This window comes from Enterobacter sp. 148H3, from assembly GCF_034107425.1.
GTDB classification, from domain to species: domain Bacteria; phylum Pseudomonadota; class Gammaproteobacteria; order Enterobacterales; family Enterobacteriaceae; genus Enterobacter; species Enterobacter vonholyi.
Window position 1 is genome coordinate 1 of record NZ_JAWNEI010000020.1, and the last position, 45,439, is coordinate 45,439.

56 protein-coding genes and 1 pseudogene are annotated in these 45,439 nt (G+C 48.9%); 9 read left to right on the top strand and 48 right to left on the bottom strand.

Annotation, left to right across the window (positions count from 1 at the left end; translation table 11 throughout):
• Positions 1 to 297 (top strand): hypothetical protein (locus USH94_RS20545; RefSeq protein ID WP_320731329.1); only part of this gene is annotated, 297 nt, incomplete at its 5' end.
• Between the two features lie 25 nt (positions 298 to 322).
• Here USH94_RS20545 and USH94_RS20550 read toward each other — a convergent pair.
• Positions 323 to 1,591: a Y-family DNA polymerase gene (locus tag USH94_RS20550; protein ID WP_111965048.1), complete on the bottom strand. Its 1,269-nt coding sequence runs from the start codon at positions 1,589 to 1,591 to the stop codon at positions 323 to 325.
• A gap of 2 nt (positions 1,592 to 1,593) precedes the next feature.
• Positions 1,594 to 2,013 carry a translesion error-prone DNA polymerase V autoproteolytic subunit gene (locus tag USH94_RS20555; RefSeq protein WP_039262733.1) on the bottom strand — a complete coding sequence of 140 codons (420 nt, stop codon included), beginning with the start codon at positions 2,011 to 2,013 and terminating at the stop codon, positions 1,594 to 1,596.
• Positions 2,014 to 2,368: 355 nt separating this feature from the next.
• Here USH94_RS20555 and USH94_RS20560 point away from each other — a divergent pair, with 355 nt between their 5' ends.
• Positions 2,369 to 2,902, top strand: a complete 534-nt coding sequence (locus tag USH94_RS20560) for a DUF2778 domain-containing protein (protein WP_146749039.1) — start codon at positions 2,369 to 2,371, stop codon at positions 2,900 to 2,902.
• A gap of 286 nt (positions 2,903 to 3,188) precedes the next feature.
• On the opposite strand, the gene USH94_RS20565 is transcribed toward USH94_RS20560, so the two are convergent.
• The 27 genes from USH94_RS20565 to USH94_RS20695 all read right to left on the bottom strand — a co-directional run bounded on the left by USH94_RS20565 (position 3,189) and on the right by USH94_RS20695 (position 27,003).
• A complete protein-coding gene (locus tag USH94_RS20565) occupies positions 3,189 to 4,460 on the bottom strand; it encodes a tail fiber domain-containing protein (protein ID WP_111965046.1) in 1,272 nt (423 codons plus the stop codon).
• A gap of 55 nt (positions 4,461 to 4,515) precedes the next feature.
• Positions 4,516 to 4,755, bottom strand: a complete 240-nt coding sequence (cor, locus tag USH94_RS20570; protein WP_111965045.1) for a phage exclusion lipoprotein Cor — start codon at positions 4,753 to 4,755, stop codon at positions 4,516 to 4,518.
• A gap of 108 nt (positions 4,756 to 4,863) precedes the next feature.
• The gene (locus tag USH94_RS20575; protein WP_111965044.1) at positions 4,864 to 5,538 is read right to left on the bottom strand and encodes a hypothetical protein; all 675 of its coding nucleotides are present in this window, start codon (positions 5,536 to 5,538) and stop codon (positions 4,864 to 4,866) included.
• A complete protein-coding gene (locus tag USH94_RS20580; RefSeq protein ID WP_100170069.1) occupies positions 5,538 to 5,840 on the bottom strand; it encodes a hypothetical protein in 303 nt (100 codons plus the stop codon). The genes USH94_RS20575 and USH94_RS20580 overlap by 1 nt, the downstream gene beginning before the upstream one ends.
• On the bottom strand, positions 5,840 to 9,025 hold the full coding sequence (locus USH94_RS20585; RefSeq protein ID WP_111965043.1) for a host specificity protein J: 3,186 nt from the start codon (positions 9,023 to 9,025) through the stop codon (positions 5,840 to 5,842). The genes USH94_RS20580 and USH94_RS20585 overlap by 1 nt, the downstream gene beginning before the upstream one ends.
• 53 nt (positions 9,026 to 9,078) lie before the next feature.
• Positions 9,079 to 9,813, bottom strand: coding sequence for a YnfC family lipoprotein (locus USH94_RS20590; protein ID WP_258525047.1), 735 nt, complete (start codon positions 9,811 to 9,813; stop codon positions 9,079 to 9,081).
• Positions 9,814 to 9,848: 35 nt separating this feature from the next.
• Positions 9,849 to 10,451, bottom strand: coding sequence for a tail assembly protein (locus tag USH94_RS20595; RefSeq protein ID WP_111965041.1), 603 nt, complete (start codon positions 10,449 to 10,451; stop codon positions 9,849 to 9,851).
• 94 nt (positions 10,452 to 10,545) lie between these two features.
• Positions 10,546 to 11,157: a hypothetical protein gene (locus USH94_RS20600; protein WP_111965040.1), complete on the bottom strand. Its 612-nt coding sequence runs from the start codon at positions 11,155 to 11,157 to the stop codon at positions 10,546 to 10,548.
• Positions 11,158 to 11,193: 36 nt separating this feature from the next.
• Positions 11,194 to 11,907: a C40 family peptidase gene (locus tag USH94_RS20605; RefSeq protein WP_111965039.1), complete on the bottom strand. Its 714-nt coding sequence runs from the start codon at positions 11,905 to 11,907 to the stop codon at positions 11,194 to 11,196.
• 1 nt (position 11,908) lies between these two features.
• Positions 11,909 to 12,664: a phage minor tail protein L gene (locus USH94_RS20610; RefSeq protein ID WP_111965038.1), complete on the bottom strand. Its 756-nt coding sequence runs from the start codon at positions 12,662 to 12,664 to the stop codon at positions 11,909 to 11,911.
• Positions 12,661 to 13,008, bottom strand: coding sequence for a phage tail protein (locus USH94_RS20615; RefSeq protein ID WP_111965037.1), 348 nt, complete (start codon positions 13,006 to 13,008; stop codon positions 12,661 to 12,663). The genes USH94_RS20610 and USH94_RS20615 overlap by 4 nt, the downstream gene beginning before the upstream one ends.
• Positions 13,009 to 13,062: 54 nt before the next feature.
• Complete coding sequence (locus tag USH94_RS20620; RefSeq protein WP_073001225.1) at positions 13,063 to 13,866, bottom strand: DUF6694 family lipoprotein; 804 nt, start codon at positions 13,864 to 13,866, stop codon at positions 13,063 to 13,065.
• Positions 13,867 to 13,941: 75 nt separating this feature from the next.
• Positions 13,942 to 16,854, bottom strand: coding sequence for a phage tail tape measure protein (locus tag USH94_RS20625; protein ID WP_111965036.1), 2,913 nt, complete (start codon positions 16,852 to 16,854; stop codon positions 13,942 to 13,944).
• Positions 16,851 to 17,270: a DUF1799 domain-containing protein gene (locus tag USH94_RS20630; RefSeq protein WP_320731330.1), complete on the bottom strand. Its 420-nt coding sequence runs from the start codon at positions 17,268 to 17,270 to the stop codon at positions 16,851 to 16,853. The genes USH94_RS20625 and USH94_RS20630 overlap by 4 nt, the downstream gene beginning before the upstream one ends.
• Complete coding sequence (locus USH94_RS20635; protein ID WP_024907206.1) at positions 17,162 to 17,473, bottom strand: phage tail assembly chaperone; 312 nt, start codon at positions 17,471 to 17,473, stop codon at positions 17,162 to 17,164. Before USH94_RS20635 ends, USH94_RS20630 begins: the two co-directional genes overlap by 109 nt.
• A 65-nt stretch (positions 17,474 to 17,538) precedes the next feature.
• A complete protein-coding gene (locus USH94_RS20640; RefSeq protein WP_111965034.1) occupies positions 17,539 to 18,210 on the bottom strand; it encodes a phage tail protein in 672 nt (223 codons plus the stop codon).
• A 68-nt stretch (positions 18,211 to 18,278) separates the two neighbouring features.
• Positions 18,279 to 18,689 carry a DUF4128 domain-containing protein gene (locus USH94_RS20645; protein ID WP_111965033.1) on the bottom strand — a complete coding sequence of 137 codons (411 nt, stop codon included), beginning with the start codon at positions 18,687 to 18,689 and terminating at the stop codon, positions 18,279 to 18,281.
• A complete protein-coding gene (locus USH94_RS20650) occupies positions 18,686 to 19,270 on the bottom strand; it encodes a hypothetical protein (protein WP_111965032.1) in 585 nt (194 codons plus the stop codon). Before USH94_RS20650 ends, USH94_RS20645 begins: the two co-directional genes overlap by 4 nt.
• A gap of 1 nt (position 19,271) precedes the next feature.
• The gene (locus tag USH94_RS20655; RefSeq protein ID WP_111965031.1) at positions 19,272 to 19,622 is read right to left on the bottom strand and encodes a hypothetical protein; all 351 of its coding nucleotides are present in this window, start codon (positions 19,620 to 19,622) and stop codon (positions 19,272 to 19,274) included.
• A 1-nt stretch (position 19,623) separates the two neighbouring features.
• The gene (locus tag USH94_RS20660) at positions 19,624 to 20,106 is read right to left on the bottom strand and encodes a DnaT-like ssDNA-binding protein (protein ID WP_111965030.1); all 483 of its coding nucleotides are present in this window, start codon (positions 20,104 to 20,106) and stop codon (positions 19,624 to 19,626) included.
• A 36-nt stretch (positions 20,107 to 20,142) separates the two neighbouring features.
• Positions 20,143 to 20,499 carry an Ig-like domain-containing protein gene (locus USH94_RS20665; protein ID WP_159427013.1) on the bottom strand — a complete coding sequence of 119 codons (357 nt, stop codon included), beginning with the start codon at positions 20,497 to 20,499 and terminating at the stop codon, positions 20,143 to 20,145.
• Positions 20,424 to 21,377 (bottom strand): major capsid protein, encoded by a 954-nt coding sequence (locus tag USH94_RS20670; RefSeq protein WP_111965029.1) that lies wholly within the window; start codon positions 21,375 to 21,377, stop codon positions 20,424 to 20,426. Before USH94_RS20670 ends, USH94_RS20665 begins: the two co-directional genes overlap by 76 nt.
• 11 nt (positions 21,378 to 21,388) lie before the next feature.
• A complete protein-coding gene (locus USH94_RS20675) occupies positions 21,389 to 22,159 on the bottom strand; it encodes a hypothetical protein (RefSeq protein WP_111965028.1) in 771 nt (256 codons plus the stop codon).
• 80 nt (positions 22,160 to 22,239) lie between these two features.
• A complete protein-coding gene (locus USH94_RS20680) occupies positions 22,240 to 23,337 on the bottom strand; it encodes a phage minor head protein (protein ID WP_111965027.1) in 1,098 nt (365 codons plus the stop codon).
• A gap of 1 nt (position 23,338) precedes the next feature.
• Entirely contained in the window at positions 23,339 to 24,727 is a 1,389-nt protein-coding gene (locus USH94_RS20685; protein WP_111965026.1) for a DUF4055 domain-containing protein, read from the bottom strand.
• A 1-nt stretch (position 24,728) separates the two neighbouring features.
• On the bottom strand, positions 24,729 to 26,036 hold the full coding sequence (locus USH94_RS20690; protein WP_111965025.1) for a terminase large subunit domain-containing protein: 1,308 nt from the start codon (positions 26,034 to 26,036) through the stop codon (positions 24,729 to 24,731).
• Positions 26,014 to 27,003, bottom strand: a complete 990-nt coding sequence (locus tag USH94_RS20695) for a terminase small subunit (protein ID WP_111965024.1) — start codon at positions 27,001 to 27,003, stop codon at positions 26,014 to 26,016. The genes USH94_RS20690 and USH94_RS20695 overlap by 23 nt, the downstream gene beginning before the upstream one ends.
• A gap of 122 nt (positions 27,004 to 27,125) precedes the next feature.
• Between USH94_RS20695 and USH94_RS20700 the strand changes: the two genes are divergently transcribed.
• Positions 27,126 to 27,752 (top strand): hypothetical protein, encoded by a 627-nt coding sequence (locus USH94_RS20700; RefSeq protein ID WP_111965023.1) that lies wholly within the window; start codon positions 27,126 to 27,128, stop codon positions 27,750 to 27,752.
• A 258-nt stretch (positions 27,753 to 28,010) separates the two neighbouring features.
• Here USH94_RS20700 and USH94_RS20705 read toward each other — a convergent pair whose 3' ends face one another.
• The 13 genes from USH94_RS20705 to USH94_RS20760 form a co-directional block, all read right to left on the bottom strand.
• Positions 28,011 to 28,505, bottom strand: a complete 495-nt coding sequence (locus USH94_RS20705; RefSeq protein WP_111965022.1) for a hypothetical protein — start codon at positions 28,503 to 28,505, stop codon at positions 28,011 to 28,013.
• Between the two features lie 116 nt (positions 28,506 to 28,621).
• The gene (locus USH94_RS20710; RefSeq protein ID WP_111965021.1) at positions 28,622 to 29,140 is read right to left on the bottom strand and encodes a Rha family transcriptional regulator; all 519 of its coding nucleotides are present in this window, start codon (positions 29,138 to 29,140) and stop codon (positions 28,622 to 28,624) included.
• Between the two features lie 308 nt (positions 29,141 to 29,448).
• The gene (locus USH94_RS20715) at positions 29,449 to 29,910 is read right to left on the bottom strand and encodes a lysis protein (protein ID WP_111965020.1); all 462 of its coding nucleotides are present in this window, start codon (positions 29,908 to 29,910) and stop codon (positions 29,449 to 29,451) included.
• A complete protein-coding gene (locus tag USH94_RS20720) occupies positions 29,907 to 30,401 on the bottom strand; it encodes a lysozyme (protein ID WP_111965019.1) in 495 nt (164 codons plus the stop codon). The genes USH94_RS20715 and USH94_RS20720 overlap by 4 nt, the downstream gene beginning before the upstream one ends.
• The gene (locus USH94_RS20725) at positions 30,379 to 30,603 is read right to left on the bottom strand and encodes a class II holin family protein (RefSeq protein ID WP_111965018.1); all 225 of its coding nucleotides are present in this window, start codon (positions 30,601 to 30,603) and stop codon (positions 30,379 to 30,381) included. The genes USH94_RS20720 and USH94_RS20725 overlap by 23 nt, the downstream gene beginning before the upstream one ends.
• Before the next feature lie 668 nt (positions 30,604 to 31,271).
• A complete protein-coding gene (locus USH94_RS20730) occupies positions 31,272 to 31,463 on the bottom strand; it encodes a hypothetical protein (RefSeq protein WP_047958756.1) in 192 nt (63 codons plus the stop codon).
• A 192-nt stretch (positions 31,464 to 31,655) separates the two neighbouring features.
• A complete protein-coding gene (locus tag USH94_RS20735; RefSeq protein WP_111965017.1) occupies positions 31,656 to 32,489 on the bottom strand; it encodes an antitermination protein in 834 nt (277 codons plus the stop codon).
• On the bottom strand, positions 32,486 to 32,848 hold the full coding sequence (gene rusA / locus USH94_RS20740) for a crossover junction endodeoxyribonuclease RusA (protein WP_111965049.1): 363 nt from the start codon (positions 32,846 to 32,848) through the stop codon (positions 32,486 to 32,488). The genes USH94_RS20735 and rusA overlap by 4 nt, the downstream gene beginning before the upstream one ends.
• Positions 32,849 to 32,850: 2 nt before the next feature.
• Complete coding sequence (locus USH94_RS20745; protein ID WP_111965016.1) at positions 32,851 to 33,051, bottom strand: hypothetical protein; 201 nt, start codon at positions 33,049 to 33,051, stop codon at positions 32,851 to 32,853.
• 4 nt (positions 33,052 to 33,055) lie between these two features.
• Entirely contained in the window at positions 33,056 to 33,658 is a 603-nt protein-coding gene (locus USH94_RS20750) for a DUF1367 family protein (protein ID WP_111965015.1), read from the bottom strand.
• A gap of 39 nt (positions 33,659 to 33,697) precedes the next feature.
• Entirely contained in the window at positions 33,698 to 33,940 is a 243-nt protein-coding gene (locus USH94_RS22570) for a hypothetical protein (RefSeq protein ID WP_224065701.1), read from the bottom strand.
• A gap of 106 nt (positions 33,941 to 34,046) precedes the next feature.
• The gene (locus tag USH94_RS20755; RefSeq protein WP_069719100.1) at positions 34,047 to 34,271 is read right to left on the bottom strand and encodes a DinI-like family protein; all 225 of its coding nucleotides are present in this window, start codon (positions 34,269 to 34,271) and stop codon (positions 34,047 to 34,049) included.
• Between the two features lie 375 nt (positions 34,272 to 34,646).
• Positions 34,647 to 35,096: a VOC family protein gene (locus USH94_RS20760; protein WP_014884017.1), complete on the bottom strand. Its 450-nt coding sequence runs from the start codon at positions 35,094 to 35,096 to the stop codon at positions 34,647 to 34,649.
• A 487-nt stretch (positions 35,097 to 35,583) separates the two neighbouring features.
• Here USH94_RS20760 and USH94_RS20765 point away from each other — a divergent pair, with 487 nt between their 5' ends.
• Positions 35,584 to 36,765 (top strand): diguanylate phosphodiesterase, encoded by a 1,182-nt coding sequence (locus tag USH94_RS20765; protein ID WP_111965014.1) that lies wholly within the window; start codon positions 35,584 to 35,586, stop codon positions 36,763 to 36,765.
• A 270-nt stretch (positions 36,766 to 37,035) separates the two neighbouring features.
• Positions 37,036 to 37,692, top strand: coding sequence for a TetR/AcrR family transcriptional regulator (locus USH94_RS20770; RefSeq protein WP_069719097.1), 657 nt, complete (start codon positions 37,036 to 37,038; stop codon positions 37,690 to 37,692).
• A gap of 45 nt (positions 37,693 to 37,737) precedes the next feature.
• On the opposite strand, the gene USH94_RS20775 is transcribed toward USH94_RS20770, so the two are convergent.
• On the bottom strand, positions 37,738 to 38,727 hold the full coding sequence (locus tag USH94_RS20775; RefSeq protein ID WP_069719096.1) for an MDR family oxidoreductase: 990 nt from the start codon (positions 38,725 to 38,727) through the stop codon (positions 37,738 to 37,740).
• A gap of 455 nt (positions 38,728 to 39,182) precedes the next feature.
• Here USH94_RS20775 and USH94_RS20780 point away from each other — a divergent pair, with 455 nt between their 5' ends.
• Positions 39,183 to 40,742 (top strand): diguanylate cyclase, encoded by a 1,560-nt coding sequence (locus USH94_RS20780; RefSeq protein ID WP_414146660.1) that lies wholly within the window; start codon positions 39,183 to 39,185, stop codon positions 40,740 to 40,742.
• A gap of 117 nt (positions 40,743 to 40,859) precedes the next feature.
• Here USH94_RS20780 and USH94_RS20785 read toward each other — a convergent pair whose 3' ends face one another.
• A complete protein-coding gene (locus tag USH94_RS20785) occupies positions 40,860 to 41,300 on the bottom strand; it encodes a GNAT family N-acetyltransferase (RefSeq protein WP_111965833.1) in 441 nt (146 codons plus the stop codon).
• Between the two features lie 162 nt (positions 41,301 to 41,462).
• Here USH94_RS20785 and USH94_RS20790 point away from each other — a divergent pair, with 162 nt between their 5' ends.
• Positions 41,463 to 41,819 carry a DUF4440 domain-containing protein gene (locus USH94_RS20790; RefSeq protein ID WP_111965834.1) on the top strand — a complete coding sequence of 119 codons (357 nt, stop codon included), beginning with the start codon at positions 41,463 to 41,465 and terminating at the stop codon, positions 41,817 to 41,819.
• 48 nt (positions 41,820 to 41,867) lie between these two features.
• Here USH94_RS20790 and USH94_RS20795 read toward each other — a convergent pair whose 3' ends face one another.
• From USH94_RS20795 to USH94_RS20810, 4 genes are all read right to left on the bottom strand, one after another.
• Positions 41,868 to 42,554, bottom strand: a complete 687-nt coding sequence (locus USH94_RS20795; protein ID WP_111965835.1) for a replication protein P — start codon at positions 42,552 to 42,554, stop codon at positions 41,868 to 41,870.
• Positions 42,551 to 43,468: a replication protein gene (locus USH94_RS20800; RefSeq protein WP_181574053.1), complete on the bottom strand. Its 918-nt coding sequence runs from the start codon at positions 43,466 to 43,468 to the stop codon at positions 42,551 to 42,553. Before USH94_RS20800 ends, USH94_RS20795 begins: the two co-directional genes overlap by 4 nt.
• 84 nt (positions 43,469 to 43,552) lie before the next feature.
• Positions 43,553 to 44,104 (bottom strand): toxin YdaT family protein, encoded by a 552-nt coding sequence (locus USH94_RS20805; protein ID WP_111965837.1) that lies wholly within the window; start codon positions 44,102 to 44,104, stop codon positions 43,553 to 43,555.
• Between the two features lie 2 nt (positions 44,105 to 44,106).
• Positions 44,107 to 44,334: a transcriptional regulator gene (locus tag USH94_RS20810; RefSeq protein WP_111965838.1), complete on the bottom strand. Its 228-nt coding sequence runs from the start codon at positions 44,332 to 44,334 to the stop codon at positions 44,107 to 44,109.
• A gap of 105 nt (positions 44,335 to 44,439) precedes the next feature.
• Between USH94_RS20810 and USH94_RS20815 the strand changes: the two genes are divergently transcribed.
• Both USH94_RS20815 and USH94_RS20820 read left to right on the top strand, forming a co-directional pair.
• Entirely contained in the window at positions 44,440 to 44,826 is a 387-nt protein-coding gene (locus USH94_RS20815) for a helix-turn-helix domain-containing protein (protein ID WP_111965839.1), read from the top strand.
• A gap of 213 nt (positions 44,827 to 45,039) precedes the next feature.
• Positions 45,040 to 45,439: pseudogene (locus USH94_RS20820) on the top strand (hypothetical protein); the annotation flags it as partial.

Sequence of the window (45,439 nt, forward strand, 5' to 3'; positions counted from 1 at the left end):
ATTCATAGTGACTCATTAACAGAAGGTTTTTCATTTCACAAATTAAACATATTAGAATGCTCAAAAAATAAAATAACGTTCCCAGAATCTGTTGTTTGGGCTTTACTATCCATCGTCATTTTTTGCCCAATTAATAAAAACGAAAGAACTGAACCAAATTATTGGTTAGGGATGTATGAGAATCGTCTTGTTATAAATGATTTTTGGGGAGATGAAAAAACAGCCAAACGCGTTGCAAGTAATTACCCCCTACCGAAAATAACATTAGAAAACTTATCAAATCTCTTAAATAATTAATCATTTTCTAACCTCACCATTACTTTTATCTAACCCTGAGAAGATCCGAATATCTTGTGGTGTAACGAGGAGAAAGCATTTCTCGCTTCATCTGCCACTGCGGCTGAATGCCCTGCCCGGCAAAGTAGAGCGTTCCTCTGCCGTCTCGGGCATTGAGTTGATCCAGAACCTCCATCAACTTGTCGCTTCCGGCTCGCGGCGCGTTTTCATCGAACAGGTTCAACTGGGCCACCCCATGGCTGAAGAAGTCTCCCAGCATGATTCCAGCCTTTTGATAGCGATGGTCGTCCTTCCAGATTTTGTCCAGGCACTTTACCGCGGCGTTGATAATGTCGCGGGAATCTTGGGTTGGGGTGAGAAGCTTCATTGAAGCGCTGTTACCGTAATACGGCTCATTAAGCGCAAATGGTGAGGTTTTCACGAACGCAGAGATAAAGCGGCAGTACTGATGCTCGCCGCGAAGCTTTTCGGCGCCACGCGCCGCATAGCTGCAGATAGCCTGACGCATCTGCTCATAGTCCGTGACGCGCTCTCCGAACGATCGGCTGCAGACGATTTCCTGCTTAGCTGGTGCAAACTCTTCCAGATCAAGGCATGGCTCACCCCGAAGTTCGCGAACCGTTCGCTCCAGCACGACGTTAAAGTGTTTCCTGATAATCCAGGTACTCTGCTCTGACAGGTCTAAAGCTGTTTTAATACCCATCGCATTAAGCTTCTTACTGATTCTGCGACCAACGCCCCAAACATCCTCTACAGGCACGATAGCGAGCAATCGGCGCTGGCGGTCGATATTGGACAGGTCAACTACCCCGCCAGTCTGGCGCTGCCACTTCTTCGCGGCGTGATTGGCCAGCTTAGCGAGCGTTTTTGTCTGCGCAATTCCAACCCCAACCGTCAGGTGCGTACGCTTCAGAACCGTAGCGCGGATCTCCTTGCCGAACTCGGTAAGGTCTCGGCAGTTGCGAACACCTGTCAGGTCGCAAAATGCTTCGTCGATACTGTAAATTTCAACTTTGGGGCTCATTTCTTCGAGTGTTGTCATCACCCGGTTCGACATATCAGCGTAGAGCTCGTAGTTACTGCTGAAGCAAACAACCCCAGCGCGCCGAAATAAGTCCTTTTGCTTGAAGAAAGGCTCCCCCATCGTAATTCCAGCCGCCTTGGCCTCGGCACTGCGTGCGATTACACAGCCATCGTTATTCGAGAGAACGACAACCGGGCGCCCTCTCAGGTCAGGTCTGAATACGGTCTCGCATGATGCGTAGAACGAATTCACATCACAGAGCGCAAACATACTCAGCTCGCCGATTTGACGATGAAAGTAACAACGCCGAAAACGTCCAGCGTATCTTCGCTGCCTACAACAATCGGACTGTAGGCGCTATTCATTGGGATGAGTTGGACTGTCGGGCGTAGCTGCAGGCGTTTAACAGTAAATTCCCCTTCCACCGCGGCGATGACAATGTCACCGTGCTCAGCTGTGCGCGAGCTGTCCACCACCAGCAGATCACCATCGCTGATCCCGGCTTCGATCATTGAATCACCTGCGGCTTTGACGAAATAGGTGGAGCTCGGATGAGCGACAAGTAACTCATTGAGATCGATACGCTGTTCAACGTAATCAGCTGCGGGACTTGGGAAGCCACACTGAACTAAGTCACTGAATAGCGGGAGAGCGATAATTTCTCGCAGTTCTGTTGGCCTAATGAAGTCCATTGCGCACACCTCAAACACTGTTTTTATATACAGTAGTTTTCTTTTTGAGGGTTCGCAATACTGCGGATTCCTTTTGGCTGTACAAAGCTTCACCGCTTCGCTTGTAAGTTTCTATCTCTCTTCGAATTATAACCTTTGTAAATTTTTCGAGTTCGGACTCAGATGCGTATATTTAGACCAACCCTGAGTGCTCTCCGCCAGCAAAAGGCATTGGGCATTACTGGCATCACCGCTACTTACTACCAAACTGGTTGTATAACTAACCTACCTTACACTGAAAAATTAGTAGGTTAACCAGCCGTTTATTATCTATTATCATTCCGGCGAATTGATAATCGAAAACAGGAGTAAGAGCTTGCAGATTTGCATGATGGATTATGGCCGGCTGTCGCCAGATGGGAAAACGCTCAAGCTGGACTGTTATGGTATTGGATCATTTGACGTTCTGTCAGGGATCGAACGATATATCAACAATCCTAACTGCTCAGATATTGAAAAAGCCGCGATTCCACCCGGTACTTACTGGATTGTTGATCGGCCCACTGGTAGTTTCGTTAACCAGGTGAGAGCTGAAATAATTGATCTGGCACACCTGTATAAAAACCATCACTCTGAATGGTTCGGTTTGTACAGTGCGCAAACCATGAGCGATTACGTCTATGTTAACGGTACGAAACGTGGCAGTTTCAGACTCCACCCTCTCAATACTGATGGTTCTGGTGTATCGTGGGGCTGCATCACCCTTTACAGAGCAGCCGATTTCCAGATTCTTCGTAATTCATTACTCAAACGGAAAAAAGTGACTGTACCCGGCGGAAAAGGATTAATGGCATACGGGCGTATTGATGTACGTGGTGTTCCTGACTTCAGTAAATGTGGTGTGAGATGAAAATCATAATATTCGTTACTTTGCTTATTGTCTGTTTTATCCTCATCCCAGATAGCTGGATTAATGATGTTTTCATGCAACATCTTCGGATATCAGGTGATGGAGAAGAGGCCATGAATCACTATGATTTCACAATAATTTTGATTAAATTTTCTCTGTCCGCATTAATAGCGTTCTTGCTGATAAGACTGAAGAAACTTCTGAAGAAATGATATTTGGTCATCAGAATTATCGATGTCGCCGCTGCTTGTTCTTTCGATTGGGCCGCGGCGCTAAATTTCCATGACTAAGAAAATTTTTTCTTATGCTCATCAAGTTCTTTCTGTGTTTTTTCCAACTGCTTAATGCTGTACTGGAGCGCCAGCATCGTATCGAGCAATAACACATTGGTATCAAGTGCTAACGTGCTTGTCTCATCGAAGTAGTTTGGAATCTCCTTGACATACTCTTCATCAATCTCCCGGATGTCCTGGGCGATCACCCCGCGCCGTGTACGCCCTTCCGTGTCATCCTTATAGATAAAAGTACATGGCAGGAATTTTTTAACATTCTCATAGGACTGCAAGCCATCGTTGTATTGAATATCATCCTTTAGCTCTCTGTCCGATATTGCAGATTTTGTGAAAGCATAGGAACCTCCCTGGTTACCGGAGCCGTTGCAGACTAAATCACCTGTAGACATCGAGAATGTCCAGATTCTGGCACCGTAATCACCGTTATTTGCCGCCTGCATCAATACAGTCTGAGGCCATGAAGCATTACCAGTTCCAACAGCGCCAAGGCCCGTAGTTAGCTCAAAGCCAGAGCCATTGTTATATCCGTTTGTATACCCGAAAATTGCACTAACCGCGCTGGAATCGTTGGCTACAACTTGCTTATAACCTGGAGCATTGAGCGCATTAATATACGGTCCGGCAGTGCCATTCTGACTGGTAAGTTTTCCACTGACCGTTACCCCGCTGGAAATAGTCCCGCCGGTCTTACCGTTGATGGTACCAAAGCGCGAATCATCGCCGGCGGCGACCGTTCCCGCCACTGCGCCGACGTCCCTGATTGCGCTGTTTCCTAAACCGAGGTTTGTGCGAGCGCCTGATGCGGTTGTCGATCCGGTACCGCCCTGATTAACAGGTACGGCCCCGCCGCTCTTAGTCGCCATATTGTCAGACAGATATTTCCATGACGGGCCGGTGAAGGTAGTGCCGTCTGGCAGCTTCACTGTGATGTTTCCGGCTGCGCTGTAAACCTGCTGCCAGTTCTGTTTGTCGTAATTCAGTCCACGCAGCGCTTCAGCACTTTGCGCCACTAGCGCAGCAGTGACCATGTTCAGCGCCACGCGCGGGACCGCTGACCAGGCCGCGCCGGATTGAGTAGGCCCGGTAAAGTTGCTTACAAGCGTCAGTTGGGTATTGCTCTCGACTGATTTCACCGGCAGCGTATAAGGAACACCGCCTACAGTAGAGACAATGAAGTCACCTGCGGTGAGTTCTGTTGCGAATGAGGTTCTGGAACCGCCAACAATAGCGGACCCGTTTGTCAGGGTGATGGTACCTGCCGACATAAATGACTCCTGAATTCAGATAATAAAAAACCCGCCGGAGCGGGTTTCGTGTTGTTCATTTTGAACAGGTCGACCTGGTGAAGTTGTTTTTGCTCACCCATCGCCAGTTGAAGGGGTATCCAGCTTTGTATTCAACCTGGTTTGCAACTTGTCGCACACCATATATCTGTACGGTTTGTTCTTGCCCACCTAAAAGGGTCACCGCCTCACACACAGGAAGCTGTTTCTCAAAAATCTTTGCTGAGCAGGCAGAAAGAAGACTGACAATTAGCAAACTGCCGAGTATTTTATTCATTTTTTATCCCTGAGGTAATTCGTACTTTGAAACTTAACCTGACGGGAAAATTAATGAAAATAGATTTAGTAGTTCAATGTCGACTAATTGATCGTTTTAAACGATCAATTAGTCGTATGTTGCAGTATTAATAGCCGTGAGCGTTATTCCTGTTGTAGTGCCGCCAGCAGGTGTTCCCCCCGCAATTTGATTTCCAACAGGCCAGAACCTGGTCGTGCTACCGTTGAAATAGCACCCCGTGCATGCTGTTACGTTGATAATCACTGGCTGCCCACCCTGAGAGGTTTGCCATAACGACGAGCCGAGAATTCCAGGAGCCACAGCATAGGAACCACTTAGAGTGACGTCGAGATTAATTCCCCCTGCGCCTGGAGTTCCCACGGTCACCAGGTCGGTCAATACCCGGCTTTCGTTTGTGAGAACCACTCGCCCGCTGGCGTCCCAGAACGCTATTCCCCACTGTGGCAAAGGCTGAGGAAAGACAGCGAAAACGTACACAGTCAGGGTGAATGTTTTTGAACCAGTATAACCTGCTGGAGTTGATGCGGAGGCGCTTATTACGCTTCCATTTCTGCGAACCCCCAAATATACAGCCTGAGACGGCCCTGACACACGACAGAACGCAATGGCCGGATAAGAGGGGTCGACAGGAATATCTATTGCTGCACTGCCGTTTGTGTTGGAAGCAACTTCAGATCGATTATAGAGACAAAAAGGAGTGGAATATGGCGTCACAAAAGGATTGCCATTGTCCATTAATATATAAGCACCATAATCAGCCATTAAGCTGGCTCCATAAAAACGACAAGTTCACAGGCTGATGAGGGGTAATTACCGATGCCAGCTGTATTAGCAGGCGTCACGGTAATAGTGTTGCCAGTTGCCTCGATATGCCGCCCAACAGAGGTAGTACCTTGATCGAGCGAAACAACAAAGCCAACCTTATAGCCAGGCGGAACAGTAAAACTCCAGGAACCTGAATTTTGTGTGTAAGCGAGTTGAATTCGTCCGACAACAGATACAGGCTTAATACCATAATTGTTCGGATTGCCATTGGCATCCCATGTCTGAATGCCCCACGTCATTAAAATACTCCTGTAAGTTTACCAATCTGTACGCGGAGGACACCGTTCGCATCCCTGATGCTGTCAGTAACGTTCGTGGTCTTTCTTGCGCCCTGCCCATCGCTGCCGTAGTTTTCCCAGGTACCGCTTTTGTCCAATTTCCACCCGGACTGCCCTAGTACGTAATTGTTGGACTGGATGAAGTTGCCAATTTTAGCATTGGTGATCGTGCCATCCTGAATAAACGCTGAGCTGATAAAGACCTGACCATTAACCACTGCGAACGGTGAATACTGGGTATCACCACTGCCACTCATCAGCACGAACTGATTAGCGTTAAAGCCAACACGGGTAACTACCGGCTTACCGGCCTCAGCAAGCACGGCAATCGACATCCCGGCGTTGTACATGACACCGTTTATCCTCACGCCTGTTTTGAGGGTGTAGATTGCCGAAGCGCCGGAGGCATCAACAACGGCTGTAAGCTTGTCTTCCAGGGAAGCGGTGACGTTGTCGATCTGCGCCTGCACCTGTGTCGACATTTCGGCCATTGCCCTGTCCACCTCAGCAATAGTCGTTTTCACAACCAGAATATCGGCGCGTACCTCTCCGTATTGCGCCCATTGATGTTCAACTGTTCCGTGGTTGGCCAGCGCGTTCTGCATTGTGGCTTCAAGATTGGTATCAATATCGCTGGTCAGGCGGTCGCCGTCGGCCGAGGTAAGGAAATCGTCTGCAATTTCACCCAGATAATCATCAGCATTATCGTTAGACATCCCCCTAATCCAGTCGGTATATCCGGACTCGTTACCCGTTCTGTCAACCAACTGCGCGCGATACCAGAATTCCTGCCCGGCTTTCAGCCCGAGCTGAGTATATTCAGCTGATGGATAAGGTACGTCCGATAACAGCAACGGATCGGAAAAGTCACTGTTGGTCGTGTACTGGATTTCTGTTTTGAGGGTATCGCCGGTGTTTCCCGGGAACCCCCAGTTCAGACGAATACCCCAGTTAATGCCTGTAGCCATGAAGCCCACTGGCTTGGGCGGATTGCCCACTTTGCCGGTCAACGTCTTCTCATCTGAATATCCCCATCCGGAAGAAATTTCCGCTGCGTTGATAGCGCGCACGCGCACCAGATACCGTCCGGTGTAGATGCCGGAAACGTCAAAGGAAGTGGTGGAGCTGCGAGGCACGTTAACCCAGTTCCCGTCGTTGCGGCGCCACTGCGCCTCATAGGCGATGGCATTTTGTGCCAGATCCCAGCTCACTCGCATGGTTTCGACGCTGATATTCTGCTGAACCACCGAAAACGAGCTGATCGCGATGTTGGCTGGCGGCGACTGGTTACCAGGAGGAATGACACTCACCGGCCGCTGATCAATTACAGCACCCGTATCGATTCGGGCATATTTATCCGGATCGTGATTTGCCCCCGTGATGGTATATGTCCCGTCATTATTATCGGTGACACTAATTACCCTGTACTGCTGCGCGTAGAGTTCATCAGATTCAATTACCCATACAGCTTCGGCCTGAGGAGGTTCACTAAAGGCGGTTGTCACAGTGACCATTTCACCGGACAGGGACTGAATCGTCCGGGATTGGGTAATACCCGACGGCAGGTTTACCATTATCCTGTCACCGGCCTTTGCACTTGGCACCCGATCAAGTTTGAGTACACGACCATTAACCGCGGATAATCGACCGCCTAAATCTCTCCCTGAAAGATTTCGGTCAGAAACAGCAATTATGTAGCCAGGCTGAGGGATATTGCCGTCCAGACCAACGTCGAACGTTACAATCCTATCTTTATTGTTGGTCAGGATCCCCCAGCGCCCTTTTCTGTTAGCCTCAGACTGCCGGGTGCAACCGATGGCGGTGATCTCAAGCTGGTTGAAACCATAGCGCGCCACCAGCGTCTGCTCGAAGACTGGCTCCATTGCATCAGCATAGCCATTTGCCGGATCAGACCAGGATACAAGAGCGTTTGTGTAGCGACTTTTGGTTGTTCTGCTGGAATACACAAATTTGCCGTCAACTACGTTAGCGTGCGTGTAGGTAAAATCGACATCTCTGGGCATGTCTGCAAGGGCAACAATCTGGTCGTCTCCCCAGTACGTCATACCTCGAAAAATGGCGGCAAAGTCTCGGAGGACGGTGTAAGCGTCATTCCGATCCTGAATGTATACGTTGCAGGTGTAACGCGGTTCAGTTCCGCTACCACCCTTACCATCCGGTACCGGTTGATCACAATATTGAGCGACCTGATAAAGCGTCCATTTGTCGATATTGGCTGCCGTTAGCCGATTACCAAGGCCGAAGCGGTCAGTGACCACCAGATCGTAGAATATCCACGCAGGGTTATCCGTCCATGCCCACTTAAATGCGCCCGTCCAGGTGCCGCTGTACATTCGTGTTTCAGGGTCATAGTTATCGGGCACACGAATAACACGCCCGCGGGGCTCGCAGGAAATTTGCGGAATTGAGCCATTGAACTGGCTCGAGTCAAATTCGATGTACAGAAGCGCGGTATTCGGATAACGCAGTTTCGCGTCGATTACTTCCGTAAAGCTTTGCAGCGTCATCGTGTCGCCAATCTTCGCGCAATTGGCATCGGCTGTAATCTTGCGCAGCCTGATGGTCCAGGTGCTGCCCGCCTGAGGTAAATCAATACGGTGGCTGCGTTCATAGCCCGAGGTGGTTTTCCCGGTCACGCTGGTATTTAGCACCGTCTGCCAGGTGCCGCCGTCCGTCTGCAGGTCAATCGCATAATTAACCGAGTAACCGACCAGATCGCCGTCGTCCTCCTGTTTGAAAAGCGAGGGCCATTTTAGACGCAGGCGAACAGCTGAAAGCTGCGTATTGGTGAACGTGCGCGTCCACGCTGTAGAGCTGGAAACTTCGGTACCTACATTGATTTCGTTTTCAGTACCTGGGATCCCTTGAATGTATTTTTGCGCCTGAGTTCCAGAACGAAACTCCCAAGCCACACCGCTGAAGTTCTGTGAACCATCTGAGTTCTCAAGAGCGGTGCCATCGAGATAAATATCGCGCGCAGTGAGGCCACCAGCAAACTCCCCCTCTCCCAGCGCGAGAAGGATTTTTGCCTTGGCTACTGACTGCAGATCGTCTGGCTGTTCTGTAGGAGTTCTTGAGCTTGAACTGCCGCCCTTGCGGCCTTTAATAGCGGTTGCTATAGCCATATTGCGCCCATAAAAAAAGCCACCCGGAGGTGGCTTATTGAAATGTGTTTAATCTAGTAGAATTCAACTTTCGTATTCGCTGTCATTAGTACTGGCTTCGGCACAGGATTCCCTGCGCTCTGCATTGTTACTTTACATATTTCAGGGACAAGCTTTTCACTATAATGACAAGTATTCGTTGCTGTATAACCTTCCGAGTAAACTGATGTGTTTATGATTTTATAATCAAGAGGCTTCCTGTCTTTATCAACATAAGATATTTCGTTTTTAGAGAGAATCTTTCCAGAACCATAAAACTCAGAACGTATCAAATTAGAATTATCATCATAAAAATGCTCAGATATTTTCTTACCCAAATAATAAGTATCTTTAATTAATCCATTCGAGTAAAGACTATATCGCAACTCGTCACCATTTTCATTTTCACTCAAAATATTACATTTTTCATCGAGCTGTATAGAGAAAGGTTTACCATCTCTCTGCCCAACAAGACTTCCATTGCTATTTTTTAGATTTGTTTCATGACCAGACGAAACGTTATCAAGATCTAAGCTTTCGACACAACCATTCTTAGCTAGTCTGATGGCGATTTTATAAGTGACCTTACCATTTTCTTCAACATTAGTATCTAATGATTTGACAGCTCCTTTAACTGGATTGAAATCAAACATAGTAGATAAATTATAGAGGAGAGGTATGTAATGGTTATCAGCTAAAGCCATCCCTGAAAATAAGGAAGTACAAAGGAAAAGAGTAGGTATTTTTTTCATTTTTGAATCTAAGCTCAAGTTACCCCATATTAAGTAAGCCCATTACAGCATGCTTACTGCTGATCTTCAACATAGATACCGGCGGAGATGATCGCGCCACCGATGCGGCGCTTGCCGTAAAGGAGCGGCACAGGATTACCCTGGGCTGTCGTATTGGTTACTCCCCCAAAGGCATAACTGGCCTTGTTGTCTGCCGATTGCTTGCTGGCAAGTCCGGTTGTCTGTGGAGAGAGCATCTGTACGACACCGCCAAGGGCCATCGCAGCGCCAAATTGCATTAGAGGAACGCCGACAGCACCACCGCCAAAGTATGACGCCACAGCACCAACTGCGACCAAAGCCACGCCTAAGATGGTCTGGAAAACTCCACCACGTTTACTCCCGAGGATAACCGGCGCGATACGGATATCAGCGGTACTCTGATCCATAGAGAGTTCATCATCGTTCAGGTTACGCTTTCCACTGAATACAGCGTAAGTAAGCCCGCGCTGCTTACTAGTATTCAGGAAACGCTCAAAACCCGGCACGATCACACACAATGCACGAACGGCTTCTTTAGGCGAAGCAACAGAAAGTTTGAATTCACGACCAAATGTTGAGCCAAGTATTCCATAGAGGCGTATGGTTCTCATCGGCTGACCAGTTAAAAATGTCATACATGCCTCCATAGTCTCTCTTGACTAAGAGAGACTGTTAATGTTGATAGACTTTTTGATGTTTTTAACACGCAATCCAAGAATTCAAATCAACTTACTTATTATTGGCTGACGGATTAGCAACTTCTGGGTGTTTTTTATTGAATTCTATAAAGCTACTTGGGCATTCCTTTGAAAGTAAATAATAATTTACTAAACATGCATCCGCCTTAGCTTCATCGCTCGAATGATACACACCATCTGCCAAAGATAATGTCGGAGCTAAATACCTGGCTTTAATCAACTCTTGCCCCAACGTCAAAGCATCCTTAGAAGTAGCTGCTAAACAAGACGTAAGAGCACCGTCAAATAACGTCTTATTACCTTTGCAATTTAAGGATGCATCTAAGAAGGACTCATGTAAATCGGTGCGCACTTGAATAAATGCAGGATCAGTAATATTTGAACCAGCCAAGATCCCTATCAGACCTAACCCACCTCCGATTGTAGCAATGGCTGAACCATTGGCGAGGTTCAAATCTCCCCATACCAACCATCGCATCAGGAAAAAACTCATTGCTACGGATGTTATCAAATATCCAAACCCAGTCCATAGATTGTGACTGTGCCCGAAGAAACTCAAGCATGCAAGCCCGACCCCAACGACAAATGGAACGCAGACCACGACCATTTTAATATAAAAATTATTCAAGTTGACAAATGCCACATTAATATCCGTTAATGAAGTAAATTGAACTCATTATTATATAAACTTCGATTGATGGCGAAGGATTTTGCTTGTCCTCTCACGCCAATACCCACCATAGGGTACTCGCTGGCTAAGATGTCCATATAGATGATGCAGAAGCATATTCCCCTCCAGTAAGATTCCTGAATGGTTCCACTTATTCGATTCCACCTGCATGATGATCAAATCGCTCGGCATCGGTGATCCACTGAATTCGCGGAAACCGCACTCATACCAGCAATCCTGATAGAAATTGTCCGGATAGCAGTCCTCCCACCACGGATAATCAACACGGTAATCTTTCAATTCGATACCATTTTCCTGCCTGTAATAGCTCATCACCAGTCCCCAACAGTCGTAGTGTCCGAGCACAAACGGGCGCCCGAGCAACGGTAATTCACCGCGGGGAGTAATGGTACGAAAGTCTCCTTCAGGCCAACTGACAATATGCCAGGGCAGCAACGTTGCATCGCATTGAGCCTTGTCCAGTTCGCTTGGTTGGGTCGTCGCGTCGGGGTGGCTATGTACGATTCCCGTTATCGTCCCCCAGTCTTCAGCAGCAGCGTAATCCTCTGGCGCAAGGTGAAACTGTTCCGTTGGTTCGGCAGCCAGATTACGGCATGGGAAATAGCGTTCCACCCGGCTTTTCTGCGCTATCACGCCACAGCATTCGCGGGGATATTCTTTCGCTGCATGCGCCAGGATGTCCTGAATTGTTTTCTGACGCATATTAGCTCCTGATTAAAGATGTTCCCGGAAAACCACCGAAAGGAAGTTCACTGTGTTCACCACACCGAAGCTTGCAGGCGGTGAGCGTGCCGTTGCATTCATCCAATGAGGGATCGCTTACCGGATTGTTGTTTCTGTCGAAGTAAAGCGTGCCGGCATAATCGCACCCATCGCCGGTGCGGTACCTATTCCGGATGCACCATGTGCAAAGGGAATGCAGCTGTCTGGTCGGGATCATCAACCCCTGCAGATCCATCGGGCTGGTAAGAATAAACTCGATACTTTCACCGGGAAGCTCGCTGTTTTTACCGTCGATATAGAAAACCCGCTTCCTCACCTGCAAGGGATCTGCTGTTGGATTTCCATCAGGGAAATTACGCACATCCAAGTAATGCGCAAAAGTGTCATGAATCGTAACTTTGGCCTGCAGCATATCGTCATAGGCCAGACAGAGCGCAGTGATAGAGCTGTCAATGTTGGCAACGGTGAGCGTCGGCTGGGCGCTACTGCCATCGGTTGACGCTTCCAGTCCCTCGAGCTTATATGGCCAGGCACCATACTCTTCGCCCTGCCACCAGATACTCTTCGCCTTTAACTTTGATTCGTCGCCACCAGCAGCCGCAATCTCTTCGTCAGTATGCGGGATGTTATAAGCGTGAAAGCGCAGAACGTCGTCCAGACCAAACGCAGAACCGTCTACCTCAAGAAGACGTATTTTCTCACCCGGTTCGAGACGTTGATAATCTTCAGTAATCATGGTGCGTATGCCTGTTTGAAGGTTGCTTTTATGGTCATCACTTTGCTGGATAGCGGCTGGACTTTAATGGAATCAGCTTCAATCCGGTATAAACCGATTTCGCCGACAGGAGACGTCCAGATAAAGGATTTTGTAATGTGCTTGCGGCAAAACCTCAGCGCATTGAGCATCTCAGTTTTTTTTCCCGTTAAGGTCATCGGCCATGACTGTTTTTCAGGGTTGATGCCTTCACCGGCGATCTGTTCAAAGCCGTCTCCGAAGGATGCAGAACGTGTTGCATAAGTGAACCCCCCTTCCATTCCCGCTTGAATCTGGGTTCGCCAGGTAAATGTTTCGATCGCCACCTTTCCTCCGGGCATAAAAAAACCCGCCGAAGCGGGTTAACTAGATACGTCAGCTCAAAGGTATCTTTTCTTTAAATCTTCAAGCCTGCTGTTTTCTTGCTCTGTAAAGCCAGAAGCATCAAACATCGCTTCTTTATTTGCACCATTTACTCTCGTTACTGTAACTGTGAAGACCGCATCAGCTGGAGCATCAACTTGGCCCCATTCAGAAAACTTATTCGGAGCCAATGCCCAAGTAGCTTCTTCACCCGGTTCAAGCCCGCCAGCAATTTCGTAGTTAAAATCTTTTTCCAGCCATGGAACTGAACGTCCATCGCTGGCTATCACTCCATTGAAGTACACACGGGAAATAGCTTTATCTGTATTGTTTTTCACAACAAGGCGAATAATAGGTTGTGGCTTCCCATACTCTTCAGGTTCCAGGCTAAATCGAGATGATAGAACCTGTACTTTTTTGAGTTCTTCTTTGGCCTTCTCAGAGTCAGCTTTTTTCTGTTCAAGTTCTTTGATTTCCTGAATAGCCTGCTCTTTCTGCTTAAGTTCCCTCTCGGCAGTTACTTGCTGAGCATAAGAGATGATTTCCTCTCCAGTTTTGCCAGACAGGGGCTCGCGCATCTTCTTGCTTAGATCTTCTTTGTCACTTTCTGACGATGCTCGCATCAGATCAGCCATATTAATGTTACTGAACGCTACGACCTTTAAAGCATTATCAAATTCCTCCCGTTTATTTTCCGGAAGTGATTCTCTGACCTTGGCTATAGATGATTTCATTGCGTCATCAGTTGATGAGTCAATTTTAGGTTTATCGCACCCGGCTAATAAGAAGGAAAGAAATAACACACCTACAATTTTTTTCATGTCCCTATTCCATCAGTAAAAATTGAGATTAATCCTATCAGGAATTGGCATAACGGCAAAATCTGCGGAGGCACTTTATCTTGATTTCGTTGCATTCCAGATGAGACCTCCAGGCTGGAGCTGTTTGGCTATACCTGCGCGTACTGACTGATCAATGGTCTGCTTGTAAGCCCGAGAAATGGCGTCACTGTCATCAGAAGCCTGCTGCTGAGTGTTCTGGTTAAGAACGATCACGGACGTTTGAACGGTTACGCCGCCAGTTGCCGAAGATTGCAGCCCATACATCGGGGCTGTGCCAACATAACCGCCGTTTGCATACCCCTGAGCTCCACGCATAAGGGCATAGAGATTGCCGACACCTAATACACTTGTCGCTTCCTTCGTAAAAACAAACTCACCGCCGTGTACCACGCCTTTCGGTTGGTATTTACCGCCATCTCCCGTGTAGCCGCCTCCATCAAAACCGGGGACCAAACCACCACCTGAGAAACCAAAGAACGCGCCGATACCCGTTCCACCAAAGGCTGACTTCATTGCATTAACCAGGGCCAGTTGCGTCAGCATCTGGGCGATGCCCTTCAGGAAGGTAGTCAGGAAGTCTGAGAAGTTAGATTTACCGGTGCTGAAGAAATCAGTCAGGGTGCTGGCCATCCCGGTGAAAGCATTACTGGTAATCGTCTGAACCTGCGAGTAAACATCGGTCGCGCTGTCCTCAAATTCAACCCAGCCCTTTTTCGCACCGGTCAGCCAGTCGCCACGTAACCTGTCCTCTGCATCATAGTAATCATTCGCCGCTTTAAGCTGTTTCTGGTATCCCTCATCATCAAGCGAACCTCCAGCATTCTTCCAGCCAGCGGCAAGCTGACTTTTCGCGAGTTCACGTTGTGCCTGACGGTCACTCATCCCGGAACCGTTCACTAATGCAGCCTGCTTCTCTGCAATCTGAGTGACGTATTTCTGCGAGGTATCCATTCGCTTGTTCAGCTGTTCCTGTGCGGTAATCTGATCACCTAACAGGGCTTTCTGCCGTGCCAACTGAAGCACCTGGTCTTTACTCGCCAGCAGGGATTTCTCCTGCTTTGTAAGTGAACGTGAACGCGAGTCCTCCTCCAGCACCTGAAATTTCGCTTCAGTCGTCCACAGATCTTTGCGCTGCTGGCTGATAGTGTCGTTCAGCCCTTTATGCTGCTGCAGCGCGCGTAACTGTGCCTGAAGCGCCAGCAGCTCGGCCTGGGCAGCATCCGTGCTGCGATCGCCAGCCGATAAAGTGCCCTGCTTTCCGGTTTTCGTCTTTTTGCCAAAAGCAGCAACCTCTTCCCGATCCTTCTGGGTGGTTGCAGTACTTATCTTTCTGGTCGTATCGAGGTATTTACCTGCACTGATATCAGCGGCATCCCAGTCTTTTTTCAACTGAGAGACGCTGTCGCCATAAGCGCTGGCCATTTGTTCGTTATAGTCCTGCCATCCCTGCAAAGTATCCGTTTTCGCCCAGTCGGGAATGAGATTAATCGCAGCCGCGATAGAGGAAGAAATGATCTGGTTCAGCTTCTGGAAAACGATCGCTACGCTGTAATAAATTGCGTTGAATTCCTTCAGTGTGTTTGATGCCAGCTCTGCTACCCACTGACCGATATTCTGCATGGCCTCAGATGCCCAGTCTTTGATATCCAGCCACAGGCGACCAAACGGTGTCAGCGAGTCATAAGCCTGCTCTCCGCGCTCAGCCATTGTGTCGCCAAACAAATCCATGGCCTGTGTAACTGCAGCAGTCTGGTCCTTCTGCTTCACCAGCTCATCGATGTGCTTAAGCTGCGAAACAGTCAGGAAGTTGTATTGTTCGTTTAGACTCTGAAGGGCTTTAACCGGATCCTTTTCAATATCCTGATATGCCTTGGTGATGTCCTGCGCCGACACAATACCGGTTTGAACTGCAAGTGCCGCAGAGCCCGCCGCTTTTTCGAGCTGCTGCTGTGTGAGCGAGCCCATGCTAATCAGTTCAGTCATAAGACTCTGAACGGTTTCTACAGTAGCGCCAGTAGAGGCAGCAATCGACTGAGAGGAAGCCATAACCTGGAGCGCTGACGTGCCTGCAATGTTGCCTGTCCTGATAATGGCCTTGTTAATTTCGTCGTAGGCTGTGAAGTAGTCCGCTCCCGCTTTTGCAGCAATCAGAACAGCACCTGCCAGACCACCAATGGCCACTCGGGCAGGAGTCACCATCGACAACATCGCTTTCAGAGCATTGCCTACACCGCCAAACGAATCGCGCAGCTGGCCGCCCTGCTGAATGGCTACCATATAAACTGGCATACCGGACGCTAATGAAGTTACGATGTCGGTCATTTGCATTGGAAGATAACGCATCGCGTTGCGGTATTGCCCCGCGCTGATCGCTCCTGACTTCCACGCTTCTTCCTGCTCTTTCAGTCTGGCGATCATCGGTGCAGCACGATCGGACACGCCAAGTTGGGCTGCTTTTAGCTCTAACAGTTCTGCGCGCGTTTTCCCGATTGCTGTGACCTGCTCTTCCAGCGAATCGATAAAGGTTTTGCCCGCTGCAGCTGCGCGCTGCGCTGCCTGTGCCTGTTCAATGCGAGCCCGCCCCTCTGCGGTCTCAGACTCCATGACCTGCGCCAGTTTAGCTCGGGTCGTCTCAAGCACGCTGTTGTAGCGAGTAAAGTCTTCATCCCCTACCAGCCCTTTACCGCGAAACTTCGCCAGGCTCTCCTGGATCGTGTCCAGTTCATCCAGCGCCTTGTTGACCGGGCTGATTTTATTCAGCAGGTTCTGCAGCTCCTGGCGCTGTTGCTTCAGGCTTTCACTGTTTTTCTTTTGGTTATCGATACCGGTACGGAACGTACTGTTCAAGTCATCCGCTTTACCTGCCGCGGCGGACGCGGTCTCCTGAAAGCGATCCAGTGCCTGGTTACCACGCTCCAGCTCACTGGTATTTACACGCAGGGAAATCGTGGCGATATCGTTACTCATTCCGCCCTCTCTTTATGCATAATTTTTAGCGCAGCACTTTCCATCACCCGGATATCAGAAAGCGCGGTTGCCTCGTCGTCGACGTGGTGCAGGCGCATCACCCAGGGCAGCACGTTATAATCAAGCCCTAATGCGCCTCCCATACCCGTGCGCCACTGCGTACTGACAGCCTGAAACACCAGGAATGAAGGCCATACATCTGGCCAGACGTCGATGTATTGATCGTCATAGTCATCCGGCGTAAGCCCGTAAGGCGCCAGGTCTGCCGCTGTGGGTTCAGGCGTATAGAACGCAGAGGCAACCGCTATCAGTTTTTTTCGCGCTGCCCCATCAGCTCTCGATAGTAGGTTTCCGGGATGGCCTTCATCGCCGCCGGATAGTTCTCGAGCAGCACCGAAAGGTTTTCCGCGTTGAATGCGTCGGGAAGTGCCCAGCCAGCAATGATTTCCATCAGAAAATCAGTGGCGGTTTTACCTTCGAGTTTTTCGAGGTCAGCCAGTTCTTTAAGTGGCTTGTGGTTGAACGTGAACGTCAGCACGCCATCCTCATCGCCAGCGCGGGGGATCGAGACATTGGCCTTGAATGTAGGTTTGGGCTGAAGGGTGAATTTGGTCGCCATCGATACCTCTTAACGAAAAAAAGCCTCCGTGATGGGAGGCATGGAATAGTGAAAGCTCTGACGGGTCAGGCGGCAGCGTCAGTCAGTTTGTAGAACGTCATCGCCGGTGACTGCAGGTTCAGCACCACACTTACTGTCTCTACCTCGTTAACCGCAGTAGTTGGCGTATCGTCAAAGGACGCCGTGGCCGCCCAGTAACGGTTCTCCTTCGCCTTCGGTACGTACATGTAAGCCGCCACGGTCTCTTCGTCTTCATCCAGCTGGCGCAGCAATGGATATACCGGGAGAGTTGAGTCGTGAGCGATCGAGTAGGTCTGAGAGACAGCGGATTTATAGGTATTCAGGTTGCGCTGGCGATCATCGCTGAGGAACTGAATCTGTGTGGTGTTCTGATCGCCACCAGATTTCGACACCTCAGTAATTTGCGGCAGCTCGGTCCATTCAAGTACCTTGCGGATCGAACCGGTACCGCCACCAGCGGCATATTTGTTTTTGTTGGTGGTATTGATATTGCGAAGAGTTACGGCGCTTTCGGCAATTGCATCAATTTTTGCGATGACGTTATCAACACCGGACCAGTTGCAGTTCACATGAACAATATCACCTACCTTGAGAGCGTCCGCTTCACTCACGGTGATCACCATATTTTCGGCGTTCGTCGCCCCGGTGAAAGTAATGGCCGGGCCGTAGCCCGACGCCAGATAAACATGAGCGCCGTTAGGCAATGCAAAGCCCATAATGGTTTCTCCTTCAGAAACGGGAAAACCGGCTCAAGGCCGGTCAGTTGTGGGACATCAGAGGGGAATCAGCTGGTAATGTCTGCCCGATAATTCAGGCTGACAGGAACGGTGTAGGACACAGGTGTAGGGACGCCGCGGAATATGCCAGGCGCGCTGCTAATCCAGCAGGTAAAGTCTTTGCCTGCAATTTCCTGCCCCTCGGGGAACAAATCCGCCACTCTGCTCGCCAGGGCAACGACGGAGGTACGGCCGGAGCCGGCTGGCGCCACGATATTAATCTGGTACACGCCAGAATAAGTCCGGCAGCGCAAGCCGAGATCGATTGTTCGCGGCGTAACGGGCATATCGTGAACGGCCAGGTACATCTCGTTAGCAGGAGGTGTAAACGGCACGTTCTCCCATGCAACCAAAATGCCCTCGGCATCAGCCCAGGCACCCAGTCTGGCGGCCAGTGCAGATGCAATATCAGGAATCACTTAGTCACCTCCCTGACAGCTTCCTCAAAGAAGCGTTGAAACTCAGCTGCAGTTATGCGGACCATGCCGCCCGGAGCCTGTGTGGAATGCCCCATTTCAAGCGGGTAGGCATAGGGCACGTTGTTGCAGAAATAAATGGCCTTCATCCCGACTTTGAAGAGCGACAGCGTGTAGTTCCCGGCCGCTTTTGTCAGATCACCTGTCTTATCAACCCGGCCTGTCTCGTCAGTCGTTGGCGCATCAAAGGACACCTGCCAGTTACCGCGAAAGCGTCCGCCCGTATACCCCGGCGGTGCTTTGATATCCATCCCATCCACCACCCGGGCTTTTTTCTTCAGTCGCCCGGTTTTGGTCAGGTTATCGGGATTGGCCCGCTGCGCCTCGTTGTGGTCGTAAACAGCGCGATTATAGGAAACGGCTGTCTGGTTAACTTCCCACAACTCCGGGTTGCCCACTGGGGACATCAACACCAGTTGGTTAAGAATTTTGATTCCGACGGCGCGCACCACTGCTTCCTGATTCGTTTTCGCCTTATTAACGAAAGCCGTGATTTCAGCCAGGAAAGCTGCGTTCTCGCCCATGCTAAGCCCTCAGTTGCGCTTTGTAGCAGAGCACCAGCACGGCAGGTTTTGCCGGGTTCGGTTTGACAACACGGTAGGCTGTGCCGTCAATATCAACCACATCGCCGATTTCAATTTCCTGCTCTGACGTAAAAACAATCTGCACGTCGCCGTTAACGATGACCGTTCCATCAATTTCGCCTGGCGCGTATTCGGTCTTCACGCCCACAGCAGTAAAACGGACCGTTTCAGTTTTATGCTCAACGCCGCCGATAACCGCTACCGAGCCTTTACGGGTGACGTTGTACGTCGCGCCGTTCTGCTTGAGCATGCGGGTCGTTCTGGCCTGCATGCGTTGGTAATCAATCGCCATATCAGGCCCTCTCAGCAAATGCATTGATGGCGTAACCACGACCACCAGCGAGGTCACCCAGCAGCGCCATAACGGCAGGATAGGACGGCGTGAAGACTTCACCATCTGCGACCGCATAGGTCATGGTGACAGCACCTTCCACACGTTCAGTTTTCACAGCGGCTTCGCGAACGCTGGAGAGTAAATCGCCGTCGATTGCCTCTACCGCCAGCATGCACTGTGCGGTTATAACCTGCCGTGGAACTTCATCCGGCGGGAAATCATGTTCATCCAGAACGACATTCACGCGTGGCCATGCCAGAGCCTGTCTCGGGTCAGCTTTTGAGCCAACCCAGTCCAGACCGTCCAGGTAATCCATGGCCTTAATCAACAAAGGTGTGAGCTTGTCAGGCAGTTCAATGCCGCGTATTTCCGCAAATGAGGCAAGATCCTCTTCACTGGCGTAGCTGTTGGCATCAGGAGAGGTGATATCGGTATTGACCATCGAATCATCCTGTTTATGGGGCTTTCGCCCCATTCGTTATTCCCCGGAAGGCGCAGTGAAGGTGATCTCTTCAGTGGTTTTCGCCACTCCATCTACAGTACCGGTTACCGTGAAGGTTCCAGCTGCGTCTGATGTGAGTTTCACCGTTGCACCACCAGCTGATCCAGTCTGAGAACTGGCCGTGCTAAGCGTGCCACCTGTGGACGTCCACGCGACGGTTTTACCGGATACACCGGAGCCATTCAGCGTGTACTTTAGAGAAACAGTTACCGCGTCTGTGCTGTCAGCAGTTGCGGAGGTTTTATCCGCTGACAGCGTTACTCCCCCACCGCGGATTCCAGTTTGATCAGCACGCCTGCCGTAGATTTGTTGCTGGTGAAGTGTTTCTTCCAGTTGCCAGCAGTGCCGATGGCGGTCAGGTCAGGGTTATCACCTTTGGCGGTATCCCAGCTGTAGCCCAGCAGATCAACGTTCACCACGCCTTCAGCACGATAGCCAACCGCAAGGTTTTCCTGATCGTTGATATCGTAGGAACGGAAGCCCGGCGCCTGAGACTCGGTGACGGTAACCGCACCAGCCACCAGCCCAAGGATCGCATCAGCGTCCATGGTGTCGGTCACCAGCACAGGTTTACCCAGCGTGCCTGGCTGCCCGCCGTAAACCACCACGCCCGCTTCTTCGTAGATTTTATTGGCGATCGCCTCATCCACGATGTCGAAGTAAGTGGCGGAGTGCATAACGAAGAGCACAACACGGTTGAACTTGTCGCCGTACTTACGCAGGCCGCGCGTCAGGGTCTTCTTACCGTCGGTTTCAATATCGGCGGTAACCACCATGTCAGCGTTGGCGCCAATAGCAGCCGTTAACGCCTTCAGGCCGTATTTCACGTAGCCTTCCAGCGTCGCGTCAGCCACATCAGTGCCGATCACTTCGGAGAACTCGTCAACCGAGCGGCCGCGGCGTTTGAACGCTTCTTCTGTAGTTTCGTATGGACCGTATTTCCACGGCGCCTTAACGGATACCGCTTCACCGGCACCGATTTTTTTACCTGTAACTTTATCGACAGAGTTCACATTGCGCGATTCAATGGAACCACCAACTTTGTAGAAAGCACGCTTACGAAAATCCCCTTCAATCAGCTCGTTATCCAGCAAGATCGCTCCGTTGGAAGAGGCGTTGAAGATTGCGAGGTTATCCTGTCGTCGCTCAAGGAAAGCGGTCTGCGCCAGGTCGTCATAAATGATCAGATCACTATTAACAGTGGTAGACATGGGTTAATCCCTTATTTCGGAAGTTTGAGGAAGGCCTGCTGGCCATGCTTGCGGATGTAGTCCGCTTTGTCGCTGGCGCTCATTTCGGAACGTTTCAGGCTGCCACCACCGTTTGGCTTGTGCCCGCCCGCGCCAGTGCCTTCAGCGCGTGGGAACAGATGCGGAGCCGTCTCCTTAAGAGACTCCGCCCACTCAAGCGGGCTTAGTGGAGTTTTGCCGTCTTTACCGAACAGAACATCGCCATTTGCATCAACTGCTACGGCCTCGCCTTCGTCGTTGAGCTGGAATGTGCCTTTGGCACGCAGAATCAGATCGTCAGATGCTTCCGGCAGCGCACCAGCTTTTGACGCTGCGGCACGGATTGCGTCGCCCAGAACTCGATCCCGGAATTTGTTGGAGAACGCTTCGGCTTTGTCCGCGCGCTCGTTTGCGGCTTTTATCTGCTTATCGACGTCAGCACGCAGACGTTCGGTGCGCTTATCAAGCACCTCATCGATTTTTCCGGCGGCAATCAGCTTTGCCTCTTCGTCGTCGGAAAAACGCTGGAGAATGCCGCCCACAGCGTCTGGATCGATACCTTCAAAGCGGGACAGGTTTTCTTTCTGCTGCTTAATTGTGCCCAGCAGCTCAGAGTTTTTCGATTTCAGGCCAGTGACTTCGTTGGTCACGCGCTCATCTATCAGCTTCTGGATTTCTGGGGTGATTTCGATACCACCGCCACCGCTGCCCTCACCGCCGCTTTCAGGTGCGTAAAATTTCAGAAGCATGTTTCGAATTAACATAATTTCCCCTCGGGATTTTGCCGGGCCTCGCCCATAAAAAAGCCCCGGCGGATGCCAGGGCGTGAAGTAAGATGTGGTTGTTAGTTGTCTGTGCCTGAGAGCTGCTTCAGACGTTCCAGGTTGATCCATTCACCTTTGTCAGTGAACATATCAGCTAGGTAGATTTCACCCGCGCGGAACAAACGGCCACGCTCGGCACCAAGAACCTGATCCTGGCGTTGTGCTGGCTGGCGCGCGAGCCATTCCAGATACGAAGTTTTCCCCGGTACCTGTCCATCCATGCTGGCACGAGTCCCCTCGTCCATCTCGTCGATATCGATGCCGAGTTCGCGCCACGACTTGAGAATCAGGGTTTCAGTAGAACGACAGCAGAAATGAATTTTCCCGGGGCCCTGCAGGTAGGGAACCTTATGCCCGACCGGTTTGTTATCCAGGGTGTAACGCAGCAGGTCACGAATAATGCAGTCGTGGCTGGTTTTATTGTCCAGTGTAGACAGCCACTGTTTGCCTTTCACGATATCGCTGTTGGCACTGGTGAAGCTGTTGCGCGCTGTGGCAGCCAGATGATTTACAGCTGTTTTAGCGATGCTGGCGGCGTTTGCCCTGCTCATCTGCAGCGCCCCGTCGCGATAGTCTTTGTAGGCATGGCCACGAACATTGCGCGCGATAGTTTCTACCGTGTCGCCAGCAAGATACCCCCTGCGGACGGCGTTCACGATACGCGCCAGCCTGTCCGATTCCAGATTCTCCGCCCACTCACTCAGCAGCCGCCCCTGAAAGGGTTGCGCCATCGCCGCGGCATACACCATATCGGCGGTGATGCCCTGCAACGGATAGTGAGACAGGACCTGTGATGGCAGAAGGGAATCGAACAGGCTCAGCTGATAACTGGCTTCGTTCTTTGCCAGCGCCACCAGCTCACTCTCGAGCCCTGCCTGCATGGTGGCTACGGCCTGATGGTTAAGTTCACGCACGCTGCCCAGTAAACTCTGCAGACGGCTAACGGTGAAGCTCTCAGGAGGCAATCTGTCCAGCGCATCCAGTAGACGTGCCGAAAGGTCAGCGTCCGTCTCGTTAAGCAACTTCACCATCCGGTTTGCCACACCGGTGGCGTAGCGGCTTAACCAGACAGAGTGTGCGATCGACTCATCACGCAGGCTTTCGTTAATGGTGGGCATATCAGCCTCCCGTTATCGTGGGTGCCTGATTGCGAAGTGCATCAATAACCTCGTCCGGACTGTCGGCCGGGTCAATGAGGTCAAGCTTCTGCAATGCGCGAATCATATCGCTATCGCGCAGCGCACCGGACTGCCAGGCATTGACGATTGCCGTCACCATGCCCGACTCGGCAACCTTAGCTATGAATTCCTGATTGATGGTGTAACTCGTCGTTTCACCCTTAATGCCAAGGTATTTCGCACACCATCCCAGCGCCAGCGTATAGGCCTCAGAAACGTTTGAGACGCAGATACCGAGCACCGATGTCGAGGAAGTTTGCTCTCCACTCGCCTGCGTTGCCGTCTTCGCCGTTGCGTTCTGCTCAATCAGTCGGGCGCCCAGCTGCACCATGTAATCGCGCTTACTGTCCATGGCCTCTTTAGCCAGCATGTTCGGCTGCGCCTGGGCATAACCAAACGAGCCCTCCCTGGGAAGTAAAAGCGGTGATCGGGAACCAATTTTCACCCCCTTCTTCTCGAGGTGATCGCGCCAGCCGGTATCGAGCCCAGTCATATACGGCTGAACCTGGCCACAGAACCATACGCTGTCTTCATAGTCAGCGCTGTTTCGGTAATGGCCGTGGTTTATCTCCACCAGCGCAGCCAGCGGTGAATCATCAATTGTGGGATCGTTGTTCTGGGCGCCAACGAATGTGAATGGGATTTCATCCCAGTAGTCGTGCCCTTTGGGCTTAGGGTGGTACTCACTGTCAACTGTGTAGGTTCCGCTTGCGGTGCCACCTGCCCGGCGCCATACCCGGCAGATAAACTTCCCTTCCTGCAGCGCCAGCTCGCGGTACTGGATTTCATCCTTGTAAGCGAAACCATCCGGCTCTTCTACGCATTCGCGCAGGACCACCAGCACCAATTGGTCGCGCCCATTAATACGCTTTGTTCGCCAGTTAATGATGTTCTCTGCCGGGTAGCGGAGGATGATCGCCTCATCGGAGGCTTCAGCGTAATCGACATAAAGCCCCTCACGCGCAACTTCCAGCACGTTCTCAGCCACCAGCTGTGACTGCTGATAGATGCTGGTTCCGGCCCCGTCAGCATTGTCCAGCAGGTACTTCAGCTTTTCAGGACCATTAAACGTGGGGTCCTTGCGATACGCCATCCCAAGCATGCCGATCTTCGTATTGCCGGCAATCGCATAGAACACCGCGCGGCTCAGGTAGTCCTCATTGCGCTTGCGATTGCGTGTGGATTTATCGGTTGGATCGAGATAAGGCAGATACTTATTACCCGCCGCTTTTACGGCCTCAGCTCCTTTGCAGAAGTCCCTGTATTTCCGCCAGGCAGCAGAAGCCGCCCGGTGTTCTGGTCGAACCCAGGTGATGTCGTCATTTGCCATATCAGAAAGTGGTGTCCATGGTGATTGAATATGCCGGTTTCACGATCGGGTAATCCTTCACGATGAAGTACCCACCAGCATCATTGGGGTGATCGTTGTCTGCTGATTTATCCGGTTCGCCATTGGCCGCCCAGATTTGCTGCTCGAGGCTTTCGGTATAAACCGGGCAGTTCTGGACGTTCACCAGATAGCGGCGTTCGCCGTTGGCGTTACAGAACATGGCGTTCATCGAGTTGATACGGTCCTTAACCGGCGGGTTGGCATCATCAACAATGACGCTGAATCCGGCATCGTTGAGCTGAGCAATATCGGTCTTGCTGGCGTTCTGCGATTTGCGTGAGTCACCAGAGGCATCCGGATAGATGTAAATCTCCCGGCTCTTCACGTAGCGTCCATCCTCGTAGCGCCAGAACTCTTCCTGGATGCGCTTAATCATCGCCGGAGTATCGTAGACGTTCACGAGTTCACGAACCGCACGCGGCAGGCCATTACGCTTTACGTGAACAATCGCGGCCATTTTCCCTACGTTGAAGTCCATACCAATAAATAGCGGATCCCCGTCCTGAATCTCGTCAGAACAGTTATTCAGTTTGCGGTTGAAGGTGTGGTAAATGGTCCCACTGTTAAGGTTGGTGAATTTTCCGCGCAGGTATGCCTGAATTAATTCGTCAGGGTAAGAGCTCAGCAGCGATGGGATGTAATCAGGCGGTAGATTCTTCGCATTGTCGAAAGTGCTGGCCTGAATCAGCCCATAAAGGGCCGCCAGTTGGGGCTTTTCACGTACCGCCTTCACGAACTGCTGGTAGACGAACTTGAACCCTTCTGGCGTCGTCGTTACATCGATGCCATTACGCAGCCCATCAACCTTGTAACGCATACGAGCGATAATTTTTCGCCACGCCTGCTGCGCTTTGGCAGCCGCCATGACGTCCAGCTCATCCACCATCGCGTTACCGATTTTGAAGCCGACTATCGAGCCTGGTTTCTCCATCGAACGGCAGATTGTTGTCCCGCGGTACCGTCGCCCCTCGTAGAAGTGAACCTCTTTGTTCCCCTCGTTGATTTTGACGCTCAGCCCCCAGTCGAAGGCCACCTCTTCAATCGTCGGGTAGAAGATGTCACGAATCTGCGGGTACGTCGGCGCGAAATAACCTTGGTTGATTTTAGGGTGCTCCCACATCCCTTTACAGATGCCGCCACAACCCACCCACGTCTTACCGGAACCGAACCCGGCAACATAGGCTTTGAATTTGTGCTGCATCGCGAGGAAGCGCGCCTGAGGAATGTTAAGTGTCGGGCTGATCCCCATCGTCTGCCCTCGCATCCACTACGTTGATATTGATTTGAACTGGGGTTGGCTCGTCGTCCTCACCATCACCCGCCAGCTCTTTACGGAGTTTCTCAATCTCCAGCTGCCGGCGCTCGATTTCAATCTGCTGCAGTCGCTGCGCGAATTCGCTATCCGCCAGGCCGAGGCGCTTCATGACCGCTTCGAACATCCGCTCGCGGCTGATTGCGGTGATTTCGACGCCATTTTTGCCGACCTTCACGCCAGAGTAAGCGAGACGAGAAGCTGCCGGGAGTTTGCGTGTATCAGGGAAGTAAGGCTGGCCAATGCCGTCACCATTGCAGCGCGGGCATTCTGGGTTAGGCTCTCGGGTATGGTCATAGCCGTAACCGCCGGAATCTTCAGGTTCACGTCTGTCACGCTCAACAGCCTCGAGCCTTTTCTCTTCGAATTCAACTGCATCGCGCCACTGGTAGTGATGACCGAAGCCCCAGCAGTAACGACACGCGCCGCGACGATACTGCGAAAGGTGGTTTGCATCGAAGGTGGCGAGCTGCCACATCTGGGCCAAGACCTCATCGGCACTGCCAAGCGTGCGCACAATGGAGGCTTTCTGCTGCTGCGCAATGGCCTGCGCAACGTTAGGATTCGCTATGAGCTGACGACCGTAGTTTGGGTCACTATAACCAGCACGTGCAGCGGCGGCTGTGGCGTTGTTGTCCTTCAGGTACTCCGCGACAAATAAGCGCTGCTGAGCGGTAAGTCCATCATCATCCACCAGCTCATTTGCGCTTTTATCTTTCTGCGCAGTGCGCATTTTTTTCTGCGCAGGTTTTTGCGCAGTTTGCGCAGAAGGTTTTTTGATATATCGACGTGCGGTAGCGTAGTTCAGTTCCTGCGCTTTACACCACTCCTTTGGTGATACGCCGGTTGCGGCATGTTCAGACAGGAACCGTTGCTGAAGCTCGCCCCAGTCCGGTTTTGCCATAACTACCCCTAGTTTAAATCTGTCAATTAAGAGATATTAGTTCCACACCTCAACGAGGTGCTCACAACCGAGCATTTCTTATTTGTAGGTGAACACCGTTTTTCTAACTATTTTGAGTGAAGATGATGGATAGATTTAAGAAAAAGCTAATTGAGCAAATATCATTTCTTGAAAGCTCGTGTGAAAATTACGACAAAGGAAAAACTCATGAAGCGTTTCGAATTGCCCTTAGTCTGCGGGTCATTTTTTATTCAAGCAGTAAGAGTACATCACTGCTCAAGCATCTGAATGTGCAGTTAAGTGATTTTCGCCTCCTCAGTACAGGAGGCATGCCAAAGGAACTGGCGGCTAATTGCATACAGTATTACGGTCTGGGAATCTTCGAGATTGGTGGGTCCAGTGAATCCTCATACAAACCTTCATTTGGCAATGGTCCTGTTAATAAGCTTTTACCACTAAAAGATTGGTGGAAGGAATGCGTCTATATCCTGGAACCTGGCAAGCCGATATCAAGGTATAACATAATGGATGGTGCGGCGAACAATGACGGAGGTGCTCATGTAGATGAGAAACTAGAACCTCTATATGAATCTTTATCTCAAGATGGAGCCTTAGGCACTTTCGAAACGTTCGATGAAAGACTCAAAACTCTTAAAAAAACCCAAATAGTGAACGCTAACCATGTAGCACTAAGACAAATGGCATACGAGGTTTTGCACAGTCCTGATCTTACAAACCTATCCAAATAACCATATGATTTTTCTATAAATACCCTAATCCGCACAACTATTCTACCTGCTCAGGCTCGCGGTTTTCTATCAGTCAAGTGTAGGTTTCGCCTGTTTGGGTGGTTTGCGTGATTTGGTAGATGTCGGGCACTGAGAACCTCTTTATCCGCTAGTGGGGGTATTTGGTTGATTATGCTCTGTAGGGATAATAAAAAATTCTCGTTTAATCATGCCATATAAAAACCCCGGCAGAGCGGGGTTTCAGAATGTCATAAAGAATCACAGTTCTCTTTTAAAAATACGCGCTGAAGCTACTTTATCTGTGCCGTTCATACCATACGGATGCTGTGTATGGTACTTACGAAGCAGCAAATCGCATACTTTCTGATGCATTGAGAGAAGAATTCTATCAACATCACCCTGACTTTTTGCATCAGGGAATACGTCAAAGTTAATCAAAAACAAAAAGTCATCTTCTCCTTCTGGAGTGTGGGCTTCGTACAGATAGCCTTCATCTGCGGATTTTACCGGCGTGAATCCAGTGATAGCCGATGGCTCTATATATTTGTCAATTTCCCTGGAAGGAAGCAACCCAAGAGCATCCTGTACTAAAGTTGTGCAAAATGCCACATCTTGAGGATCATCGAAGTTTACAGCTCGAGTAGCCTGATTTTTCCCAAAGGTTTCAAGTATTTGTTGTTGGCTATAACCTTCTTTATCTAAATATTGTATCCATGGATACAGATGTGCCCAAGGATTTCTTTTCCAGCCCATGATAATTCTCCTTTTATTAAAGAAATCCCATAATACCGGATAAAAGCTTTTCCTGTGAATCTGTACCAGCTCGCCATTTTCAAGCCCACCCGCAGGTAGGCTTTGTAATGGCCTGCTTAGTGAATCAGCAACTCAGGCTGCGTTACCTGCATGATGTGCTCATGTTCGAGCTTCAGTACGCTCTTCTCTTTCTTCCGCTCATTCATCAATCGGCTTCCGATCGTGCCTTTCAGCTTTGATCGCGTTTCTTTGATGGCGTAGCGGTGCTGCATTTCTTCCCCCATGGCAACTCTTCGGCTCAGTTGCTCCGCCATCCAGTTAAAGGCATTGATGTAGCACTCCTTTACTGCGGCAGCTGTTTTTCCAGTGAACCCCATCACGAGCATCATGCATCCGTCTCGGGTGATGTTATACATCGGCTGAACATCACCATTTTTATCAATGAAATCAACGGGCGCAAAATTGCGCCTGGTGAAATCATCAGAGCATTTCAGGTTACGTATGGCGCGCAAAACGTCTTTGTGTCGCTTGCCAAAGTAGTTCGCCACCTTGATTGATGTGGTGATTATCTTGTTATCGAGAGTCGTGACCATTTCACGAAAATCGAAAGCCGGAATAACTGACGGATTATTCATAGCGTGTACCTTTCTTTGAGATGAACCTTTGCCGCATAGGAAATCAGCCCGTCGAGGCTCGCCAGCACTAACTGACTTCCTCAAAGGCTCATTTCAAAGGGTTTGGTTCGACGTGGTTTGAATGCGCTGCGGTGCGCAGTGAAATGCGGAAACAAAAAAGCCCCGCAGATAGCGAGGCTCCTAATATTGGTTGCAACTCACACCAACATACCAAAAACATACTTGAATCGTTGCATTTTGTCTACTTTTCCGTAAGCACATGATTTAATTGAGCACGCTTTTTAAGCAAAACGTTATGTTATATCACCCTACTTCATACACTGGTTGTTGATGTATCCCTGTAAATATCCAACTTGGTTCGTCACTGTGATGATTCTCTCTTTAAGGGTGAAATAATCCCGTTCAGCGGAGTCAGTAAGTCGGGGGCCGGTAGCATCGCCCATGCCGCTGGTGCTGGCCGTTCCGTTCGCGGGACATCTGGCGTTGACGTGCAGCCCACACTTGCCATTGCTAACGCAACGCTGCAGATCTTCAAGCTGAGATTTCGCATCGGCTAATTCCTTCGTGTATTTAGCATCCAGTGCAGCGACATCTCGCTGCCGGGTCTGCATATCTTTGATGGTAGAGTTTGCCAAGCTGAGCTTCTCGGTGGCTTTATCGCGCTGGTCTTTGTATGTGATGGCGTTGTCGCGGTAGTGATTAATCGCCCAGACCATGGAACCCAGCATACAAATTACGACAGCGCAAATGATGGCTGTTAATCGGTTCATTTCTGGCCCCACTCGCAAACTTCACGCTCAATCTCGCGCCGAGTGATAAGCCCCTTCCACTGTTTGCCACCGGCATACGTCCAGCGCTGCAGTTCTTTGCATGCACCCGGAACGTCGCCGGAATTTAATTTTTTCAGCAGCGTCGATCTGCTAAACGCTCCAGCTCCTACGTTATAGGTGAAGGAGTAAAGCGCGGCCCGAGTGGTTTCGGGAACATGGACTTTAATCAGCGGGTCGATAGCTACAGCAACCTTACGCAAATCGGACTGCAGCATAGCGTCACACTCTCTGTCGCTGTAACGGTGGCCGCGGCGAACGTCAGCCCCGGTATGTCCATCACAAACAGTCCAGACACCAACGACGTCTTGATAAGCGTAATAGCGTCTTCCTTCGAGTCCATCCGCATTGCCCAGCATCACAGCTGCAATAGTGATTGCGCTGGCTCCGCCAACAATGGCACCCATCAGCTTATTCCTGAGTGTCGGGTTCATCTCGGCTCCTGCTGCGGCGGTTGTCTTCGCGGATTTTGAAGTAGAGATTTGTCAGGTACGTCATCACTGCAATGATGATACCCACCAGCACGCCGATAGCGTTCCACTGTTCGGGACTGTAGGCATTCAGCATGCCGTTTAGGATGCTGCCGGCTGAAGCGCCGTATGCAGCGCCGGTGGTTAATTTGTCCATGCGATACATGCTCTCACCTCGCTTTGTGCGGGTGTTGGGTGGAGGAAATAAAAAAGGCCGCCGAACGACAGCCTAGTGATGATTTTTACTTTCCGTAGCTACTTTCTAGCTAGGAAAGCAAAAAATTAAAGGATCCTTAAGAAGAGCCATTTACATGAGAAAATAATTAACTATCCACATAGTTTAAAAATGTTATTATTTACATTAAGGCATGACTTTAGCTTAAGTGGATAAAAGAAAGACAATCGGGCAGAAGATGGAATTATTATTGCGGAGAGGAGTGATGTCGTTCTCCGCGCTTTTTTGTCTCAGACGAGCTTGTAATGTTTCGAGGATCGTTTTGCTAAAACACGTACTGAGGTTTAGCACCCTTTCTTAGCTCTGAGGTCTCTTACAAAACACAAGGGAGAAATAAAAAAAAACCTGCTCGGACAAGCAGGCATAAATAGCTAAGTTGGCAATAACTGAGGGAGTGGTGCCGGGTGCCTCCCGGTGGAAATGATCACAGCATTCATTTCCGCGCGCTGGTTGGACACTCTAGAGAAATGTCCTGCTGAACCGCCCCTCCGCTTAGGGGGATCCACCACAAAAACGCTTTCAGAAACATCCATTCCGCAGGATGCTTAAGAAGCATATGTGCAGTATGAAGAATCTGCCACATAATCAGATGAATATATTCATCTAAATGGTAGAGGGAGAGGGCCTTCAATCACCTCAGCTTCTCCGTTGTCGCAGATGTCGTCACCCTGTGTCAGATGCCAAATACCATTAAAAGTAAGTCCCGTCTCAAGATCTTCAGTAACGCCATTGCTGAAGTAAGCAACCTGAATCCTGCCGTTGTGCTGAATCCAATAGAAACCTTCTTCCATATTCCCTCCTGCGTTGTTGGGGAAATTATAAGTCACCGCAGGGTTGAATGATTTTAGATATTCTTAAGTCGCTATTAAGCAAAAAGCCCCACGGAGTTAACCGCAGGGCTTTAAACGAAGGCAATAACCCATCGTTAGAGCAAAATTACCACAGATTCGAGAAAAGTAAATAGTTCACGATAAATTCACGCCCTATTTTGTTATCTGCTTCAGCTGCGCATCAGCCCAGGCCTCTTCGATGTCAAACCTGGTGATGAGCTGATCGTAGAATGGCTTAACAGATTTCTTCCATGTATCGAGGCTGATTGCATCCGTTATCTTCCTTAAAGCTGCGTAAGCCTCCGTTGATGGAATTCGCTCAAACCCCCGCCCACTGCAGCGCTTGCAATCAGCCAGTACCGGAACGCCCTGCTGCTCTGTAAGAGCCTGATTAACAGCTTTCCCGCGGCCATGACAATCTTTACAGGCACAGCTTACTACCTTCTTCCCCTTACACTGAGGGCAGAGAACGCGCGCTACCTCCCTGACCTGCCTGTGCACCTCATACTCAGAAGGACGAATATCCTCCGTGCCCATGTTCAAAGACATCTTCACGAATTTCTTCTCTTTTGCCGGAGTGTGAGACTTCATGCTGTAGACCTCAGCATCAATAAACCCTTCCCCATTGCAGCCATCGCATTGCTTCACGCTGGCGGCGCTGCGGGAATAGTCCTCGAACGCGAAGCTGGCCAACTGATGCATCACCATTGGCTTAACCCCGGCATCCAGTTTGCGCAACGCAGCCACCCGATCGCACTTGGTCAGCGCATACTGGGCCAGCAATTCGATCGCCCTCTCCCGGTCATTGTTGCTAATACCCATCTTCCCGAGAAAGGCGCTATAACCCAAGGCTGCCCGTTCCTGCGTCATGCCCATCGCAGCCATGATATCCGTTCCGGTTAATGAGTCTGACGCCGTAGCGCGCGGAGAGTCGCTAATCATTGTCGATTTGGCGAAGTGATATTTGAGGGTGTTTTCAAGATTCATGCGGTCTCCAGCTCGGTAATGGTGAGTTCTAATTTCCCGCCCTTAATGACAGGCATTTTCACAACGCGATAATCCACAACCTGGCAGTCATCCAGCCAGAATCCCGCCTTGGTTAAAGCGTCGAATGCAGCTTTCTGCAGGTTATCCAGATCGCGGCGCCGGCGGTCGGGCATGTAACATTCAATGCGGATTTTAATTGGTGCGGCCGTGCGGATATTAAGCCGGGCGCTTCGAATGACACTTGCGACCGCATAGCGGTACGCGACGCCATCAGCGCTAATATGTGTACGCCCGCGGTTGTGCCGGTAATACCGGTTATTGCTCGGCGGCCAGGGCAAAGTGATTTGATATGTCTTCACGCTCACCCCCACATCCGGTTTCGCCAGCGGCTATCCGGGCGCGCTGGAGTATTTGAGGTTGGCAGGAATGCACTTACAGTCCAGGTCACGTAATCCGGATTAAGGCTGCGCTCTACTCGCACGCCGCGAGCTTTGTAGCGCTTAACCAATTCGTCGGCCTGTTCGGTGCTGCAGTCGGTATGCTGGAACCAGGTCTTCTTCATTCCATCACCCCGCAAAGCCAAGCAGCTGCGCGGCGACATTTTCGGCCTCATCGCGACTGCGGAATGAACGGGACAGGACCCATCGCCAGAGGACATCGAGCGCAGCTTTATAAAGTTGCTGGAACTCGAGCTCGTCCATGTTGGCGAATGAGATGCTACGAGGATGCTTTTTGAGTGTTCCGTCAGGTAGCTGAATGGCATCAAAGTGCCCTGCCTCGACGATCACCCACGAGCGATAAGCATCGAAGGATTTGCACAGGCTAATGCCATTCGTGACGCGCCGGTAAGCAACCTGCTCAAGATACTGTTCAGCAGCATCGATAAGCGCGCCCTCATTCCCGCCATAAGAAGCCAGGAATTTTGCGTAGCCGGTGATCAGCTTCCTCTCGTTACTCGAGATAGCCCCGTCGGTTGGTTCCCAGTATTCAAAACCGAGATTGAGAAGCGCGAAAAAGCGCCGGTGAAATGCCGGATTTCGTACCCGCCTGAACTCGGCAACAAGAACATCGCCGAGCCGGGTTTTTGATTGCAGAATATCGCTGGTCTCGGGCGTAGCCGGGATCAGTATTCCTGAATGGTGTTTGATAAGTTGTAATTCTAGCGCCATGGTTATCTCCGTGGCGCATCAGGTATAGGTTGTTCAGGCCTATGAAAGAATAATATCAGACGGTGGTGTAACTCGGTACCCCAGCCGTTTTGCAAATTGCATAAACCCATTGAGAGTGAAGATTTCTTCCTCTTCGAGTAACGGTCGTAATGAAACTATTCCATTTACTCGATAAACCAGATATCTCCCTTCCGCCGGGAAGCTATAGATAACTGCTTTATCGGCCCTTCTGACCACATCGTACCATTGATCATCTGCATTAAAGGCATCTGCACTACACACTATTTCCCCCAGAGCGACTTATTGACGCGGTAAACAGTAATCGGGAACAGCCAGGGGAACGCAAACAGCGATACTCTTTGAAACTGCTCCAGTGAAATTCACGCGATTAATAAAACCACTCGTCCGCGCTTTCCCAGGTCTCCTGCACAATATGTTCGACCTCTTTCTTGTCGCCCCCGAAAACATTCAAACTGTCATTACTGGCACGCTTAATCGTAAGCTGGCAATTGTCGAACTGTTTACTGAGCCTTTTGAACAGTTCTGACTCGAGTGCAGGTATAGCTTCATCAGGAAGTTTCTTCATGCGATCAATGGTTAACTCGATTTTCATTTTCCCCTCCGCAACGAACAACTGTATGCATATACAGTATATTTATAAACGTATCTCACGGATTTTGCAACGATTAAAGAGTGTTAGCACTATGGAGCTCTTGCAGGCTTGCAGGCTTGCAGGTATCTGTATTAAGGACGCTATGGGAGGGAACTCAGATTTGGTCGTCAACAATCAACAGTTATGTTGAATAGCTTTCACCAGAGTTTTGTGCAGTTTCGCTACTAAATTTTGATTTTGAAATGAAATTAATAAGATGAAAATTTGCAAAGGCGATTATGGAGCTTGCTGTTACTAAGAAAAAATTAGTCAGCAAGCTCTAAAACGACATGAAACATTACCAAAGCGTAATGTAATCCAACCGGTTATCGAAATTTACTGAGATGCAGGCACTCTATCATCTTGACGGAAAGCCTCGATCCCGACTTTCTGACCATAAGAAAGTTCAAGTGTGTTGCCATCAGGATCAGCGAAGAAGACATAATAACCTACCGGTTCGCCTGCCTGAGTCGGTTCTTTTCGCAAGATGCCTTCCATTCTGGCCATCGCTACCTTATTGTCGATTTCTTCAATGCTTGAACAAGCTACTCCCAAGTGACCAAAATTACCTAAAGGGGTGTCAGTCACAGCATCAACCTGGACAAGGACAAGCGCAAAAGGGCGAGTTCGGTCACTTAACCATGCGACTTTACGTGCCTCCGGAAGGTCAGGCTCTCGACTGTGTACGACTTCCATGCCAGCATAACGGCCGTAAAAATCGATACTTTTTTCCAAATCTCTAACAACAAACGCAACGTGCGTAAAACCGACATCAATCTCTTTCATTAGGCTAATCCTTTAACTATCTCCAGAATCGCCATCTTAAAAGCTCAAGTTAACTTGAGGTCAAGAGACTTTCAATCAGTGATTTTGCTGGATTTCTTGCACGTATTGTTCAATGTCGTTCAGGGTTGCAGCCTATGCTAACTAACTCCAGCAAAATGAAGATAAGGCCCGCTACACACAGAAGAAAAGATAAAGTTAAAGCCGCAATAAAAACCATTCGAAACTCCATGTAATCATTTTCACTACCAAAATCTTAGAATCAATTTTTACTTTGTCACGTGCGCATACCAGGCAATTTTTATGTTGCAGAGCCAAACATATCTCGCGGGCTTTAACCACGGTTGTTGAATGGTTTTTTGTGAAGCATTTTACTCTTCATGGACAATTTTAATGTTACCGGACTCTTTTTTGTAAATTTTTCAGTTAAATAGCCCTAACTGACCTTTCGCATGCTACTTTAGTAGAAAATCCTTTAAAGTGTGCAACTATGCTTACCACTCTCATCTACCGAAGCCACCTGCGAGCTGATACACCAATTCAATCCATAGTTGACATGGTTAGTGAAGCCAATTCCCGAAATGAACGTGCGGGGATAACTGGTGTTTTACTTTTTAATGGCGTTCATTTCTTACAGCTTCTGGAAGGAGATGAAACCGCTGTAATGCAAATCTATAAAAAAATTTGTATGGATGCACTTCACTTTAACATTGTAGAACTCTTATCCGATTATGCCCCCTATCGACGATTTGGTCGCTCAGGCATGGAATTAATTGATATAAGACTATTCAGTAAAGAAGAGTGTCTGGACAGGGTTCTTCAACGTGGAACAACCCAACATAAATTGCTTTACAACGACAGAGCATTACGGTTTTTCCGTACATTTATAGATTCTGCTGAGACAGACAGCTATTATGAACTTCCTGATAGATTCAGTTGGTTTTTTTCATCCGATCAAATAAATGTATCATCGGTTGATCCCGATATTATCGAAGACATGCATGCAGTTATAGACCCTCTGGCTGCTCAAATTCATTCTTTTGTCTTGAGTGCAAAATCAGATAAAGACGATATAAAAGCCAATAATTTATTTTTTGATTTGGAATCGAAGAGAGACTTGTTAAAAATCGCAGGGAGTTTCATTACCTCTTCACAACGAGTATCAATAACACTCCTGCCTTTAACCTTACTGAGGGTACCTAATGCGATTGAGATATTGCTCGATTACATCAGAGAAAGTAACTTATACCCAGAACAAGTTATAGTTGAGTTTTCAGAGAGCGAAATAATCCCTGAAGTTGATGAGTTCGCGCATTCAGTGCAGATACTCAAAAGTTGCGGTGTAAGCGTTGCTATTAATGACTTTGGTGTAGGAAATGCAGGTTTATTGTTTCTTTCAAAATTTCAGCCTGAGAAGCTAAAAATACACCCTCAACTAATCCAAAACATACATAAAGACGGTTCCAAACAGGCGATACTGCAAAGCTTAATACGTTGCGGCGAACTTTTAGAGATAAGGATTTGTGCAACAGGTGTCGAACAACCAGAAGAATGGATGTGGTTAGAATCCGCTGGGATATTTTGCTTCCAGGGCAATCTTTTTTCAAAATATGATAAAAATGGATCTTTAACGATCTTCTGGCCAGAATCTAATGAGTTTAAAGAATGTTAAAATGAAACTTTAGACATTCTTCTGTGATAAGCAAAGTGTAATGTCCGATAAGTACACAAAGCGGGCGCAGCCAATTCGTTGCTGCACTCACTAATAAAATTTGACATGAGGGACAGCAAGGTCGCTCATACGCGCTGCAGTTGAATTAAGTAGGACGGTATTAAGACTTGTAGTTGGCAACGGTCCCCTTCAAAATGCCGAGGTGAAACTGGTTGTAGCTCTTAGGCAAAATCACTTATTCTTTGCCGCTAACCATGTAGGAGAAGATCCATGACCAGTGAAATCCGCAGACGGGGAAGACCACGGAAAACAGAGAGCACCTATGCAGATACTCGTAATGATCTGATCCGCAGCGGTCTTGAGTTGCTGACGCAGAATGGTTTTCTTGCAACTGGAGTCGATGCCATTGTCAAAAATGCCGGTGTTCCTAAAGGCTCGTTTTATTATTACTTCAAGAGCAAAGAGGAGTATGCGCAGGCCGTCCTCCATGCCTATGACAGTTTCTTCGAGCATAAACTTAAAAAACATCTTCATGAACCTTTATGCCCACCAATGTTACGGCTGGAAAATTTTATCCACGATGCCTGCAACGGGATTAAAAAGTACAATTTTACCCGAGGCTGCCTTGTTGGAAATATGATGCAGGAAAGTCCGGGACTGCCACAATCCTTTATCCAGCAGCTACAAGATGTTCTTGAGAACTGGCAAGAACTTGTTGCTTCCTGTCTGTCCGATGCACTAACTTCAGGCGAAATTTGCTCCGAAATGAACGACAAACAACTGGCAGCTATTTTCTGGAGTGGCTGGGAAGGTGCCGTTATGCGTTCCAAACTTTATAGTTCAACCCAACCTGTGTACGATTTCTGGAACTATTTCAAAGCATCTGTCCGTTACCAGTCGTCGCAGGAAGCAACTGAAGCACAGTAAAAGAGGAGCCGGTAGCGGCCCCTCGTTCGATCTGCAACTCCGTATCTATATTTGGCTACATTCAATTACCGCTCGGCCGCGAATTCCGCCATTCAGAAGTTTTTCGGCTACAGTGATGGCCTCACTTAGCGGATATACAGTCGTCAGGCTATCCAGCCTGGACTCTGGCAAATGCTTTAACGCCTGCTGCCAGATCGCCGCTCTTTTCTCTTTCGCGAACATGACACTGTCAATCCCTTTCAGCGTAACACCACGCAGAATAAACGGAGCCACATTTCCCATCAACTCCATACCCTGAGCCATGCCACAGGCTGCAACAATACTGCCATAGCGTACCCCTGCACAGGCGTTACAGAGCGTGTGGCTGCCGACTGTATCAATGGCAGCAGCCCAGCGTTCTTTTTGTAACGGTTTGCCCGGGCTTGAAAGCTCAGCACGGTTAATGATGTCGTTCACCCCGACCGTTTTATATAGCCACGAGGATTCTTCCGGCCGACCGGTAGAAGCAGTCACATGGAAGCCCATAGACGAAAGGATCATGGCCGCAATACTACCGACACCTCCGCTGGCACCGGTAACAAGTACGGACCCATCTTCAGGCTTAACACCATGATTGAGCAGCGCGTCGACACACAACATCGCGGTAAACCCAGCCGTCCCGATAGCCATGACGTGTTTGCTATTTGCGCCTGCCGGAAGCGGCGTCAGCCAGTCGCCTTTCACTCGCGCTTTTTCAGCCAGCCCACCCCAGTGCTTTTCCCCCACACCCCAGCCGGTCAGCAGGACTTTATCACCGATCCGAAAATCAGGATGTGCGCTGTCAGACACGGTACCAGCAAAATCGATGCCTGGAACCATCGGGAAATGGCGGACAATGGGGCCGCGTCCGGTAATTGCCAAAGCATCTTTGTAATTGATTGAAGAGTGATCAATGTCGACCGTAACATCTCCTTCAGGGAGTTCACTCTCGGCGATTTCAGCAATCTGAGTAGTGTATCGATCTTCGGTGCGGTTGATGACTAGCGATTTAAACACTTTTACCTCGTCTTTCGGGTTGAATGATGACTCATTTTCCGGAGTCTAGAATAATATTGACCGATCGTCTAATAATCAGCGACACTATCCCTAAGTTTCAGTAAAAATCAATTATTTTTATGTTTTTCAGAAAGAAACAGAGCGCGGGGTTGATATACATCAAGAAATTCACGACCTGGTTACGAGAGTAAAGGGGTTCAATGAATCATGCAGAATTGCTACCAGTTGGAGATTGCTCGCTTGAACATAATGAGCCTCACCTGAGCCCTTATGCATTATGAGGTTGAGCCTTGGTCAGGTATGCTTTCGGCGCAATAAAGTGCTGATTTGTGCTGTTGAATGCTTCTTTCAACCCGATGATAGTTTGTGAAAAGGATGAACTTGTTTACACTGTTACCTCCTCCTCTGATGTGCTGACTCTCATGCGAAAAAAACAATTTCGTTTCAGGACTTTGATGTTGATTCTCTCTGTAGGAGGGATATTACTCACCTCTTTATTGTTGTTGAGCGCTTTGACTATCTTCCAAAATGCAAATATTGAAGAAAGCCTGCTTAAGAGCAATGTGGCCTATGCACGAAAACTGGCCGATACGACCGATCAATATTTAAGCACCGCTCAGCAGGAGCTTTCTTACAGTGCTGGATTGATTAAAGATCTTCATGACCGAGTCCGGTTACAGGGAGAAGCTGATCGACTTCGTCTTCAGTCTGGTTTTTTCAATTCTGTCGTCATTGTGACAGCCAATGCAGTAGTTGCCGCAACCTCTCCAGAAAGCCTGAAATTACTTGGTGTAAAACTGCAATCAGAGGCCAGTCGTCAAGCCATCACTACCCAAAAAGCATTTATATCCCAGCCATTTATTTCAGTTGCAGGCAACTATGTCGTTTTTCTTTCACAACCAATTATTTCAACTGATGGAAAATATCTCGGTTATCTGGGCGGCACAATTTATTTGAAAAAAAAGAGTATGCTTAGCGATCTTCTCGGCCAACACTTTTATGGAAATCAAGCCGATGTAAGTATAGTCACTAAAGATGGCCTCGTTATTTTTAATAAAGATCCTAAATTGATTGGTAAAGTTATAGATTTTGAACCTTTATCTCAAGTTCGTTTGACCAAAGAAGATAATGGTTATTTCACAGAGAGTCAAAAAGGAAAACAAAATCTAATTGGCTACGCAAGCATGCAGAAAGCCGAATGGAAAGTCTTCATCTCAGGAACTTCGGATAATGTGTCCCGCATTCTATTGGAAACCATTATAAATGCATTCTGGTTTACTCTTTTCATCCTTATACTGACGACAGGAACTGTAATTTTCTTTTCTGGTGTAATATCCCGCCCCCTTGAAAAACTGGCCAGTTATACACGAACTAATGACAGTGAAAAAGCGCTGATGAATCTTGCTCATCTTAATACTGGTTATCAAGAAGCCGAACAAATAAGGGAAGCTTTCAGTCAACATTTAATAATGATGACCAAACAGGTGAGTCTCTTGAGTGATGAGGCGATGACCGATCAATTGACAGGACTATATAACAGAAAAGGTTTCTATTCCCGAATCAAAAGGCATGAACTAACGGATAAACATGCAGTGATTGCCATCGACATTGATCACTTCAAAAGAATCAATGATCGCTATGGCCATGAGGGTGGCGATTCAGTCCTGGTGAATCTGAGTAAAATGCTCCGACTGTTAACAAGTCAAGATGACATCCTCTGTAGATTCGGTGGTGAAGAGTTTATTATTTTTCTGCCTAATGTGACTCTGGAGGAAGCCTCGACTGCAGCAGAACGTATCAGAGGACTCGTAGAGAATACAACCTTCCCGGGCTCTATAAAAATCACACTATCCGCAGGAGTTGCCGAGTTATCACAGTGTGGTAGTGACATTAAAAGAGCCCTTCATTGTGCTGATTTAGCTATGTATGCCGCAAAAATGGCCGGACGTAATTTGGTGTTCTACAGTGACCCTGATGGCACCCATATTTACGATAAACCTGGTAATGGTGATTAGGCAACATTGACTAAACTCGAGAGCTGCTAAATCACCTGAAGGTAGATTTTACGGTCATACACAGGCTGAGACGTAAGCTTTGCGCCAAGAGCGGACGTTTACGAAAGAGGTCTTTGCTCAAACGCAGCGAAGTTTCTCTAATCTAATATCGGATTCGCTAACATTTCCTTTCTCAATCCAGCCCAGCCGCCTATAAAATCCTGCCGCGCGGCTGTTTTTGTCGGTTTCAAGCCAAGCCACCTCATGATGTTTGAAAATTTCCTGTTCTGCGAGTCCAACAAGTATGCGACCTAAACCTCGGCCTTCATATCTAGGTAGAACAAATGCCGCAAAAAGGCATGCTTCATCAGGCAAAATCATTGAAAAACCAGTCACTTTCCCATCATCTTCAGCAACCCATGCGCAACAACTTTTTTCAATCATATCGGTGACAACGCTCTCGGTAATTCCCATCCGCTCCATTTCTTCTCGACTGAGATGATTTTCTTTAACCGAAGTCCTGACGTCAAAAATACCCTTTATATCAGAGGGTAGAGCTAATCTTGTCCTAATATTCATCGTATTATTCCATTCATGATACTGTGTAATTTAGATGATTAACACGCTCATAGCAGATCAACAGCGCCGCATTTCACATTAGATCTGTGCAGGGGAAGGAAGTTGCATCCCAACGATTGTCACTTTAAGAGTTAATGTTCGATTGTGATGAGGGCAAATACTATGCTACTGGATACGTTAAAAAGACTCGAATGTTCTCTTCATGGCAGCAGGCGGAAAGATCGGAAATGGCTTGAACAGATACTCCATGAGAGATTTAGCGAAATAACGCGCTCAGGAGTATTAGTTGATCGTGTACAGACTATTGAAGCCCTTTCGGGGGAAGACAGCGCTCCAGCTATTCTTAGTAGAGATTTCCGGCTTATCATCGTTAGAGATAATTTCGCAATATTGCATTACAGCACGGTCCATCCAGATGGAAGTCATGCATCCCTTCGTTCTTCATGCTGGGAAATCTCTGAGAGCGGGCAATGGAAATTGGTATTCCATCAGGGAACACCTGAGGCACAGAGCATATAGTCGTCATATTCAACGTCCGCTCCTCGTTTACAGCAGACTAATTCATCCCTATACCCTCCCATCGGCCTTCATCCGCTCGTATTTGGCTTTCAGAAGCTCCGCCGGTGTCGGCCCTTTCGGCGATAGCGGCGCAGTCAGCGCCCGACGAACAGGCGGAATCTGCTTCCCGGCCAGCACCCGTTTTTCCCACATGTCCAGAATATCGCTGGCTTCACGCTCGAGTTCTTTATGGCTCAGTTGGCCATCGGTTCCCCGGCGCCACAGTTCGAGGCAGATGTGATAATAAATGGGTTTAGGCCACGGATACTGTTCACTGCTCGGATACCGGAACACCAGCTTGCGCCACTTCCAGTATTCGGCCATGACGTCAGCAGTGGTTATCCCCATCACACAGCAACCTTCCCTGCACCACTTGATGAACTGGCCAGGCGAAGGCAGGAACGGGCGATCCTGGCGACGCACCATGCGCATGCCGGCTTCAACCTGCTCCATGGTTGTGATCCCGTTTTCTTTGAAGGCCAGCACCCACTGGCGGCGGATCTCGTTCACGTCTTCTTGGCTGCGATTAACCAGACTTGCCGGAAACGCGGCCGCCAGCTGTACAAACAGCCCGTTGATAATCTGGGCCACCTGTTGCGTTTGCTCGCGTTCGGTGTACTGCTCAGGCATGTTGTGCGCTACCCGGCGAGCCTGTTCCCGGTCAAAATCGCGAATGCTCTCTGCAATGTTTTTCATTCCAGCACCCCGTCAATCCAGTCGGTATTGTGCAGGTCGATGCCGCTCCGGGATGGTTTTACCGCTGCGGTTGCACGCAGCCGTTTGGTGGTGAGCTGATCCCACTGCTTGCGCAGACTCGATGGGCTCAAGATGTTGTCTTTCCAGAACTCATCCCGGTTGGCCCACTGGAACAGGTCACAAATTTCGAAGTGGGTGCGCTTGTCCTGGACACGCATCAGCCTGATGGTGTTTGCCCATTCAGCCCAGTTGGGTTCCGATAGCGATGCGTTGACGGTGAGAAGCCTGTCGTAAATCCAGCGAGCGGCCTTGAGGTCGTCAGCGGATCCCCATGATTTACCTGCCGGGGTGTATATCCCGGCGGCGGCTTCTGGGTGGCGTGAGAGAAACTTTTGAGTTTTCTGGTTTCGGGATTCGTCAGAATTCCGAGACGAGGATCTTTTAATATTGTTCTTGTTATAGTCTTGGGTGTCTACCGTTTCCGGGAAGGTTTTTCCCGTTTTCGGTAATACTTTTCCCGATTTCGGGAAGACTTTTCCCGTTTTCGGTTTGTCTAAAATCCAGGCAGAAAGGTCAGTATTTATACCGACGGTTTTCATCACGCCCTGCTTTTGACTGAATATAATTTTACGTTCAGCGAGTGATTTGAGCACATCAGAAACATGCGAATCACTCAACCCTGTAAGCTCGGCAATCACCGTGTTCGTAACGCGGTCCTGCTTCTTGTTCCAGCCGTAGGTAAGCCAGATCACCGCCTCAAAACACTGCCACTCCCGGCCTGACATTCTCAGACGAGGCTTGAGCTGTTGGATCTCGTTAGCGACCTTGGTATACCCGTTCGACAGGTCGGCCATACGACCTCCCGGTTGTTCGGTTCTGTGGGGGAAATTGATAATTTCAGCTGTGTTTGACATACTTAGCTCCGCAATTACACTCCGTTTTTGCACCTGAAAGTCGGTTCTGTTAGCGCAGACCGGCTTTCGCCTTTTCTGAAGTCTTCACACTGCCCCCAGCATGGTTGTGACCATCGCCAACAGCGGCGCCGTAAGGTCCGGATCGACACGGAACATTTCATAAATCCCCTCGCCTAACTCCTTCAGTTTTTCCCTCTTCGGTGCATCGAGCATCAGAGCTTGCTTCGCCTCACTCACCTCTTTCTCCAGCCTGGCCATTCGGTAGGCAAAGGAGTCGTTTTTAACGACGCGGTCGCGGTACCGAAGCGGTAATACAGACATGATCGCGGGCACCAGCTGTTCGACGTTCTTTCGGTACGATGCGGAGTCTTCTTTGTTGTCGAGCCAGCGGAACAGCTTCACGTTCCAGACATCGGCCTGGCCTGAGAAGTCCACGCCATTAAGCTGAAGTTCTTCTGCAGCTTCTTGAATTTGAAGCGCAACAGCTACGCGCCCTTCTGCCGCAGCCCAAGCTCGGACCGCAGAGCAAATATCGCGATGATCAATACCCTGAGCTGTCGATTCGCTTTGATGACACGGGAATATCAGTCGATTAGAGGAAGCTCTGCTACTCTGTTGAAATGAAACAGTTTGCATTGTTAAGGCTCCTGTTTGGGTAAACCGTCTGTGGGGTTTGGGTAGAGATCGGGCCGCAGCTCGTGGGGAGTTACGCCAGTCGTGTTGTATATTTGGAGCACTCTTTCTGCCGGTACAACTCCCCTGTAGCGGTTTTTCCAACGACTTACAGACATTGGTTTTATTCCCAACATACTTGCTAGCTTTGTAGCAGTACCAACAATCTGGATAGCTTTAGTTAAACCGTTCATTGCGATCTCCATTCAAAATGACAGATAAATTAAGCCTTGGACTTACTTGAAAGTCAAGCTCAAGGCGAGTTTCCAAGTTTAAGCAAAAGACTTATTCTTCTAACTATGAAAGAGAAAACCTTACTTAATCCGACACTTGTCGAGCGCCTTACAGAACTGAATGGGCGTGGTATGAGCAAATCAGATATGGCGAGGATTGCTGGAGTAACTCCGCAATCTGTAAATGGCTGGTTCAAAAAAGGGGTGATTAGCAAAAAATCGGCTCTAGCTGTAGCTGACGCTGCTGGTGTCTCTGTGCCATGGCTACTCGGTGAAGACGTTAATGAGAAAAATGGGCTGAAGGCTGACGAGCAACGCCTGTTAGAACTTTACAGGCAACTCCCTGAAGAAGAACAAAAGAATATGCTTCGTATTTTTGCGCTTAGACTTAAAGAATTAGATGAGCTCTATGAGAAGTACATTAAGGGGCGTATCCGAACGAGTGAAGATTAGGTCTTCAAGCATGGCTTGCATGTTCACCATGATAAACCTAGCTTATGAAGTGGTGTTGTTTCGGGTGATTAAGATTGTAATACTATTCCATTTGTAAGAGATTGTAAGAATCACTTGGTATTGAAGTTAGTGTTTGGTAATCAATTATTTATTGTATATCTTCAGTTTAATAAGTTAATTCCATTATGATTTTTTAACTTAAGGAAGAATTGCATGACAGCAGAAATAGCAGTTTTCAATAGATCTGGGGTAGCTCTCGCTGCAGATTCAGCAGTAACTACGACGAATGGATTTTCAGAAAAAATCTACAATAACGCTGATAAACTATTCGAACTTTCCAAGGATCATCCAGTTGCAGTAATGATCTATAATAATGCTGTATTATGTCACGCTCCCTGGGAAGTCCTTATTAAAGCCTACCGTAAGACTTTAACTTCAACCCCCTTAAAAACAATAAAAGAATATAGCGATAGTTTTTTCTCTTTTATTGAGAACTGCAACAATATAATTACATCTGAAATGCAAAGTGAATATTTCAAACAATTATATAGAAATGCAATTTTACCCGACATTCTAAATAAAGTTCAAAACGAAGATGTAACTGCTTTCTTAC

What these genes read in the sequence shown, in the direction of transcription:
- USH94_RS20550 (WP_111965048.1), bottom strand. Translation starts at nt 1,591, where the DNA reads ATGTTTGCGCTCTGTGATGTGAATTCGTTCTACGCATCATGCGAGACC.
- USH94_RS20555 (WP_039262733.1), bottom strand. Translation starts at nt 2,013, where the DNA reads ATGGACTTCATTAGGCCAACAGAACTGCGAGAAATTATCGCTCTCCCG.
- USH94_RS20565 (WP_111965046.1), bottom strand. Translation starts at nt 4,460, where the DNA reads ATGTCGGCAGGTACCATCACCCTGACAAACGGGTCCGCTATTGTTGGC.
- cor (WP_111965045.1), bottom strand. Translation starts at nt 4,755, where the DNA reads ATGAATAAAATACTCGGCAGTTTGCTAATTGTCAGTCTTCTTTCTGCC.
- USH94_RS20575 (WP_111965044.1), bottom strand. Translation starts at nt 5,538, where the DNA reads ATGGCTGATTATGGTGCTTATATATTAATGGACAATGGCAATCCTTTT.
- USH94_RS20580 (WP_100170069.1), bottom strand. Translation starts at nt 5,840, where the DNA reads ATGACGTGGGGCATTCAGACATGGGATGCCAATGGCAATCCGAACAAT.
- USH94_RS20585 (WP_111965043.1), bottom strand. Translation starts at nt 9,025, where the DNA reads ATGGCTATAGCAACCGCTATTAAAGGCCGCAAGGGCGGCAGTTCAAGC.
- USH94_RS20595 (WP_111965041.1), bottom strand. Translation starts at nt 10,451, where the DNA reads ATGACATTTTTAACTGGTCAGCCGATGAGAACCATACGCCTCTATGGA.
- USH94_RS20605 (WP_111965039.1), bottom strand. Translation starts at nt 11,907, where the DNA reads ATGCGTCAGAAAACAATTCAGGACATCCTGGCGCATGCAGCGAAAGAA.
- USH94_RS20610 (WP_111965038.1), bottom strand. Translation starts at nt 12,664, where the DNA reads ATGATTACTGAAGATTATCAACGTCTCGAACCGGGTGAGAAAATACGT.
- USH94_RS20620 (WP_073001225.1), bottom strand. Translation starts at nt 13,866, where the DNA reads ATGAAAAAAATTGTAGGTGTGTTATTTCTTTCCTTCTTATTAGCCGGG.
- USH94_RS20625 (WP_111965036.1), bottom strand. Translation starts at nt 16,854, where the DNA reads ATGAGTAACGATATCGCCACGATTTCCCTGCGTGTAAATACCAGTGAG.
- USH94_RS20635 (WP_024907206.1), bottom strand. Translation starts at nt 17,473, where the DNA reads ATGGCGACCAAATTCACCCTTCAGCCCAAACCTACATTCAAGGCCAAT.
- USH94_RS20640 (WP_111965034.1), bottom strand. Translation starts at nt 18,210, where the DNA reads ATGGGCTTTGCATTGCCTAACGGCGCTCATGTTTATCTGGCGTCGGGC.
- USH94_RS20650 (WP_111965032.1), bottom strand. Translation starts at nt 19,270, where the DNA reads ATGGGCGAGAACGCAGCTTTCCTGGCTGAAATCACGGCTTTCGTTAAT.
- USH94_RS20655 (WP_111965031.1), bottom strand. Translation starts at nt 19,622, where the DNA reads ATGGCGATTGATTACCAACGCATGCAGGCCAGAACGACCCGCATGCTC.
- USH94_RS20660 (WP_111965030.1), bottom strand. Translation starts at nt 20,106, where the DNA reads ATGGTCAATACCGATATCACCTCTCCTGATGCCAACAGCTACGCCAGT.
- USH94_RS20670 (WP_111965029.1), bottom strand. Translation starts at nt 21,377, where the DNA reads ATGTCTACCACTGTTAATAGTGATCTGATCATTTATGACGACCTGGCG.
- USH94_RS20675 (WP_111965028.1), bottom strand. Translation starts at nt 22,159, where the DNA reads ATGTTAATTCGAAACATGCTTCTGAAATTTTACGCACCTGAAAGCGGC.
- USH94_RS20680 (WP_111965027.1), bottom strand. Translation starts at nt 23,337, where the DNA reads ATGCCCACCATTAACGAAAGCCTGCGTGATGAGTCGATCGCACACTCT.
- USH94_RS20685 (WP_111965026.1), bottom strand. Translation starts at nt 24,727, where the DNA reads ATGGCAAATGACGACATCACCTGGGTTCGACCAGAACACCGGGCGGCT.
- USH94_RS20690 (WP_111965025.1), bottom strand. Translation starts at nt 26,036, where the DNA reads ATGGGGATCAGCCCGACACTTAACATTCCTCAGGCGCGCTTCCTCGCG.
- USH94_RS20695 (WP_111965024.1), bottom strand. Translation starts at nt 27,003, where the DNA reads ATGGCAAAACCGGACTGGGGCGAGCTTCAGCAACGGTTCCTGTCTGAA.
- USH94_RS20700 (WP_111965023.1), top strand. Translation starts at nt 27,126, where the DNA reads ATGATGGATAGATTTAAGAAAAAGCTAATTGAGCAAATATCATTTCTT.
- USH94_RS20705 (WP_111965022.1), bottom strand. Translation starts at nt 28,505, where the DNA reads ATGGGCTGGAAAAGAAATCCTTGGGCACATCTGTATCCATGGATACAA.
- USH94_RS20710 (WP_111965021.1), bottom strand. Translation starts at nt 29,140, where the DNA reads ATGAATAATCCGTCAGTTATTCCGGCTTTCGATTTTCGTGAAATGGTC.
- USH94_RS20715 (WP_111965020.1), bottom strand. Translation starts at nt 29,910, where the DNA reads ATGAACCGATTAACAGCCATCATTTGCGCTGTCGTAATTTGTATGCTG.
- USH94_RS20720 (WP_111965019.1), bottom strand. Translation starts at nt 30,401, where the DNA reads ATGAACCCGACACTCAGGAATAAGCTGATGGGTGCCATTGTTGGCGGA.
- USH94_RS20725 (WP_111965018.1), bottom strand. Translation starts at nt 30,603, where the DNA reads ATGTATCGCATGGACAAATTAACCACCGGCGCTGCATACGGCGCTTCA.
- USH94_RS20730 (WP_047958756.1), bottom strand. Translation starts at nt 31,463, where the DNA reads ATGGAAGAAGGTTTCTATTGGATTCAGCACAACGGCAGGATTCAGGTT.
- USH94_RS20735 (WP_111965017.1), bottom strand. Translation starts at nt 32,489, where the DNA reads ATGAATCTTGAAAACACCCTCAAATATCACTTCGCCAAATCGACAATG.
- USH94_RS20745 (WP_111965016.1), bottom strand. Translation starts at nt 33,051, where the DNA reads ATGAAGAAGACCTGGTTCCAGCATACCGACTGCAGCACCGAACAGGCC.
- USH94_RS20750 (WP_111965015.1), bottom strand. Translation starts at nt 33,658, where the DNA reads ATGGCGCTAGAATTACAACTTATCAAACACCATTCAGGAATACTGATC.
- USH94_RS20755 (WP_069719100.1), bottom strand. Translation starts at nt 34,271, where the DNA reads ATGAAAATCGAGTTAACCATTGATCGCATGAAGAAACTTCCTGATGAA.
- USH94_RS20760 (WP_014884017.1), bottom strand. Translation starts at nt 35,096, where the DNA reads ATGAAAGAGATTGATGTCGGTTTTACGCACGTTGCGTTTGTTGTTAGA.
- USH94_RS20765 (WP_111965014.1), top strand. Translation starts at nt 35,584, where the DNA reads ATGCTTACCACTCTCATCTACCGAAGCCACCTGCGAGCTGATACACCA.
- USH94_RS20770 (WP_069719097.1), top strand. Translation starts at nt 37,036, where the DNA reads ATGACCAGTGAAATCCGCAGACGGGGAAGACCACGGAAAACAGAGAGC.
- USH94_RS20780 (WP_414146660.1), top strand. Translation starts at nt 39,183, where the DNA reads ATGTTGATTCTCTCTGTAGGAGGGATATTACTCACCTCTTTATTGTTG.
- USH94_RS20785 (WP_111965833.1), bottom strand. Translation starts at nt 41,300, where the DNA reads ATGAATATTAGGACAAGATTAGCTCTACCCTCTGATATAAAGGGTATT.
- USH94_RS20790 (WP_111965834.1), top strand. Translation starts at nt 41,463, where the DNA reads ATGCTACTGGATACGTTAAAAAGACTCGAATGTTCTCTTCATGGCAGC.
- USH94_RS20795 (WP_111965835.1), bottom strand. Translation starts at nt 42,554, where the DNA reads ATGAAAAACATTGCAGAGAGCATTCGCGATTTTGACCGGGAACAGGCT.
- USH94_RS20800 (WP_181574053.1), bottom strand. Translation starts at nt 43,468, where the DNA reads ATGTCAAACACAGCTGAAATTATCAATTTCCCCCACAGAACCGAACAA.
- USH94_RS20805 (WP_111965837.1), bottom strand. Translation starts at nt 44,104, where the DNA reads ATGCAAACTGTTTCATTTCAACAGAGTAGCAGAGCTTCCTCTAATCGA.
- USH94_RS20810 (WP_111965838.1), bottom strand. Translation starts at nt 44,334, where the DNA reads ATGAACGGTTTAACTAAAGCTATCCAGATTGTTGGTACTGCTACAAAG.
- USH94_RS20815 (WP_111965839.1), top strand. Translation starts at nt 44,440, where the DNA reads ATGAAAGAGAAAACCTTACTTAATCCGACACTTGTCGAGCGCCTTACA.